At 42.1% G+C, this 57671-nt stretch carries 53 protein-coding genes and 1 tRNA gene (1 of these 54 running past the window's edge); 14 read left to right on the top strand and 40 right to left on the bottom strand.

Features of this window, described 5'->3' with window-relative positions; genetic code table 11:
* Window positions 1-14 precede the first annotated feature (14 nt).
* Complete coding sequence (locus MCT08_RS05155; RefSeq protein WP_053311008.1) at window positions 15-521, top strand: Fe3+-citrate ABC transporter substrate-binding protein; 507 nt, start codon at window positions 15-17, stop codon at window positions 519-521.
* A gap of 222 nt (window positions 522-743) precedes the next feature.
* On the opposite strand, the gene MCT08_RS05150 is transcribed toward MCT08_RS05155, so the two are convergent.
* The 4 genes from MCT08_RS05150 to MCT08_RS05135 all read right to left on the bottom strand — a co-directional run bounded on the left by MCT08_RS05150 (window position 744) and on the right by MCT08_RS05135 (window position 5326).
* Complete coding sequence (locus MCT08_RS05150; protein ID WP_274678003.1) at window positions 744-1721, bottom strand: OmpA family protein; 978 nt, start codon at window positions 1719-1721, stop codon at window positions 744-746.
* A 242-nt stretch (window positions 1722-1963) separates the two neighbouring features.
* Entirely contained in the window at window positions 1964-3391 is a 1428-nt protein-coding gene (gltX, locus tag MCT08_RS05145) for a glutamate--tRNA ligase (protein ID WP_274678002.1), read from the bottom strand.
* A gap of 106 nt (window positions 3392-3497) precedes the next feature.
* The gene (locus tag MCT08_RS05140; protein ID WP_274678001.1) at window positions 3498-4100 is read right to left on the bottom strand and encodes a YccT family protein; all 603 of its coding nucleotides are present in this window, start codon (window positions 4098-4100) and stop codon (window positions 3498-3500) included.
* Between the two features lie 74 nt (window positions 4101-4174).
* Window positions 4175-5326 (bottom strand): porin, encoded by a 1152-nt coding sequence (locus MCT08_RS05135; RefSeq protein WP_168521373.1) that lies wholly within the window; start codon window positions 5324-5326, stop codon window positions 4175-4177.
* Between the two features lie 500 nt (window positions 5327-5826).
* Between MCT08_RS05135 and MCT08_RS05130 the strand changes: the two genes are divergently transcribed.
* Entirely contained in the window at window positions 5827-8541 is a 2715-nt protein-coding gene (locus tag MCT08_RS05130) for a heavy metal translocating P-type ATPase (protein WP_274678000.1), read from the top strand.
* A 2-nt stretch (window positions 8542-8543) separates the two neighbouring features.
* Window positions 8544-8999: a DUF411 domain-containing protein gene (locus MCT08_RS05125; protein WP_168521371.1), complete on the top strand. Its 456-nt coding sequence runs from the start codon at window positions 8544-8546 to the stop codon at window positions 8997-8999.
* A 67-nt stretch (window positions 9000-9066) separates the two neighbouring features.
* Here MCT08_RS05125 and MCT08_RS05120 read toward each other — a convergent pair whose 3' ends face one another.
* Window positions 9067-11718: a beta-N-acetylhexosaminidase gene (locus MCT08_RS05120; protein WP_274677999.1), complete on the bottom strand. Its 2652-nt coding sequence runs from the start codon at window positions 11716-11718 to the stop codon at window positions 9067-9069.
* A 438-nt stretch (window positions 11719-12156) separates the two neighbouring features.
* Here MCT08_RS05120 and MCT08_RS05115 point away from each other — a divergent pair, with 438 nt between their 5' ends.
* Window positions 12157-13017: a TraB/GumN family protein gene (locus MCT08_RS05115; RefSeq protein WP_274677998.1), complete on the top strand. Its 861-nt coding sequence runs from the start codon at window positions 12157-12159 to the stop codon at window positions 13015-13017.
* Window positions 13018-13188: 171 nt separating this feature from the next.
* Here the strand turns inward: MCT08_RS05115 and MCT08_RS05110 are convergent.
* Window positions 13189-13265: transfer RNA gene (locus MCT08_RS05110), tRNA-Pro, on the bottom strand.
* 254 nt (window positions 13266-13519) lie between these two features.
* Between MCT08_RS05110 and MCT08_RS05105 the strand changes: the two genes are divergently transcribed.
* From MCT08_RS05105 to rluF, 3 genes are all read left to right on the top strand, one after another.
* Window positions 13520-13660 (top strand): DUF3149 domain-containing protein, encoded by a 141-nt coding sequence (locus tag MCT08_RS05105; RefSeq protein WP_010319399.1) that lies wholly within the window; start codon window positions 13520-13522, stop codon window positions 13658-13660.
* 145 nt (window positions 13661-13805) lie between these two features.
* Window positions 13806-14384 (top strand): DNA endonuclease SmrA, encoded by a 579-nt coding sequence (gene smrA, locus MCT08_RS05100; protein WP_053310961.1) that lies wholly within the window; start codon window positions 13806-13808, stop codon window positions 14382-14384.
* 93 nt (window positions 14385-14477) lie between these two features.
* Entirely contained in the window at window positions 14478-15494 is a 1017-nt protein-coding gene (rluF, locus tag MCT08_RS05095; protein ID WP_168521366.1) for a 23S rRNA pseudouridine(2604) synthase RluF, read from the top strand.
* Window positions 15495-15558: 64 nt separating this feature from the next.
* Here the strand turns inward: rluF and upp are convergent, their stop codons facing one another.
* Window positions 15559-16185 (bottom strand): uracil phosphoribosyltransferase, encoded by a 627-nt coding sequence (gene upp / locus MCT08_RS05090; RefSeq protein ID WP_053310959.1) that lies wholly within the window; start codon window positions 16183-16185, stop codon window positions 15559-15561.
* 166 nt (window positions 16186-16351) lie between these two features.
* Between upp and purM the strand changes: the two genes are divergently transcribed.
* The gene (purM, locus tag MCT08_RS05085) at window positions 16352-17392 is read left to right on the top strand and encodes a phosphoribosylformylglycinamidine cyclo-ligase (RefSeq protein ID WP_261915232.1); all 1041 of its coding nucleotides are present in this window, start codon (window positions 16352-16354) and stop codon (window positions 17390-17392) included.
* Window positions 17393-17395: 3 nt separating this feature from the next.
* The gene (gene purN / locus MCT08_RS05080) at window positions 17396-18034 is read left to right on the top strand and encodes a phosphoribosylglycinamide formyltransferase (RefSeq protein ID WP_053310957.1); all 639 of its coding nucleotides are present in this window, start codon (window positions 17396-17398) and stop codon (window positions 18032-18034) included.
* A 74-nt stretch (window positions 18035-18108) separates the two neighbouring features.
* Here the strand turns inward: purN and MCT08_RS05075 are convergent, their stop codons facing one another.
* Complete coding sequence (locus tag MCT08_RS05075) at window positions 18109-18954, bottom strand: class II glutamine amidotransferase (RefSeq protein WP_261915231.1); 846 nt, start codon at window positions 18952-18954, stop codon at window positions 18109-18111.
* 55 nt (window positions 18955-19009) lie between these two features.
* Entirely contained in the window at window positions 19010-19585 is a 576-nt protein-coding gene (gene lpcA / locus MCT08_RS05070; RefSeq protein ID WP_053310955.1) for a D-sedoheptulose 7-phosphate isomerase, read from the bottom strand.
* A 311-nt stretch (window positions 19586-19896) separates the two neighbouring features.
* Between lpcA and fadE the strand changes: the two genes are divergently transcribed.
* A complete protein-coding gene (gene fadE, locus MCT08_RS05065) occupies window positions 19897-22341 on the top strand; it encodes an acyl-CoA dehydrogenase FadE (protein ID WP_274672587.1) in 2445 nt (814 codons plus the stop codon).
* 94 nt (window positions 22342-22435) lie between these two features.
* Here the strand turns inward: fadE and MCT08_RS05060 are convergent, their stop codons facing one another.
* Together MCT08_RS05060 and dnaQ are read right to left on the bottom strand one after the other, a co-directional pair.
* Window positions 22436-23686 carry a TIGR03503 family protein gene (locus MCT08_RS05060; protein WP_274677997.1) on the bottom strand — a complete coding sequence of 417 codons (1251 nt, stop codon included), beginning with the start codon at window positions 23684-23686 and terminating at the stop codon, window positions 22436-22438.
* 8 nt (window positions 23687-23694) lie between these two features.
* A complete protein-coding gene (gene dnaQ / locus MCT08_RS05055; RefSeq protein WP_053310952.1) occupies window positions 23695-24438 on the bottom strand; it encodes a DNA polymerase III subunit epsilon in 744 nt (247 codons plus the stop codon).
* A gap of 56 nt (window positions 24439-24494) precedes the next feature.
* Between dnaQ and rnhA the strand changes: the two genes are divergently transcribed.
* Window positions 24495-24962, top strand: coding sequence for a ribonuclease HI (gene rnhA / locus MCT08_RS05050; protein WP_053310951.1), 468 nt, complete (start codon window positions 24495-24497; stop codon window positions 24960-24962).
* Between the two features lie 6 nt (window positions 24963-24968).
* Here the strand turns inward: rnhA and MCT08_RS05045 are convergent, their stop codons facing one another.
* Window positions 24969-25712: a class I SAM-dependent methyltransferase gene (locus MCT08_RS05045; RefSeq protein WP_053310950.1), complete on the bottom strand. Its 744-nt coding sequence runs from the start codon at window positions 25710-25712 to the stop codon at window positions 24969-24971.
* 36 nt (window positions 25713-25748) lie between these two features.
* Between MCT08_RS05045 and gloB the strand changes: the two genes are divergently transcribed.
* The 3 genes from gloB to MCT08_RS05030 all read left to right on the top strand — a co-directional run bounded on the left by gloB (window position 25749) and on the right by MCT08_RS05030 (window position 28837).
* Entirely contained in the window at window positions 25749-26507 is a 759-nt protein-coding gene (gloB, locus tag MCT08_RS05040; protein ID WP_274677996.1) for a hydroxyacylglutathione hydrolase, read from the top strand.
* A gap of 72 nt (window positions 26508-26579) precedes the next feature.
* Window positions 26580-28154 carry a lytic transglycosylase gene (locus MCT08_RS05035; RefSeq protein ID WP_053311007.1) on the top strand — a complete coding sequence of 525 codons (1575 nt, stop codon included), beginning with the start codon at window positions 26580-26582 and terminating at the stop codon, window positions 28152-28154.
* Window positions 28151-28837: a YIP1 family protein gene (locus MCT08_RS05030; RefSeq protein ID WP_274677995.1), complete on the top strand. Its 687-nt coding sequence runs from the start codon at window positions 28151-28153 to the stop codon at window positions 28835-28837. Before MCT08_RS05035 ends, MCT08_RS05030 begins: the two co-directional genes overlap by 4 nt.
* On the opposite strand, the gene MCT08_RS05025 is transcribed toward MCT08_RS05030, so the two are convergent.
* The 28 genes from MCT08_RS05025 to MCT08_RS04895 form a co-directional block, all read right to left on the bottom strand.
* Window positions 28827-29669: an endonuclease/exonuclease/phosphatase family protein gene (locus tag MCT08_RS05025; protein ID WP_168521352.1), complete on the bottom strand. Its 843-nt coding sequence runs from the start codon at window positions 29667-29669 to the stop codon at window positions 28827-28829. The genes MCT08_RS05030 and MCT08_RS05025 overlap by 11 nt on opposite strands.
* An 80-nt stretch (window positions 29670-29749) precedes the next feature.
* On the bottom strand, window positions 29750-30088 hold the full coding sequence (glnB, locus tag MCT08_RS05020) for a nitrogen regulatory protein P-II (RefSeq protein WP_168521350.1): 339 nt from the start codon (window positions 30086-30088) through the stop codon (window positions 29750-29752).
* 108 nt (window positions 30089-30196) lie between these two features.
* Window positions 30197-30508, bottom strand: a complete 312-nt coding sequence (locus tag MCT08_RS05015; protein WP_261917466.1) for a c-type cytochrome — start codon at window positions 30506-30508, stop codon at window positions 30197-30199.
* Between the two features lie 60 nt (window positions 30509-30568).
* Window positions 30569-31885, bottom strand: a complete 1317-nt coding sequence (tilS, locus tag MCT08_RS05010; protein WP_261915224.1) for a tRNA lysidine(34) synthetase TilS — start codon at window positions 31883-31885, stop codon at window positions 30569-30571.
* A gap of 490 nt (window positions 31886-32375) precedes the next feature.
* A complete protein-coding gene (locus tag MCT08_RS05005) occupies window positions 32376-32864 on the bottom strand; it encodes a hypothetical protein (protein WP_274677994.1) in 489 nt (162 codons plus the stop codon).
* A gap of 1 nt (window position 32865) precedes the next feature.
* Complete coding sequence (locus tag MCT08_RS18655) at window positions 32866-33144, bottom strand: prepilin peptidase (protein WP_425609354.1); 279 nt, start codon at window positions 33142-33144, stop codon at window positions 32866-32868.
* A 35-nt stretch (window positions 33145-33179) separates the two neighbouring features.
* Window positions 33180-34199, bottom strand: a complete 1020-nt coding sequence (locus tag MCT08_RS05000) for a type II secretion system F family protein (RefSeq protein ID WP_274677993.1) — start codon at window positions 34197-34199, stop codon at window positions 33180-33182.
* Entirely contained in the window at window positions 34177-35733 is a 1557-nt protein-coding gene (locus tag MCT08_RS04995) for an ATPase, T2SS/T4P/T4SS family (protein ID WP_274677992.1), read from the bottom strand. The genes MCT08_RS05000 and MCT08_RS04995 overlap by 23 nt, the downstream gene beginning before the upstream one ends.
* Window positions 35734-35738: 5 nt before the next feature.
* On the bottom strand, window positions 35739-36221 hold the full coding sequence (locus MCT08_RS04990; RefSeq protein WP_168521334.1) for a hypothetical protein: 483 nt from the start codon (window positions 36219-36221) through the stop codon (window positions 35739-35741).
* The gene (locus tag MCT08_RS04985; RefSeq protein WP_274677991.1) at window positions 36218-37030 is read right to left on the bottom strand and encodes a hypothetical protein; all 813 of its coding nucleotides are present in this window, start codon (window positions 37028-37030) and stop codon (window positions 36218-36220) included. Before MCT08_RS04985 ends, MCT08_RS04990 begins: the two co-directional genes overlap by 4 nt.
* A 3-nt stretch (window positions 37031-37033) precedes the next feature.
* The gene (locus MCT08_RS04980) at window positions 37034-37528 is read right to left on the bottom strand and encodes a hypothetical protein (RefSeq protein WP_168786584.1); all 495 of its coding nucleotides are present in this window, start codon (window positions 37526-37528) and stop codon (window positions 37034-37036) included.
* 8 nt (window positions 37529-37536) lie between these two features.
* Entirely contained in the window at window positions 37537-38946 is a 1410-nt protein-coding gene (locus MCT08_RS04975; protein ID WP_274677990.1) for a type IV pilus secretin PilQ, read from the bottom strand.
* Window positions 38933-39307, bottom strand: a complete 375-nt coding sequence (locus MCT08_RS04970) for a TcpQ domain-containing protein (protein WP_274677989.1) — start codon at window positions 39305-39307, stop codon at window positions 38933-38935. The genes MCT08_RS04975 and MCT08_RS04970 overlap by 14 nt, the downstream gene beginning before the upstream one ends.
* 40 nt (window positions 39308-39347) lie before the next feature.
* Window positions 39348-40796 carry a type IV pilus modification PilV family protein gene (locus MCT08_RS04965; RefSeq protein WP_274677988.1) on the bottom strand — a complete coding sequence of 483 codons (1449 nt, stop codon included), beginning with the start codon at window positions 40794-40796 and terminating at the stop codon, window positions 39348-39350.
* A gap of 68 nt (window positions 40797-40864) precedes the next feature.
* Window positions 40865-41488, bottom strand: coding sequence for a prepilin-type N-terminal cleavage/methylation domain-containing protein (locus MCT08_RS04960; protein WP_274677987.1), 624 nt, complete (start codon window positions 41486-41488; stop codon window positions 40865-40867).
* 352 nt (window positions 41489-41840) lie between these two features.
* Complete coding sequence (locus tag MCT08_RS04955; protein ID WP_168521016.1) at window positions 41841-42728, bottom strand: IS982 family transposase; 888 nt, start codon at window positions 42726-42728, stop codon at window positions 41841-41843.
* A 196-nt stretch (window positions 42729-42924) separates the two neighbouring features.
* Entirely contained in the window at window positions 42925-43884 is a 960-nt protein-coding gene (gene accA, locus MCT08_RS04950; protein WP_053310933.1) for an acetyl-CoA carboxylase carboxyl transferase subunit alpha, read from the bottom strand.
* A 45-nt stretch (window positions 43885-43929) separates the two neighbouring features.
* Window positions 43930-47409: a DNA polymerase III subunit alpha gene (gene dnaE / locus MCT08_RS04945; RefSeq protein WP_168521318.1), complete on the bottom strand. Its 3480-nt coding sequence runs from the start codon at window positions 47407-47409 to the stop codon at window positions 43930-43932.
* A 75-nt stretch (window positions 47410-47484) separates the two neighbouring features.
* On the bottom strand, window positions 47485-48096 hold the full coding sequence (gene rnhB, locus MCT08_RS04940; protein WP_274677986.1) for a ribonuclease HII: 612 nt from the start codon (window positions 48094-48096) through the stop codon (window positions 47485-47487).
* A gap of 2 nt (window positions 48097-48098) precedes the next feature.
* The gene (gene lpxB / locus MCT08_RS04935) at window positions 48099-49250 is read right to left on the bottom strand and encodes a lipid-A-disaccharide synthase (protein ID WP_274677985.1); all 1152 of its coding nucleotides are present in this window, start codon (window positions 49248-49250) and stop codon (window positions 48099-48101) included.
* Between the two features lie 121 nt (window positions 49251-49371).
* Window positions 49372-50160: an acyl-ACP--UDP-N-acetylglucosamine O-acyltransferase gene (lpxA, locus tag MCT08_RS04930; RefSeq protein WP_053310929.1), complete on the bottom strand. Its 789-nt coding sequence runs from the start codon at window positions 50158-50160 to the stop codon at window positions 49372-49374.
* Between the two features lies 1 nt (window position 50161).
* Window positions 50162-50593 (bottom strand): 3-hydroxyacyl-ACP dehydratase FabZ, encoded by a 432-nt coding sequence (fabZ, locus tag MCT08_RS04925; RefSeq protein ID WP_274678653.1) that lies wholly within the window; start codon window positions 50591-50593, stop codon window positions 50162-50164.
* Window positions 50594-50706: 113 nt separating this feature from the next.
* On the bottom strand, window positions 50707-51738 hold the full coding sequence (lpxD, locus tag MCT08_RS04920; RefSeq protein WP_274677984.1) for a UDP-3-O-(3-hydroxymyristoyl)glucosamine N-acyltransferase: 1032 nt from the start codon (window positions 51736-51738) through the stop codon (window positions 50707-50709).
* A gap of 7 nt (window positions 51739-51745) precedes the next feature.
* A complete protein-coding gene (locus MCT08_RS04915; protein WP_168521314.1) occupies window positions 51746-52255 on the bottom strand; it encodes an OmpH family outer membrane protein in 510 nt (169 codons plus the stop codon).
* Window positions 52256-52269: 14 nt separating this feature from the next.
* Entirely contained in the window at window positions 52270-54702 is a 2433-nt protein-coding gene (gene bamA / locus MCT08_RS04910; protein ID WP_274677983.1) for an outer membrane protein assembly factor BamA, read from the bottom strand.
* A 48-nt stretch (window positions 54703-54750) separates the two neighbouring features.
* The gene (gene rseP, locus MCT08_RS04905) at window positions 54751-56109 is read right to left on the bottom strand and encodes a sigma E protease regulator RseP (RefSeq protein ID WP_261915212.1); all 1359 of its coding nucleotides are present in this window, start codon (window positions 56107-56109) and stop codon (window positions 54751-54753) included.
* Entirely contained in the window at window positions 56106-57314 is a 1209-nt protein-coding gene (ispC, locus tag MCT08_RS04900; protein ID WP_053311006.1) for a 1-deoxy-D-xylulose-5-phosphate reductoisomerase, read from the bottom strand. The genes rseP and ispC overlap by 4 nt, the downstream gene beginning before the upstream one ends.
* Before the next feature lie 48 nt (window positions 57315-57362).
* Window positions 57363-57671, bottom strand: the 3' end of a protein-coding gene (locus MCT08_RS04895) for a phosphatidate cytidylyltransferase (protein WP_274677982.1). Its footprint extends 534 nt past the window's final position; 309 of the gene's 843 nt are visible here — the last part of the coding sequence; its start codon lies beyond the right edge, outside the window — the gene reads right to left on this strand; the stop codon is at window positions 57363-57365.

The following is a 57671-nucleotide window of genomic DNA, read 5'->3' as shown; positions in this document are numbered from 1 at the left end:
ATCGATATAAGATGATGAAAAAGAGTAACCTGATAACAAATACTGGTCACCGCTTTATCTCTAAGGCGAAAACAGCCTATAAAATTCACATCCACACTCCTGATGATACGGTGCTGCACCGCTCTGTCGGTTACATTCGCATTGGTGAAAAAAAGGGGTTGAAAAAGGCGATTAAGTTAAGAAATGAGTTAGGAATGGAAATGTGGGGCAAACATTGGCGCCGTTTGTTAAAAGATCCTTATCTGATGACTCGCCTTCCTCATAGTTTGGAGCCAAAGATTATCAATAAACCAAGGCCGACTCAGGAGAACCCTGATGCTCGAGATCCTTGCTATATCGCAGCTTGGCGCCACTATGATGATAAAGGTAATTGTGAGTTCCAGAGTGTCGTTTGTTCTATCAACAAACACGGCAAACTTGGCGCTTACACCAAAACCAAAAAAGCATTGCTGGAAGCCTACAAAGATTATCTTGATATTCTGGTTTACATGGGCCGATTAAACAGCATAGATTTGAAATGATACTAATCACGGCAAGTAATCAGAAATAGCATAGGAAAAATACTTGAAGACAAGGCGGGATTTTTTGATAAGTAGTTATTCTACAATCAAAAATTCTAACACCATTACCGAGTATTTTAACAAGCTAGGATGACCAGTGTTTACTACAATTGGCATGACTTAACATTCCGATAATAAAGCCCGCTTTGTCGCGGGCTTTAGCATTATTGATCACAAATAAAGTTAGTTTGTCACTTCGTATTCAAACTCAGGAATAACAATATCGACTCGGCGATTTAGCTTGCGCCCTTCCACTGTATCATTTGACGCAATTGGCTTACTCTCTCCTTCACCTTTCGCTGTGATACGACTTGCTTCAATGCCTTTAGCGATGACGGCATCAGCAACCGCTTGAGCGCGTTTTTCCGATAGCTTTTGGTTATAAGCCGCAGATCCTGTTGAGTCAGTATGACCTGTAATTTCAACGCGTGACTGAGGGTAAGTGTGCAAGTAAGTGACGAGCTTATCGAGAGTTTCTTCACTTTGTTGAGTTAATGTTGAGCTATCATGCTCAAAGCTACTGCCGTCCAAACTTTGGAATGGCACACTTTTAATTACGGTTGTCGTTTCAACAACCACAACAGGTTCCTCAACCACTTCTTCAATAATAACCTCTTCAACCATCATCGGTTCTGGCTCTGACTTACTACCACCAAATTTATAAGCTACCCCTAAAGTTGCAGAGTTTCCTTGTGCGCGTACCAGATCATTATTAATGTCTGTAATCGCTTGGTATTCCACACGGAATGTTAAATTATTATCGGTATTAAATTCGAAACCGGCAGCACCTAGGTATGAGTAATCATCTTCACTGCCGTAATCAACATAAGCGCCACCGACTTTGGCATAGAACTCGACCCCATAACCCAACGGAACACTAAATTTAGGTGCTAAAGTAATAACATTAACTTTATCATCATTAAGACCTGCACCACTGAACTCACCAAGATAATCATAACCTGCTTCTATAGAGAGCCAATCAAGTGCTTGGTAACCCAAGAACACACCAACGGTAGACGAATCATCATCACACGTATCCACTGAGCGGCAAGCATCATCCAGCCATGATTTACCGACCTTGCCTCCAAGATACACCTCAGCCATTGTGGCTGAAGATGCAAAAATAAGTGATGCCGAAATAACTGCTGCTAACTTTTTCATATAAATTCCTTCCAACTTTATAGTTATTATGATGAATTTACCTAAGAGAAAAAATTGTTTCGACCTCAGGTAAACTTTGTATCACAGCCATTACTATAGTCTATGAAAAGAAAGGATAAATAGTGAATTAGTTTATTCTTTGTCACCGTTTTGTAAAAACTCACCACCCAGTATTTCAAATAATTTAACATGTAAAAAAAACGCAGCGAAGGCTGCGTTTTTTTTACATGTTAAATGAGATATTACTGCATGTTGGCTTCACGTTGAGTAATAAAGTCGATAGCCATCTTGATACGAGCAACAACGCGCTCTTTACCAATAAGCTGCATAACAGCATCCACAGATGGTGATTGACCACCACCAGTAACGGCAACACGTAAAGGCATACCAATTTTACCCATACCGATCTCAAGCTCTTCACACACTTCAGCAATGACGTTATGTAAGTTTTCTGTTGTCCACTCAGTCAAAACTTCAATTTTATTCAAAGCTAATGTCAATGGCTCTTTTGCTACACCACGTAAGTGCTTTTTCGCGGCGTTTTCATCAAACTCAGAGAAATCTTCAAAGAAATAACGCGACTGCTCAGCAAGCTCAACCAATGTGTTGCAACGCTCGCCGACCAATTTAACGATCTCTGCCAATGCAGGGCCGTTATCTCGATTAATACCTTGATGCTCAAAATGCCACTCTAAGTGCTTGGCAACATATTGTGGATCAGAGGTTTTAATATAATGGTTATTTAACCACAATAGCTTGTCAGTATTGAATGCTGAAGCCGATTTACTGATCGCGTTTAAGCTAAAGAATTCAATCATCTCTTCACGGGAGAAAATCTCTTGATCGCCGTGAGACCAACCTAGGCGAACAAGGTAGTTATTCAATGCTTCAGGTAAGTAACCTTCATCACGATATTGCATTACTGACACCGCACCGTGGCGTTTTGAAAGTTTCGCACCATCGTCACCTAGAATCATCGCGCAGTGTGCAAACACTGGCACTGGTGCGCCTAGAGCTTCATAGATATTGATTTGACGAGGCGTGTTGTTGATATGATCTTCACCACGTACAACATGAGTAATACCCATATCCCAGTCATCAACAACCACACAGAAGTTGTAAGTTGGAGAACCGTCAGTACGACGGATGATTAAATCATCCATTTGGCTGTTGGAAATCTCAATACGACCACGAATTTGGTCATTGAAAACAACACTGCCTTCTTTCGGGTTACGGAAACGAATAACGCATGGGTCACCCTCTTTCGCCGCGTCATTGACCGCTTTGATTTTAGGGTGATCTGCATCGTAACGGGGCATCTCTTTATTCACTTCTTGCTCAGCGCGAATTTCATCTAGCAATTCTTTAGATGCGTAGCATTTGTATGCTTTATCTTCCGCCAGCAGCTTATCAACCATTTCGTTGTAACGATCAAAATGTTTAGTTTGGAAATATGGGCCCTCATCCCACTCCAAACCTAACCAAGTCATACCTTCAAGAATCGCATCTACTGCTTCTTGGGTAGAACGTTCTAGGTCCGTATCTTCAATACGTAAAACGAACTCACCACCTTGGTTTTTTGCATAAAGCCAAGAGTAAAGTGCAGTACGCGCACCACCTACGTGAAGATAGCCAGTTGGGCTAGGAGCAAAACGAGTTTTAACCGTCATTTGATTTCCTTAGGGATAAAAATACAGCGGAGAATAGTTCCGCTGCGAATACAAGGATAAAAAGTGACGACATTTTACCACTGACAAGTAAATCTACAATCCTCGATTACTTCAAGTTTCTCAATGCCCACTGCATAAATTCTTGTTGTTGCTCTTTTGAGAGGCTTGAAAACTCATTTTTCAGGTCGGTTGTTCCACTTGCAGTGCTTTTTGAACTATCAGTAATAACGGTTGCATTTTCATTTTTATGATTAAAATCAGCAACTTCTCGTTCGTAATTTCGAAATCCTTGTAGACCATTTTTATTCATTACCACTAATGAATATTCTTTCGTCTGCTTATCTTGATTGGTAAATGAAAACGTCGGTTTTTTTTCGAAAGATTTAGCATCTTCGATCGTTCTCAGGTTGGGATAATTTAGTGTTAGTAACTCATCACTACCTGTTGAAAACTCAATAATCATAGGTTGAGAATCAAATTTTCTTCGTTTTCCATCTTGAAAAACAATTTGCCCAATAGTGACCACCAACTGATTGGCACCATCTTTTAGTTCTAACTGTTGCGGCTGTATAAAATCATCTGCTTGTACCGCTTGACCATTTAACACTTGCGGTACAATTTCAGATTGAAGTTGAATAGAAGCGGCGAATGCTTGCAAAGAAAATAGGGTAGATAGCCCTGCAATAATAAATCGTTTTTTTAATAACATCTTCGGACCTCATTATTTTTATAAGCAGTAAAAGGGCGGAAACCGCCCTTTAGGATATTTAGCCTTGTGGCTGATTAAAAATAGTATTCAACACCCACAGAAAATTCTACGTAATCATCAGATTTCCAACGCTCAGTACCAGTCACTTTTCCGTCAGCATCTTTATCTTGATAACCATTGGCATAAGACGCTTTATCACCAAAATCGAGTGTACGCGCGCGCACATACAGCACTGCTGATGGGTCGACAAAATACATCACTTGAGCAGAAAGAACATCGTCATTTGTATTGTCTAGCGTTTTACCATTGCGCTCTAACTCAAAGTTTGCTGCGTAACCGAGTTTATATTGCCAGTCACCCGTGGTGTACATCAAACCTGCTGACATTGCATTTTGCTTTTCATCATCACCAGCAGTGGATTTAGCATCCATCATTTTGTATTGAGCAAAGAAAGAGATGCCATTGTCAAACCAACCTTGTAAACCGACTAGGTAAGTATTGTTATCCCATTTAGTACCTTCAGTGGCAATATCACGGTTTCCTTCGTAGGCAGCATCAATTTGTACAGGGCCAATTTTATAATGAGCTGCGAGACCTGCCCAATAGTCATCACCTTCACCTAAACCAGCCTTATCACCCGCTCCCGCAGCAACATCTAACGAGAAAGCATTGCCATACATTGGGGAGTCCCAGCGAACAGTATTTGATTGGCGATCTTGATATTTCGCACCACCAATAGAACCACCCCAGTCGTACACATCACCTAAACCTGGGTTCGATGCTGGCCAGTCAACAAGTTCATATAATGGCGTCAACACACGACCGACACGAATTTGCCCCATATTTTCGCTTTCAAAACCTACGAAGGTATCACGCTCTCCCAGACCTGCACCTTCACCACCAAAACTAGGGTCTACATACCCCCCTTCAATTTGCCAAAGGAAAGTTGGACCAAAATTTGCAAATTGTTTTTTACCACGGAAACCAATGCGTGATTCATTATTGAACTGCATGCCACCCAAATTATCATCTTTAACACTATCACCGCTGTCATAATCACGATACGCGGCCTGCATCGCGATAATGCCGTAAACTTCATAGGCAAATGAATCTTTGGTTAAGTATTTTTCAGCAGCGTCGCCATTTGCTCCTTCAGCAAAAGCCGCACCACTCATCATTAAACTAGAAACCACTGCACCTAATAACGTTTTTTTGAAATGAGACATCAGATAAACCCCTATATATTATTTTTAAGTTTTTTATCCCCATTCAAATTCATACAGGACAGGCATATGAATCATCTGGAGAACCATTTATGGACGGGGCCAATATGACAAACTTTTTTTTCTCCAAAAAATAGGGCAAACATTTCTCTGACAAACTTCAAAATAACCAAAAGCAAATAAATATAAAACGATTAAAAACAACTAGTTACAACGACAATAAAAACAAAAAAACGTTAAAATTAAGTTTTTATAAGATGTAGTAATAGTGATTTATGTTTTTAAGGACAGTTTTGTGAGTCAATTAACATCGTATTGATCAAAATTTACGGAACTTTATTTACACCTATAAATATCTTTGAAGTCAGTCGCAACAAACTCGCAGTCATATTGAATAAAAAAGTCACAATTTGACGATTTTGTCGGGATAACGTTAGTGCTTGACCTTCCCCTTAAAGGAAGGTTTATTCTATTCGGTAATAGAATGACTCGGGGAGCTATCAATGAAACATTTCAGCATACCGCTAGCCGGTCTTAAATGTATGGGCTGCGCTAAAAAAATAGAACGTCAGTTAAAGCAGCAAGCCAATGTAGATATCCACCAGCTTACCACCACATTGATTGAATTGACGACGTCAGCATCGTTAGATGAACTTATTGATGAAATCGAGTCATTAGGCTATCAAGCCGGTAATCATCTTGAATTTGAATTACAAGGTTTGAATTGCGGTGGCTGTGTGAACAAACTTACTTCACTGCTTAAAGCATCCGATCAAATCACTCGCCTGTTGGTCACTAAAACACAATTGTCTTTAGTGACGACCCTATCTGCTGCCAGTATCCAACAACAAGTAGCATCTCTCGGTTATCAAGCGCTTATAGAAGAAAATCGTGAAGCTGAACAACAAAGCGCACCAACAGCAGTTGATAACACCAATCTACCTAAACAACCTGATATGTTGGAAGACTTTTCAACAGTAAGCATTCACTTACTGATCCAAGGCATGACCTGTGCTAGCTGCGTCTCTTCCGTAGAGAAAGCCTTATTAGCCGTAAAAGGTGTCAAACGAGCTCAAATAAATTTAGCCGAACAAAGCGCATTGGTTGCCGCCTCTTCGCAAAACGAAGCCTTGGTGCAGCAGTTACTTAACAATGTAAAAAAAGCCGGATACCGCGCAGAAACAATGGATGACCCGGCATTACAACAGCAAAAGCAGCAACAACAATTACAAGAAACACTGAAGCACCACCAACGCAGTGCTTGGCTTGGCTTGATGCTCGGTATTCCGCTCATGGGCTGGGGTGTTGCTGGCGGTAACATGATGATCCTATCGACACTTGATCAATGGTTATGGGGAGTGATTGGTTTACTCTGCTTGGGGTTGTTGGCAACCGCAGGTCGCCAATTTTTCAGCAATGCTTGGCTGGCCCTAACTCATCGCCGAGCCACAATGGATACCTTAGTTGCACTAGGTACTGGCGCTGCGTGGATTTATTCGATGCTGGTCATTATCGTCCCCAACTGGTTTCCGCTTGCTTCTCGCCATGTGTACTTTGAAGCCAGTGCGATGATCATTGGTTTGATTTCTCTCGGACACTATATTGAAGCCAGAGCCAAAGCCAAAACCACCCAATCTTTGCAAGCACTGATCAACCTTCAACCTCAACAGGCGACATTAATAACAGAGCAAGGGGATAAAACCATCGACGTTGGCACTATTCAGTTAGGCATGAAATTACGTATCAAGCCTGGAGAAAAGGCTCCTATTGATGGCAAAGTGCTCGCAGGAGAGTCCTACCTTGATGAATCAATGCTCACCGGAGAGCCAATTCCAGTACTAAAAACCAAAGGGGACGGTATATCCGCTGGCACTATCAATAATGACGGCAGTTTAATCATTGAAGCGACAGGCATTGGTGCACAAACCATGCTGGCGCGAATTATCCAAATGGTCCGCCAGGCACAAAGCAGTAAACCGGCTATCGCTAAAATGGCAGACCAAATTTCAGCCGTATTTGTCCCCATCGTGGTGTTAATCGCCCTATTTTCAGCCTTTACCTGGTATCTGTTTGGCCCTGACCCCAAGGCAAGTTATATGCTGGTTGTAGCAACCACGGTGTTAATTATCGCTTGTCCTTGCGCTTTGGGGTTAGCAACACCTCTGTCGGTTACAGTGGGAGTCGGCAAAGCCGCTGAAATGGGCATATTAATTCGCGATGCCGATGTCTTGCAGTCAGCCAGTAAAATAACCACCGTTGTCTTTGACAAAACCGGTACCCTAACTCAAGGCAAACCAAGCGTTCAAAGTGTGGATACTTTTGAAATCGACAAGCAACGCTTACTCTCTATCGCCTATTCTATTGAACAACATTCCGATCACCCGTTGGCGAAAGCGGTTTGCCAGTTCGCACAGCAACACGCGATTCAACCACTGTCAATTGAACAATTTGCCAACTTAAGAGGCAAAGGGTTAAGTGCAAATGTTCAAGGAGAGCGCATTACCATCGCCTCCATTGCTCATATCCAGTCGCTGGGTATTTCACTCGCCCCCGTTGACGAAACGATTAAACGCTATGCTGCAAAAGCATGGACTCCGATGGTCATTACCATTAATGATCAAATCAAAGGAATGATCGCCATTGCAGACCCGATAAAAGAAGAGGCGGCTCAAGCTATCTCCGCTTTGACGAAACTAGGCATTCACACTGTCATGCTTACCGGTGATACTCAAAGTGTAGCTAATGCCATCGCAAAACAATTAGGGATAAAACAAGTGATCGCTCAGGTGCTGCCCGCACAAAAAGCACAACATATCAATAAGCTACAAAAACAAGGTCAAGTGGTAGCGATGGTCGGTGATGGTATTAACGATGCGCCAGCACTTGCCAAAGCCGACATAGGTATAGCAATGGGCAGCGGCAGTGATGTTGCGATTGAGAGCGCGCAAATGACACTGTTGAACTCTTCACCACTGGCTGTGGTTAATGCTATCGCTCTATCCAAAGCCACCATTAAAAATATGAAGCAGAATCTATTGGGAGCCTTTGTCTATAACTCGCTAGGCATCCCGATTGCAGCGGGCATTCTCTACCCTGCTTTTGGCTTTTTACTCAGCCCAGTGGTTGCAGGCGCGGCCATGGCACTTTCTTCAATTACGGTAGTCAGTAATGCCAATCGCTTACGACTATTTCAAACGCCCTTTATTTCACAGAGGTGATTATGAAACTAAAAACACTATCCATGACGATGCTAACACTCGCGATGGCAAGCTTATCGGCTCAAGCTATCGCATCAGCAACTGTCACCAATTATAAGTCACCTTACTGTGGTTGTTGCGGTGATTGGAGTAAACATATGGAACAGCAAGGCTTTACCGTCAAGGAAGAGCTACATGAAAATATGAATCCCATCAAACAAAAGTTTGGCATTACACAAGAGCTAGCCTCTTGCCACACCGCCGTTATTGATGGCTATGTTTTTGAAGGCCATGTCCCAGCCGATGATATTAAAGCGTTTCTTGCTAACCCGCCCCAAAATGCTAAAGGTTTAGCCGTTCCTGGAATGCCGATCGGCTCTCCAGGTATGGAGTATGGTAATAAAAAAGATGCTTACTCGGTTTACGCGTTCAACGAACAAGGGCAAGCGTTTGAGTTTTCCCACCACGCTGGCAACTAGCCCTATATCTTAGAGCTATCAACGAAAAAGCCTCCGGAGATCGGAGGCTTTCATTTAAACGGGGCCGCTATTTGATGCTGGTGACTCGGCTAGCACGCTCACCGTTAGTAGATACCGAACGAATCCACACCTCACCGTTAACTTTAGGTTTTGCTGAATCATCGTAATCTAACCAGCTTTCACCATCAACAGAGTATTGTAATTCGACTCCTGGGAATTGAACATTCATTGCCAACTGACCCGCTTCAATTTTAGCACCAGGGACTGGAAGGCGGTATTCAATGCCCGCTTTATCTAACTTAGCTAACTCGCGTTGACCAATAATATTGGCAAAACGAACCCAATCTTGGTTAAGTTGCGTTTTATTCACTAAATTAGTCTGCTGTGAGTACTCAACGCCAACTTTGTAGTCATTTTCCCACTCAGCCTTATGCCATGCACGTTCAGCAGCGGCAAGTACACGCGGGAAGACCATGTATTCATACTGTTCGTCATTACGTACTGTTTCAGACCACAATTGTGCCGACAAACCATAGAAAGGTTTCGCTTCAACTTCACCTTTACCACTAAAACCGTTGCCATCACGGTCTAAAGACGTTTCCGCATTTTGTGGCATGTTTTCCGGTGCAAAACCAAACATCTTACGCGTATCCGTGGCGCGTGTTGCCCAGTAATAACCTCGCTCTTTAGGGTCGGCTTCGTATGGCATATCCATATAGACATAGTCTGGGTTAGAAACAATGACGTCATAACCTTTCGCTGACCAATCGTATACTGATGAAGTGCCACCCCAGTACAGAACGTCCCAGAAGTTTACTCGTTGACCTTCTGTGGCAAACGCATCCGGACCTTCACTATATTTCAGACCATCTTGCCATGCTTGGAAATTAGGGATGCCTTTTTCAGCCACAATCTTAGATACCTGCTCTGCAAAATGACTTGGCAGATGACCGAAGTCGCTCACAGTACCATCAGCGATCAAAGACTGACACTGTGGAGACTGTTGGAATGGTTTATCTTGCTTAGATAAGTCAATGTTACCTTTCCATGCCACTTTGTCTTCTGCATTAATATCTTGTAAGCCAGCGCCTAGCTTAATATTCTTCGCTTCATCACCACCAAAGTGCCATGTAGTGAGTGGAGCGCCTGCTTCTTGGTGCATTGCCGCTACTTCAGAGATTACCTTATCAACAAAGCGAGTTGATGAGTCCATACATGGATTGATAAAACTTTGCTTATCGTAGAACTGAACCGTTGTTACATTGGAGGTATCTTGTGGATCCATCAAGCGATATTCGTTTGCCGCCTCCACATTACCTTGCTCCATTAGGCGCTCAAAGCGTGCTTCCATCGACACTACCGCCGAACGAGCGTGCGCTGGCATATCAATTTCAGGAATCACTTCAATATTGCGAGCCTTCGCATATTTCAAAATATCAATGTAATCGGCCTTGCTAAAGTAACCAGAACCAAAGTTATCCGAGGTTGGCCCCGAGCCAAGTTGAGGAAGTAAACAGCTTTTCTCTTGTAGGTCAAAACAACGATTCGAACCAATATCGGTCAGCTCTGGTAACCCAGGAATTTCTAAACGCCAACCTTCATCATCAGTCAAGTGTAGGTGTAGCTTATTCATTTTGTACGCAGCCATTTGCTCCAAGGTGGCTAAAATAGCTTGCTTAGAATGGAAGTTACGAGCGACATCAACCATTACGCCACGGTACTCGAACCGTGGAGCATCTTGAATGCTTATCACCGGCAAAGACTTTTCATTTTGGCTATCAATCAAGCCAAAGATCGATTGAACGGCATAGAAAGCACCAGCTTGGTCAAAAGCCTCAATGCCGATACCATCCTTTTGAATATCTAAAGAATACGCACCCGATTTAGCCATATCCCCAGAAAATGCTGCCGCATCAACTTTAACGCTAACTGGAAATTCCCCATTTAGACTTACACCGAGTAAATCCGCTCGAGAAACTAATGCTGCGTATTGTGCAGAGTCAAAGCCTTCTTCGACAACCCTCAAACCTTGGCTTAAATCAACCGAGCCTTGTCCCACAACGGTATGCAGGGGTGTCGGAATAAGCGTAGTGGACACATCTTTGCTATGAACATCATTATTTTTTTCAAAGCGAGTGATTGCCGTTGCAAAAACATTGTTATCACCAGCAGTTCGCTTAATATTGTTTCCTTCTAAACCTTGCACAAACGAAGCGGTATCTTCAGTATTGAGCGAGGCAATTAACTTAGGCTCAGCATTAGGGCCACTTACAAAAGCGCCAGGCATAAAGTCAGTTTCGAACAACTGCCAATATTCACTAATTAAAGGAAGTTCCACTTCCTCTCCAGCGGCAAACCCATCAAATTTGTCTGTCGGTTCAAGTTTATGTAAATCACCCGTTAAACGAGTAATTTTAAACTGCTCATTTTCGACATCCAGAATAAGGCGGATACTATGGAAATAGATAGCCCAATCTTTTGAATCTACAGCCTCACCATGATTAGTCAGTGTCATATTCACCTTATTACAAGATGCCCATTCCGCACCAAGATCTTGGCAGGCTAGACCTTCATCAGCACCATGGTTGGTTAACACGGTATATTTAATATCGATGTTATTGGCTAATGAATCGATGACTTGTTGCTCTGAAGATTGATACACTGAACACCCAGATAGGGTGGCAAGGACTGAAACGGCGATCAAATTACGTTTAATCATATGACTAACCTTACACTTAATAGACTGGAATAAAGTCCAAATGAGGGACTTAAAAAAACGTCAGCCAATGGCTGCTCTACACAATGTCAACAACATACTAGTAGTTATTTCTAAGCGTAAAATAATTAACTATATCCGGTGATCCGCTTCAAATTTTATAATTTTCAAAGAAATATAAAATCAAATAAATCAATGCATTAATAAACACGTTAAAATTACAAGTTAATTTTTGACGTGTTTTTTATGTATAAAGTGACTGAAATAGAGCTTTATATGACCAATGTCTCGTGATCCTGTTCACAACCACATTCTGCTACCTATTTTATAAAAATGGATAATAGACTAGAAATGTGATCGAAAGCTCAACTCTTAGCGCAGTAAAAACCGTTAAAATACTTTAAAGTAACGTTTTTGACGCAACCTTCGTGACGAATAACTGTGAAATATTTTCTGTTAGTTTTCTCTTTGCTTTTTTCAATAGTAATCAATGCCGAACCACTCTACTGGCAAGCTAAGAAAGGAAATCAAACCCTATTAATTGTTGGATCGATCCATGTAGGGGATGAATCGATGTATCCACTTCCTCAAGCAGTAACACAGTTTTTTGAAAGTAGTGATGGGCTAGTTGTAGAAACTGACGTGAGAAAAATCGAAGGCATTACCTATCCTCCCACGCAACATTTATCTAAAGATGTGCTCAATACACAGCAACTGTCGCAATTAGTTACGGTTGCTAAACAGTTAGGACTAAACGCCGAAAACCTCAAAGACTCTCCGCCTTGGGTAACCGCTTTACAATTACAGCAAGCACAATGGTCCCTATTAGGTTATGTACCGGATGATGGTGTCGATATGCGTCTGATGTACAAAGCAACGATCAATAACAAGCCTATTTTCAGCCTAGAAGAACTGCAATTTCAGATAGACTTACTGACCAATCAACCAGAAGATGGTAAAGAGTTGTTAACCTCAATATTGGATGAGTGGGACAATAATGAGCAAGTTCTACACTGTTTAATTGAAAGTTGGACTGCAGGTGATCAACACAAACTCATTCAGTTTGCAGAATTAGAACAGATGTCAGAGGAGATGGTGGAAGCGTTCATTACTCAAAGAAATAACGCATGGGCAAATAAGCTCAGCTCCGATTATTTTTTACCGAATAAAGATGGTAACTATTTAGTTGTCGTTGGTACTCTGCATTTAGTCGGCAAGCACAACTTAATTGATTTACTCACAGCAAAGGGGTTCGCCGTTCAACAGCTTTCAACAAGCCAAACCGCCAGCTGTGATTTCTGAGTACACCATTGCTACACCCCAGATATGACAAAGCCCCGCATTACTGCGAGGCTTTTAATGTGGTCGGTGAAGAGCCCGAGTTTGAAAGAGCCGAACCCCCGCCCCTTTCGAGTACACTATTCCTACACCCCAGATATGACAAAGCCCCGCATTGCTGCGAGGCTTTTAATGTGGTCGGTGAAGAGGGATTCGAACCCCCGACCCTCTGGTCCCAAACCAGATGCGCTACCAAGCTGCGCTATTCACCGAGATTGTTCTAAAATTTATGTCCTAGAACGGATGCGTATATTACGGATCTCGCTCACAGACGCAAGCCATTTAATGATTTTTCTATTAAAAAAGAACCATTCGCTCAAAACATCGCCAGCACAATCAAGGAATGTGATCGATTACACACAATAATCAACAATCTTTTAACCTATGCAACACAATTGATCCAGATCAGTGTCACCACAATCATGAGCCTTTAACTTGGGCTTGTCTTCGAAACTTTGGAGGAAACATGGACTTTTGGCTTGATCTCCTATTTGGTAATGCAGTGGGGCTATCTTCAATGATAGTAATCTTTGGCGCTTTTGGTCTAATGCTATTTTACGGCGGTTTCTTCATTTACAAGGTGATGAACGACAAATCTCCTCACTAGATCGCTTAGCCGCTATTGAAAAATAGAATGACGCTATGCACCGGAGCCGATTGCTTGTCTGCTCCGGTTTTTTATTTTCTGCTTGATCTGATTCGAGGATCACTGGGTATAATTGCCTATTCCTCTATCGATTCGAGAAGCACCCATGTCTCAGAATGATTTCGATTTATTCCAACAAATGATGGGCGACGTAAAGCCAATTACTCACGATACCGCCGAACTCAAAAAATCACATACTGTCACTGATTCTCAGCTAGCTAAAAGAGAATCGGCCATGACGATAAGTGAAGGCGATCCTGACTATCTTTCGATCGATAATGCTCCAATGCTCAAACCTAATGACATTATCGAATACAAGCGTGACGGTGTTCAAGAAGGGGTTTATCGAAAACTGCGTTTAGGAAAATACCCTATTCAAGCTCGCTTAGACCTTCATCGCAAAACACTAAAAGAAGCGCGAGATGAAGTGGTTAGCTTTCTAAAACAATGCATGGACTGGGATATTCGAACTGTCACCATCGTGCATGGTCGTGGGGAGAAGTCAAACCCACCAGCACTAATGAAAAGCTTCGTTGCCAACTGGTTGATGCAAATAAAAGATGTGCAATGTGTGCATAGTGCTCAAGCTTTTCATGGTGGTTCAGGAGCGGTTTATGTGATGTTGCGTAAGAGCTCCGAAAAGAAAATAGAAAACCGAGAGCGTCATCAAAAACGACTTGGTTAATTAACGATAACTGCTAAAATAAACGCCATCCAAAGCAACACTTCAGTGTTGCTTTCTTTTTTAACCGCCGTTGGGAAACGTTAGGAGAACAACATGTCGCAACAAACTGAAAAACGCCTAAATAAATTCATCAGTGAAACTGGCTACTGCTCACGCCGTGAAGCCGATAAATTGATTGAACAAGGTCGGGTAACGATCAATGGTAAACTGCCGGAGATGGGCACCAAAGTGCAGCCAGATGATGACGTTTGCATTGATGACAAGCCACTAAAATCCAAAGAAAAACCTATCTATATCGCATTAAATAAACCGACTGGCATTACTTGTACGACTGAACGTGATATTCCGGGAAACATTGTTGACTTCATCGGTCACCGCCAACGTATTTTTCCTATCGGCCGCCTCGACAAACCTTCTGATGGCTTAATTTTTCTCACCAATGACGGTGATATCGTGAATAAGATTCTACGCGCAGGAAATAACCACGAAAAAGAGTATGTGGTACGTGTAGACAAGCCGATCACCAATGAGTTTCTAAAGAAAATGGCTTCCGGTGTTGAAATTCTTGATACCGTTACTTTGCCCTGTAAAGTGACGCAAGAAACTAAGTTCTCATTTCGTATCGTGTTAACTCAAGGTTTGAACCGTCAAATTCGTCGTATGTGTGAAGCACTAGGTTATGAAGTGTTTAAACTGCGCCGTGTTAGAATTATGAACATCAGTTTAGATGGTATTCCAAATGGCAAATGGCGTTACCTGTCTGATAATGAAGTGGCTGAAATTCTGGCGATGTGTGAAGGTTCAAGTGGCACTGAAGACGCATCAAAATTAGACGCGCAAGGAAAACGCATTCGCAGAGCAACCGATGCTAAGCTGTACGATAGCCGCGAAGAGAATCAAACCTCAACAGCGCGTCGTAACCAAAAAACGCGAACCTTTAAAGGTCATAATGCTGATGAATATCGCCATGCGCCAAATTCTAAAAAAGGCAAAGGCTCTCGCACTACATCGGCTAGCAATAAGTCATGGAATAATGATGCAAGACAAGGCAGTAACAATGATAAAGCACCCGCTAAACGTACAACGGGTACGCTCGGTCTTAAAAAGTAATCATTAATTTTTAGAATTAAGTAAAACAAAGGGGAGCATCGATATGCTCCCCTTTATCATTCAATTACTTGGTACCAAAAATCTTATCACCAGCATCGCCTAAACCAGGAACGATGTAACCTTTGTCATTTAGTTTTTCATCAATCGCAGCTGTGTATAGTTCTACATCTGGGTGAGCTTTTTCAAGAGCCGCAATACCTTCAGGTGCTGCCACCAATACTAGGATTTTAAACTGATTACAGCCTTGCTCTTTCAGAAGATCGATCGTTGCGATCATCGAACCACCAGTCGCCAGCATTGGGTCAACGACTAACGCGATACGCTCTTCAATGTTAGAAACTAACTTATTGAAATAAGGCACTGGTTCTAATGTTTCTTCATCACGGTAAACACCTACCACACTGATACGTGCACTAGGAATGTGTTCGAGAACACCATCCATCATGCCAAGGCCTGCACGCAAAATTGGCACAACCGTAACCTTCTTGCCTTTAATTTGATCGACTTCAACAGGGCCATTCCAACCTTCAATGGTCACTTTTTCTGTTTCAAAATCAGATGTCGCTTCATAAGTAAGCAGGCTACCGACTTCTGTCGCTAGCTCACGAAAACGCTTAGTGCTGATTTCCCCTTCTCTCATTAACCCAAGTTTGTGTTTAACTAGAGGGTGCTTCACTTCAACAACTTTCATTTCCATCTCCGGCAATATTTAAATAAACCTGCGGATTATACACACATTTTGTATTGGTTTCAGTGCCAATTATAAACAAAAAAACTGACGCAAACGTTTTCCTTTTTGTTTTAAGCCCTGTTAGAATAGCGCCGTTTTCATATCCAACTTAAACGAGGACTTCCCCGTGAGCGGTAATAACACATCTCTGAGCTACAAAGATGCAGGCGTAGATATCGATGCAGGCAATGCACTAGTTGAACGCATTAAAGGTGCCGTAAAACGCACTCGTCGCCCTGAAGTAATGGGTGGCATTGGTGGTTTTGGTGCGCTTTGTGAGCTGCCAACAAAATATAAACACCCTGTTTTGGTTTCCGGCACTGATGGTGTGGGCACTAAATTGCGTCTCGCTTTGGATATGAAAAAGCACGACACGATTGGCGTTGATCTCGTAGCAATGTGTGTGAACGATTTAATCGTCCAAGGTGCAGAACCACTCTTCTTCTTAGATTACTACGCAACCGGCAAATTAGATGTAGATACCGCAGCTGACGTGGTATCTGGTATCGCCGATGGTTGTGTACAAGCTGGCTGTGCGTTAATTGGTGGTGAAACCGCAGAAATGCCTGGTATGTATGAAGGCGAAGATTACGATGTCGCTGGTTTTTGTGTCGGTGTGGTGGAAAAAGAAGACATCATCGACGGCTCAAAAGTGGCGGCAGGTGATGCATTGATTGCGGTAGGTTCAAGCGGTCCCCACTCAAATGGATACTCGTTAGTGCGTAAGATCTTAGAAGTCTCTGGCGCAGATAAAAATGAAGAGTTAGCAGGAAAAAGCATTGGTGAGCACTTACTGACACCAACCAAGATTTACATCAAATCAGCGCTTAAGATGATCGCAGAACACGACATTCACGCAATTTCACACATTACTGGTGGTGGCTTTTGGGAGAACATTCCTCGCGTTTTACCAGCAGGAACCAAAGCCGTTATTGATGGAAGCAGTTGGCAATGGCCAATCATTTTCCAATGGCTTCAAGAAAAGGGTAATGTGACAACTCACGAGATGTACCGCACTTTCAACTGTGGTGTCGGTCTTATCGTTGCACTACCAACTGAACAAGCCGATGCTGCGGTTAAATTACTGCAAGCAGAAGGTGAAAACGCATGGGTTATCGGTCATATTGCTGAAGCTCAATCTGGTGAAGAGCAAGTAGAGATCAAATAACCTATGAAAAGTATTGTTGTTTTAGTTTCAGGAAATGGTACCAACTTACAGGCTATCCTCGACGCGTGTGAAACGAAGATTAAAGATGGCAAGGTTACGGCCGTTTTTTCAAACAAAGCAACTGCTTATGGCTTAGAACGAGCTAAAAAAGCAGGTGCAGCAGCGGTACATATTGACCCTAATGCTTTTGATACGCGTGACGCGTTTGATCTCGCATTGATGGAACAAATAGACCAATACGCACCTGATTTAATCATTCTAGCTGGTTATATGCGCATTCTGAGTAGTGAATTTGTTCGTCACTACTTAGGAAGAATGCTCAATATACACCCATCGCTGCTACCGAAATATCCTGGTCTCAATACCTACCAACGCGCGATTCATGCTGGTGATGAAGAACACGGAACCAGTGTTCACTTTGTCACAGAGCAGCTTGATGGCGGGCCTGTTATCCTACAAGCAAAGGTACCTATTTTTGATGAAGATACGGTTGAAACGCTGACAGATAGAGTGCAAACCCAAGAGTATCGAATTTACCCTTTAGTGGCACAATGGTTTGTTGAAGAACGTTTAGAGATGCGTGAAGGCAAAGCTTACCTCGATGGAAAACAACTTGGTATGCATGGCTACGCGTTCGATTAAGTTAAACAAAAAATTGGAAAGTAAAAAGGGTTGCATAACAGCAACCCTTTTTTGTTGAGCAATGAGAATACCATTTAATTCAGAGATTCAATCGGTGCCTGACACCCAGGTTTAGCCGCTGCAAACGGCACATCAACTAACGCTGAGGCATTATTATCAATACACTCACCATAGTGAAAAATCGCATACTCACTGGGTTTCATTCGCTGCCACATTTCATTACCCGTCAAAGGTTGTGTCGCAATCACAGAAACCACGTCGTTTGGTGTTGTTTCTTCTTGAAAGTTGATTTCAACATCTTCATCAAGCAAGCTGGCTTTACCAAATGGCGCACGACGGGTGATCCAATAAAGGTGATTCGTACAATACGTCATCACGTATTCCCCATCCGAAAGCAGCATGTTAAATACGCCTCTTTCTTTTAATTGGTCACAACATTGCGCAACAAAACGAAACATCCCAACCATATCCTGTGGTGGTTCTGGATAACGCGCTTCCAATTGCTTTAATAACCAGCAAAATGCCTGTTCACTGTCTGTTTCACCAACGGGGCGATAACGCCCAGTTTCTAACTGCTGGTGATCAGACAATTGTCCATTATGAGCAAATGTCCAATATTTCCCCCACAACTCTCGCGTGAAGGGATGAGTATTTTCCAAATTTACACCACCACGATTCGCTTGACGAATATGGCTAACGACCGCCCGGCTTTTTATCGGGTAACTCTGGACCAGCTCTGCAATTTTGGACTGGAAGCTGGGGTTTGGGTCTTTAAACGTCCGAAAACCCTTTCCTTCATAAAAAGTAATTCCCCAGCCATCACGATGTGGACCTGTATTGCCTCCACGCTGAATCAGCCCAGTAAAACTAAAGCAAATATCCGTCGGCACATTGGCACTCATACCGAGCAATTCACACATGGTTTAACGCACTCCCTTCTTTAAACCTTAGGCTGCACCTGAATAATTCAGATAATTACGCCATTTCTTTTTCGATTAATTGGATAATGATATGGATAATTTTAATATGGATTTCTTGAATACGGTCAGCATAACCAAAATGAGGGACACGAATTTCAACATCCGCCAAGCCCGCCATTTTGCCGCCATCTTTACCGGTTAGAGCAATGGTTTTCATGCCTTTCGCTTGCGCCGCTTCAATGGCTTTCAAAATATTACCAGAGTTACCTGAAGTAGACAGACCAAATAATACATCCCCCTTTGCACCTACCGCTTCAACATAACGAGAAAATACAAAATCATAACCAAAGTCATTACTCACACATGATAAATGGCTTGGATCAGAAATAGCGATGCCAGGGTAACCAGGACGATTTTCACGATAACGCCCCGTTAACTCTTCAGCAAAATGCATCGCATCACAATGTGACCCGCCATTACCACAAGATAGAACTTTGCCACCTTGTTTGAATGAATCAGCAATCAGCTTTGCCGCCGCTCCAATTTGAGCAATGTTATGGTCATCACTGAGAAACTTATTCAGAACGTCAGCAGCTTCCGTCAATTCACTTTTAATCAAATCCTGGTACATAGGTATATTCTCTTTTTAATCTGCTTACAGATGAACTCTTGTTTTAGAGCCAGTAACAAACTTGAGTTTACCCAAACCATTTGCTCTGTCGAGAGTTCCACTTCAAGAATTGTCCTTTTCTGTTCATTCCATACGTAGAAAGTCATGGATACATTGGATTATTTAGATTTTTTGCTCTACATGGATCACTTTTTGAACAATATAAGGTTTTACATTTCATTAATATTCTGATTACAATTACCACTGGTTAGACCACTTTCAAAAATCAAGACGTATAACAAAATACATTCCGTCTTAAAGGGAAACATATTATGGACATCTTGCTCTCTACACTTGGCTTTATCGCTGTACTCGGTATTTGCCTCTACCACAGAACCTCACTCTTTACTGCCTTAACGGCATTAACCGTTACTATGATTGCGTTAACGGTTTTTGACTACGCTGGGTTTATCGGCTGGGTACTTTACCTCGCCGCTATTGCAGTCTTTGCTATCTCTTCTATTCGCCAAAGTCTGATCAGCGAAAAAGCATTGAAACTATTTAAAAAAGTTCTTCCTGCCATGTCACAGACAGAAAAAGAAGCCTTAGACGCCGGTACTGTTTGGTGGGAAGCAGATCTGTTCAAAGGAAAACCAAACTGGGACAAACTGCACAAGATTGCCGCGCCAAAACTAAGTACAGAAGAACAAGCCTTTCTTGATGGTCCGGTGAATGAGGTGTGTGCCATGGTCAGTGACTATCAAGTCACTCATGAACTGGCAGACCTTCCGCCTGAAGTTTGGCAATATTTAAAAGATAACAAGTTTTTCGCCATGATCATTAAGAAACAATATGGTGGCTTAGAATTTTCAGCCTATGCTCAATCGCTCGTATTGCAAAAACTAACAGGTGTATCGGGAGTACTTTCATCCACCGTTGGTGTACCAAACTCGTTAGGCCCAGGTGAACTTCTGCAACACTATGGTACTGAAGAACAAAAAAACCATTACTTACCTCGACTTGCTGAAGGTAAAGAGATCCCATGTTTTGCGTTAACTAGCCCAGAAGCGGGTTCAGATGCAGGCTCTATTCCTGATTTTGGCGTGGTTTGCAAAGGCAAATGGGAAGGAAAAGAAGTGCTGGGCATGCGCTTAACTTGGAACAAACGCTATATCACCCTAGCTCCTGTTGCTACCGTATTGGGATTGGCTTTCAAATTGCGCGACCCAGATGGCCTATTGGGGGAAACCCAAGAGCTAGGTATTACTTGTGCGTTAATCCCAACCCACTTGAAAGGGGTTGAAATTGGTAATCGCCATTTTCCACTTAATGTACCTTTCCAAAATGGCCCCACGCGCGCAAATGATCTTTTCGTACCGCTTGATTTCATTATCGGTGGCCCAAGCATGGCTGGCCAAGGCTGGCGTATGTTGGTGGAATGTCTTTCTGTCGGACGTGGTATTACCCTACCATCAAACTCAACTGGTGGTATTAAAACCGCAGCATTAGCAACGGGCGCGTATGCACGTATCCGTCGCCAATTTAAACAGCCTATTGGCCACATGGAAGGAGTTGAAGAGCCATTAGCCCGCCTTGGTGGTAATGCCTATGTAATGGATGCAGCAAGTAACCTAACTGTTGCTGGTATTGATTTAGGTGAAAAACCATCGGTTATTTCGGCCATTGTTAAATACCACTGTACCCATCGCGGCCAACGCAGCATCATCGATGCGATGGACATTGTCGGTGGTAAAGGCATATGTATTGGTCCTTCAAACTTTTTAGCACGTAGCTACCAAGGCGCACCGATTGCTGTAACAGTCGAAGGGGCAAATATTCTGACTCGTTCGATGATCATCTTTGGTCAAGGTGCTATCCGCTGTCACCCTTATGTTTTGGAAGAGATGAATGCCGCTTATTCGCAAGATTCTGACGCAATTGAAAAATTTGATGCAGCTCTCGCAGGGCACGTTAGCTTTACTATGAGTAACCTAGTACGCAGCATTTGGTTTGGTATCACCGATGGGTTAGGCTCATCAGCTCCAACCAGTGATGCAACCAAGCGTTACTACCAACAATTGAACCGTTACAGCGCAAACTTAGCGTTACTGTCTGATATTTCAATGGCAGTACTTGGTGGCTCACTCAAACGTAAAGAACGTTTATCGGCACGCCTTGGCGATATTTTAAGCCAGCTTTACTTAAGCTCAGCAACACTAAAACGCTTTGAAAATGATGGTCGTCCGGTTGAAGATTTGCCTTTAGTACATTGGGGGCTACAAGATAGCTTGAAGCAAACGGAAGTCGCCATCGACGAGTTCTTAGCTAACTTCCCGAACAAGGTGATTGGAAAAGTACTGCGCGTGTTGCTGATGCCGATTGGTCGCGTCCGTAAAGCGCCAAACGACAAGCTAGACAGTAAAGTAGCACAAATTCTACAAACACCGAGTGAAACTCGCTCCCGCATTGGCCGCAATCAATACCTTGCCCCAACTGCACATAATGCAGCAGGTAAGATTGAACAAGCACTAGAGGTTATTTTACGTGCAGAGCCGTTGTTCGATAAAGTATGCTCGGTAACCAATCAACGTCGCCCATTCTTGCGTTTAGATGAAGTCGCCGCCATTGGTTTGCAACAGAAAATTCTCACCGAGCAAGAAGCACAGCTATTAACTGAGGCGGAAGCTCATCGTTTATACACCATTAATGTGGATGATTTTGCGTCAGAGGAACTCGCCGCAAAGTCACAATACCCAGCGATGGGTGAAGTTGCCTAATTCATGTTTGATAAAAGACAAGGGGCGCTTTCTAAGCGCCCCTTATTTTGTAACTAAAACAACCGATTTCTAATTTATACCGACTTCGACGGTGCTATTTCTTGGGCATATTCAATTGCAACTCAGGTTGCAGTGCTTTCCTTGCTTTCAGTTTGCGTATGATAAACCATATCAATAGCCCTAAAAGGATTGCCACCACGTTGCCAATAGCGATGATCATAATGCTACGACTCGTCGCCTCTTCACGCATTTGAATGATCAGCTTTTCTTGCTCTATCTGACGCTGTTTTGCTTCTTCTTCGAGTTGTAAACGCCGCATTTCAGCAATATTCACATCATCAACCACACTGTAAGTTCGCTCAGCTATTGGAAAATACAGCGGTCGCTTATTCGAGAGATCGGTAGCATACAATTTACCTGACCAACGATAATTCCCATTATCACCTTCATTGGGTATATCTAGGCTCAGTTTTAATTCATCTTCAGCGGACTGACTTTCAGCAACAAACCGCTCATCATAGATATCCGAATGCTCAATATGTGCCGCAATTGAGCCGGGCTCAATCATACCTTGCTCGCCTGAAAAAACGACCTGGTGCGGCTCTCCATCAACTCGAGATTGAATAAAAGTGGTTAATATCGGTGTTGGATAAACCAAGACTTCTTGTTCTTGCGCACGTAAGAACACACCATTGCCAGATGTAATTCGCACACGGTATTTGCCAGGTTGAGGAGTAATTGGTAACGCAACGGTGAATACACCATCACCGGGGTATTCATCTAAACCACGGCCATCATCGCTAAACTCACCGATCACTTCAGGAATGGGGCGTGCTTCTTTCACCAACTCGTCTTCATTTTCAACATATTTGGTAAACGTAACCTTCAAGTTAACTCTGTCTAAAAAGTCTCGCAACTTAAGCTGCTGGCCATCAGAGCTCAAGCGAGCAGTAAACTTGATCTCCTCACCGTGATAAAGACGATTTGGAAACACATCGGTATTGAGTTGGAGATGAGAAATTAACTTGATGTTATTTTTAGGCGACACTTTACCTATCGCCTGCCAAGGCCCCGGCATAGGTGTATCGATAGAAATAATATCCATGCTAGGTTCTTGATACCAACGCATATTGTCTTCATGTCGCCCCGCATAATACTTTTTACCGTCCGGACGCACCAACACCACAGGCTGAGAAGCGGGTTCGCGATAAATTACAAAAGTAATTTGCGTAATGGTCGGATCAACCCGAAAACGATTATCGAGCAACGACATTGAGGATGCACTCTCAGCAAAAACACCAATACTCCATATCAGCCCTAAACAAGCCGCCATTATCCTCAACATATTTTCTCCTACTGACGCCAGAGGCAGCTTCCGCTCTTCTCTACCAGATCTAATCTTTCTTGGTGTGCTTGTAATTCATCGGCACACGCGTGCAAAACCTTTAGCTTTTTCCGCCCAGCAGCGACACGTTTTATTGACTCTCCTCCCATACTGCCATCACTTTGAGTTCCTGCACTAAATTGCAATGAGGTTTGCCCCCCCGTCATTAACAGGTAGACGTCGGCTAAGATCTCGGCATCGAGCAAAGCGCCGTGCAAGGTACGGTGTGAGTTATCAATACCGTAGCGGTCACACAAAATATCTAAGTTATTGCGCTTACCGGGGAAAATACGCTTGGCCATTGCCAAGGTATCGGTCACTTTACAATATTGCTCAGTCTTACCGATACGTGGGTCAAGTTTGCTAAATTCATAATCCATGAAGCCAACGTCAAAGGGCGCGTTGTGAGCAACCAATTCAGCCCCTTTGATGAAATCTAAAAACTCTTGGTGCACCTCTCGGTATAGTGGTTTATCAACCAAGAATTCATCGGTAATACCATGAACCTCCACCGCTTCTGACTGAATTTCACGATCCGGTTTTAGGTAGACGTGAAAATGACGACCAGTCAGTTTCCGGTCAATAATTTCCACAGCACCAATTTCAATGATTCGGTGTCCTTCGTAATGAGGACCGCCTTCACGGTTCATACCCGTGGTTTCCGTATCGAGAACAACGATACGTTGAGATTCTGAATTGCTACTAGTATTCATAAGGATATCTATGTCAGACTATGCCGATAATGTGCGTAACCTAATAGTACCAAATCATGACAAAACAAGTGGAAATTTTCACTGATGGATCTTGCTTGGGTAATCCCGGCCCCGGTGGCTATGGCATTGTCCTGCGTTATAAGCAGACCGAAAAGACCTTAGCCAAAGGCTATACACTGACAACCAACAACCGAATGGAGATGTTAGCTGCGGTGGTTGCGTTGCAGTCACTTAAAGAGCCATGTCATGTCATTCTAACGACCGATAGCCAATACGTACGTCAAGGAATAACCCAGTGGATCCACAACTGGAAAAAACGCGGTTGGAAAACGGCAGATAAAAAGCCAGTCAAAAACGCAGATTTATGGCAATTGTTAGACAAAGAAAGCGCCCGCCACGAGATTGATTGGCGATGGGTCAAAGGTCACGCAGGTCATCGCGAAAATGAAATATGCGATGAATTAGCACGCGCGGCTGCCGAAAATCCTACCGAAGAAGATACGGGTTATCAGCCCAACGAATAAACCATATTACGCTTTATTTTGATTTTGGCTCTTTAAGCGATAGTTCACCCCAACTGGAGAGAGGCGTCGCTTCAAACGCCAATGCGGCTTAATCGGTTTAAGCGGATAAGTCCGTTTACGAGCAACAATAAAGTACAAACTACCAAATGGAGACGCCCAGTCTCCGATACTGTTTTCGAGCCATGTCCACATCGGTTGATATTTTTGCATAGGAAACAACGCGTATTGATCACACGCGATCACTTGATAATTCAAAATACTCAGCCAATCTTTGATGCGGCTTGCCGTAAACATTCTCCCGCTCCAAGGAAGGTTGCGTTTACGCCATGGCATAAAACTAGCTATACCAGTAAAACTTATCGGATTAAAGCCGGTAATAATGATGTAACCATCGTCAATCATCACTCTATCGACTTCTCGTAAAACGCGATGCGGGTCATCACAGTAATCGAGCTGATGCGCCAACATCACCACATCGAAACTCTTTTCTAGAAATGGAAGTTCATAGCTATCCGCAATGACGTTATGTAACGGATTTTTTATATCAAGATTAACTTGGTGTTGAATATTGCAGTTGCAACTGGCAAGCTCACAACTAAGACCACCGAGCTTAAGCATATGGTAGCCAAACAATTTTGGGCACCACTCATCAAGCCGAGTTTGAATAGAATCACTGACCCACTGGCCATTTTTAAGCTGAGACCAAGAGTGAGGTTTATCTAACTTCTTTTCGCTACGTGCTGGCTTCATCGATAACCTATTTCACCTCGGTGACTGGAGATACTCATGTTACAGATCAAAAGCATACCCGCATTTAATGATAATTACATCTGGCTGATCCAAAATAGCGATCAGCGTTGTGCAGTTGTCGACCCGGGCGATGCTGCTCCGGTGTTGCAATACCTCACCGAACATCAATTGACCCTTGAAGCAATTCTGATTACCCACCATCACCATGACCACATTGGTGGTGTACCTGAATTGGTTCGCCAGCACCCCAATATAAATGTCGTGGGCCCAGTGAATGAACCGATTCCGACCTTAACTCACCCAGTTGAAGCCGGGGACCAAATAGAACTATTTGATGAAGTGTTTCTGGTGCTAGGCCTCGAAGGACATACAAATGGACACATTGGTTACGTGGGGGACGCAAAACTATTCAGCGGCGACGTACTCTTTTCCGCGGGTTGTGGTCGCGTATTTGAAGGCACCATGGAACAAATGTTCACTTCACTGAATAAACTAGCCGCATTACCTGAGGAAACTGAAGTGTATTGCGCCCATGAATACACAGCCAGTAATGTGGCATTTGCACTTGCAGTCGAACCTGATAACGACCACTTGCATCAGTATCGTGACCAAGTTAATCGTCTTAGAGCTCAGCAGCAATCAACAGTGCCAACCACCATTCGCCAAGAGAAATTAATCAACCCTTTTTTACGTACGCAACAAGAAAGTGTGATGAAATCGGTCGCCAATCGCACCCTACAAACCGATCCTCAATCAATCTTTACCGCATTACGTGAGTGGAAGAACGAATTTTAACGATTTGCTGCTTGTCATCGCCATAAAATGACAAGTATTATCAGCAGCCATTTAGTCAAAGGGCTGTTATACATGCGAGTTCAATTTAGCTGGGTGGTAGTGCTGTTATTAGCCGGATGCCAAATCACCCAGCCAGTAGATCAAACTACCTCACCAAACTCCGAAGAGGCCAATAGCCCTCAAGTTCAAACATCCACCAACCGTATTCATGCGAATAAACCGGTGCAACCTGCAAAAGTGCTCCCAAAGGTCGTTACCCCACAACAACAAAAAGATGTATGGCAACGTATTGCGATGCAGCTCTCGATGGATATCCCCGAGCACAAATCCGTTAATTACTACCGTACTTGGTATCTTAAGCATCCTAACCATCTCAAAACGGTTTCTAAGCGTGCTGAACCTTTCCTTTATTTAATTACAGAGAAAATTGAACAGCGCGGATTACCGCTAGAGCTAGCCTTACTACCGATAGTCGAAAGTTCATTTGATGCCTTTGCATACTCGCACGGCAGCGCAGCGGGCTTGTGGCAATTTGTACCAGGTACAGGGGAAATGTACGGTTTAGAGCAAAACTTTTGGTATGACGGCCGCCGAGATGTCGATGCCGCCACCGATGCAGCTTTAGATTACCTGACTTATCTTAATAAGCGTTTTGACGGTAACTGGAACCACGCGATTGCCGCCTATAATAGCGGTGGAGGTCGTATCTCAAGCGCAATTCGTAAAAATCAAAAAGCGGGTAAAGCTACCGATTTCTTTTCCTTAGATCTGCCAACTGAAACCACAGGCTACGTGCCAAAACTGCTTGCTGTTGCAGACATCATCGCCAATCAAGAAAAATACGGTATTACCATTCCAGCAATCGCAAACAAACCGGTACTGGAATTAGTCGACCCACAAGAGCAGCTTGATCTTGCCATTGCCGCTAACTATGCCGGCATGACAGTAAAAGAGCTACAAAGCTATAACCCAGCCTATAATCAGTGGGCGACTTCCCCAACAGGCCCGTACCAGTTACTGATCCCGGTTGATAAAGCGGATACTTTCATGCAAAAAGTGCAACAAAACCGTGGCAAGGGAATGAAACTGGTGCGCTATAAGGTTAAATCGGGAGATAGCTTGAGTGTGATTGCGCAGCAGCACAGCACCACCACTAAAGTGATTCAAACAGCAAACAACCTCACCAGCAATAGTATCCGTGCTGGACAATACTTAATGATCCCCACTTCGGTGAAAGATGAAAAAGCTTACGCGCTGAGTGCTAGCAATCGCCTAGCCAAAACCCAATCAATGGCGCGAGGCAAATACAAACTCTCGCATACCGTTACCAGTGGTGACAGCCTTTGGAGTATTGCAAAGCAACACAACATTTCTCACCAGTCATTGGCAAAATGGAATGGCATGGGGCCACGAGACACATTAAAAATCGGCCAAAAACTGGTTATTTGGAAAAATAGTAGCGATGGCGCGATTATCCGTACCGTCTTTTACCAAGTTCGCTCTGGCGATACGCTAAGTGGTATCGCGAACAAATTTAAAGTGAAAAGTCATGACATCGTTAACTGGAATGATCTTGCGAATCAAAAGTACCTAAAACCAGGTCAAAAACTTAAACTCTATGTCGACGTAACTAAGGTCAGTGTATGAACCCGTCTAGCAACCCTTTAACCATGTTGATGGATATATTCCGTTCACCAACCTCTTGTTTCCTTGCCATTTATCAACGAGGAATGTGGGGCTGGCAGCCTTATATCTTTTTAATTCTGAGCCCATTTCTATTCTGGGGTGCTTATTTTGATATCGTCAACTTCGAATGGCTCAAAGCAGCACTTGCACCACAACTGGCGGTGGAAAACCCTGCTCAACTAGAGATGTTGGATGCAAATACCCTAATGGCCAGTGAAATAATCAGCGATATGATTGGTCGTACAGTCACGATTTTCATGCTAGCTTTCTGGTTCCATTTAGCCACCAAACAAAGTCAGCACCAGCATGGCTTTTGGCGTTGGTTTGCCGCCGGTGCCGTCATCACTTTCCCTGCCGTGTTGGGCGACTTAGCCAGCTACGCTAGCCTACTGCTAAAGCATGGCCAAGTGATGACTTACGCCGCTGACTTAAACAGTTTGAATGGTTTACTCAAACTACCTCTGACAAACGATTGGTCTCAGTTTGCCAGCTCTTTTCCTCTGCTTTTACCTTGGTATATTGTGCTAGGGTATGCCGCAGTGGGCGCTTGGACTGAACTGGAACGTGGGCAAGCTTTGGCTATCTCTGCACTGCCTTGGGTCGGTTACTATGTGATTTGGGCGCTCTACATTGTTATAAGCTAAAGTGCACCAGCATAGGGTTATGATCAGAAGCGTCGCTTTGCGGCGCTTTTGCGTTTATTACCGTAAGCCCACGATAAAAGACATGATCAAGTACTAAACCGGTGACAAACTGGATGCGGTTATCAGGGCTAAATATTACCTCTTGCATCCCTGCGCCTTGTAACGCCGTTTTCATAGCCGTCATGCGCTGCTCACTCCAACTATTGAAGTCTCCCGCCACAATCACCGGCCCCTTGTGCTCATCTAACTTGCTTATCAAGGTTGATAACTGGTTAGCGTATTCATCTGTACCATAAGTAAAATTAACCGCATGCAAGTTCACAACTGCTAATGATTGCCCGTCACTTAAACGATACAGCGCATAAATGGCCGATTTAGGTAAACGCAACCAAGGTTCAACTTCAGTATAAGCGCAGGCGTAACTCGGCATCTGTTTTGACAAATTCAGCACCCCAGCAGACTCACCGAATACACGAAAAGCAGCGGCTTGGTTTCCTCCCCACTGACGTTCGACAATCCAAGATTTCAATGCTTCCGTCATACTTGCTTCTTGGAGTAACAGCAGTTGAGATGATTGGCTGAATTTATCTAGCTCACTGTGCCAGTTAACTCTATTTTGCTTATAGATATTCCAAACCAGTAACTCTAGCTGCCCGTTAGCATCAATAACCTGAGCATTGGGGTTGTCGTAGCACACTAAAGGTGATGCACTATTTTGATGATTGATTGTCAGTATTTGCGGCTGGCTAGGGATGGTGAAGATAAAGAAAAAACTCACCACGGCAATAAAAATAACAAACACAGGTAAGGCAATGAGGTATTTTTTCTTCATGAATTTAGCCACGCGATGTGAACCAGAAACAAGGGAGTAATAGGAGAAAAAAGGAGCGAATCGCCCCTTTTCTAGATAAATTAAATAGCGTCTTCGTCTTCTTCACCGGTACGAATTCTCACAACACGCTCAACACTAGTAATGAAGATTTTACCATCACCAATTTTACCCGTTTGCGCCGTTTCAATAATGGTCTCGACACAATGGTCGGCTACATCATCACTAACCACAATTTCAAGCTTCACTTTTGGCAAGAAATCCACCATGTATTCAGCACCACGGTACAACTCGGTATGTCCTTTCTGACGACCAAAACCTTTCACTTCAGAAACCGTCATCCCTGTGATACCAACTTCAGCAAGCGCTTCGCGTACATCATCGAGTTTAAATGGTTTAATTATGGCTTCAATTTTTTTCATGTTCATCCCTTAAACTGTCTTCAATGACTGGCATTATCTGCTAGCAAAAAAAAACAATCAATAAAAAGCCCAAGCAATGCTTGGGCAGATTGAATAAATGTATTGAGATTATTTTAAACTTGCGAAGTAAGCCGCGAGGTTATCAATATCAGCATCACTGAGCATGGACGCTTGTGCTTGCATTACCATCGCTAACCCGCCTGTGCGCTCTTTGTTTTTATACGCTTTAATAGAGGAGACAAGATATTGCTCATTTTGTCCTTTAAGATTTGGATAGCCGGGGATAACAGCAATACCGTCAGCACCATGACACGCTGCGCATACCGCTGCTTTGGCTTGACCTGCTGCGGCATCACCCGCCATAGCATTACCGCTAAGAAGACCTAAGCCGATAACCACTCCCACTGCGATTTTTTTCATTGCTCCACCTTTATGTCCATATTAGTTATGCGTTTTATACGAATTTTGCATCAAAAGCGTTCACTTGTCCCAGCTAAGTTCACAATCTTGCCCACTGAAATCACGATCAACAAACAAATTTGCAACCGCAACAACTTGATCACGATACATCAGTATCGGAGTTCTACGGCGCAACCAGCTTGGCACTCCATATTCCTGAAACAGTTTTTTCAATTTACGACGACCAACGCGACCCACAGGGCAAGCACTAAGCCCTTGTGGATCAAAGCTTATCCATAACTCTTGTGGCTTGCCTGCAAGCGCAATCCCACCTTGATTATCTTGCTCCAAAGCTTTTAAGTGCAGTACGCCCAAGCCATCTGGCAACTCAACTGCTTGATTAAGCCCTATAGGCGCTTGCCACTGCGAAACATCTTGCTGAGTTTGGACACAATATAGCTTTTGAGCAAAGCGACGAATTTCACTCTCACCGAGTTTCAGACATGGGTTAGCATCAAGGCGAGCTAACGCGACTTGCTGCCAGATCATCGTCAAATGTTCTTTACTTGGCATAGGTTCGCCTAATGCGGCTAACCACATTCGTAATAATTGGCTTCGAGCCAGTTCACTATGTAGCGAAAGGTGATGAATTGATAAGCTCCCATCTGGAATTTGCGCACTATGCAGTTCCCCTTGCAGAAGTTCTTCTAGCAAAAGTTGTTGCTGCGCGCACAATTGAGCACTGCGAGCAACTGCTTGCTGGAAATGGGGCCAGCGCTGGGTAAGAACGGGGGTCACCTGATGGCGAATAAAATTGCGATCAAAGCGGGTATCTTGGTTGCTCTCATCTTCCACCCACTCTAACTGTTTAAGCTGCGCATAAGCTTCTATTTGTGCGCGAGTTGCACTAAGCAGCGGTCGAACGATATAGCCATCACCAAACGGCATGCATTGCGCCATAGAAGATAAACCTTTAGGCCCACTACCACGTTTAAGCGCTAGCAAAAACGTTTCGATTTGATCGTCAGCATGTTGGCCCGTTAACAGTAGATCATGCTTTGTAATGTGCTTCGCCAATGCTTGATAACGCGCCGCTCGCGCCAAAGATTCAATGCTCTCTCCGCTGTTTTGATCCAATTTAACAGTTTCTATAAAAAATGGGATCGCTAGCGCTTGCGCCCACAGCTGACACTGCTCCGCCCATCGATCCGCATTCTCGCTCAAGCCATGGTGTACATAAACGGCGCAACATTCACAGTCATGACTTTCTTTATACTGGGCAAGTAACTCCAGCAGAACACGCGAGTCAACACCACCACTAAAACCAAGTACTAACTTACCTGTCGGTTGGTAATAACGCTTAATGGTTTGCGAAAAAATAGAATAGAGCTCTGTCATAGGGCTTTATGCTCGAAAAAAGTCAGGTGAATTAGCCATACATGGGAAATAAAGCGGGTGCTGCAAGCACGAGTTTACCTTGAAAGCATCAGTCTTGAAATGGCTTTTCAGCTAAAGATGTAAGACAGGAGCAACAGAACGTAGCCAGTCACCTTTGGAATAGATACTCTTGATATCTGCATACCGTTATCAACGAAAAACTTGCCAAAACTATAGATACAGTGTGAGTTGTTCATCACCAACCACCGAAATAATACCAATCGTAGTAAGTAACTGTTCATCCTCGCTGGTTAAAATGCTCGATAACTTCGTTAGAATTTTTGATTGTAGAATAACTACTTATCGAAAAACCCTGCCTTGTTCTCAAGCCTTTTCCTGCGCTATTTCTGATCACTTATTTACTGTGATTGGTATAATGATAAAAATGAAAAACCACTAGCAATAAAAAACATTATATCTAATCACTGTGCGGGCTCAAACTTAGTAATCTTTAAATAATCACAATCCCTATCCCCCCCGTGAAAACATTCCTAATTTCTTCATCCACTTGACTTTGGTATAATTTCACATCATCTTTTAAGTTACAAAGACGATCATCTGTACCTGACGCCCCCACATCTTCATCCCAGATTGAGCCAGAAAGAGTTATATAGTTATCTCTATGCTCAGATGTCATAAAAGGATGACTAGGTTCAACTTTCAAATTTAAAGTTGAACCTGTGGGGTTACCACTTGTTCTCTTCCAAACCTCTAAATCTACCTTATGACCATTAATTTCCTTAATTTTAATTGTACCGTAAAGCTCCTGTCCTCCTGCACCAGCATCAGTATCTTTCACACGAATAACAAAGTTAATATAAAATGCTTTCACACTTCCCTGAAGAAAACTGGAAGAATATATCTTGTTCTCACCGGCAGAAAAAGATAGCGACGAAAAACTAATAACACTTGCTAAAAATATAATTTTAAAAATATTCATTTCATAAAAACTCCAATATTAAAAGTAACGCTACAGACATTGAGATACAGAAAGTAATTGTTTCCGAAAAAAAATACCTCACTGGTATTTTTTTATTGCAAGACACACACTTCCCTTTAGATAACACAAAACCAAAGATTGGAATTAAATAATAATACTTAATTTTACAACCACAAGATTCACAATATGAAGATTCAAAAAGTATACGTTTCCAATCAAAACCAAGTTTATATCTAAAAACACAGAGTTGATAAAAACTGACAAAACAACTGCTTAACATAGCAGCAATTAGAGCAAACGAAATATAGAATATCATTACGCACCGGAGATTGAACTACTAAGCATGAATGTTGAACCAAATATAGCCAAAACAACACTGGCAAATATTAATAGCGAAACAATATTTAACACTCCCGATAAATCATCAATACTTTTTAGCGTTGATTCGTTAGATTTATTTGAAATTTCCGTCAACATTTCAACAAAGCCATTTAATGAACTATAAATAGTAATAATAAATATATCTTCTCTGGAAAAAAAACCGGTATCGAGTGATTCTTTGTAAGACAACCCCATAGATAAGTTTTTATACATTAAATCATAATGATATTTCGTCCAACCTTTGGACATTTCTGCCTTCTTCTCTATTGCATCTGCAATTGGTACACCTGATTTAATCAGTATCGATATATCCATTAAAAACTGTGAAGATTGCAGCTTTTTATATGTTTTGTAAGGCTGGATCTTGTCCAAAACATTATTTCTGAAACTACCTGTCAACAATGACAATGACTTTGACACAGTGAAGAAAAAAACAACCAGACCTGCAAGCAAGAAAAGGAAACCTGGTTGCATAAACCATAAACCTATGCTGTACACGTTGTAGGATAGACCAGGCCATTTTTCTAACGGAATTACCGCTTCAAAGGCTGGAAAAACTTTAATACTATACATAATTAAAACTAGAGCACAGGCCGCAATTAATATGATAGGTACTGTTAATGCCTTGGTTAGCTTTGCAAATATTTGTTGTTTTACTTTAACAGAACTAATAACTGATTCGAAACCTTCAACTAAGTCCCCTGCAACCTCTGACGATGCCAAAATAGATTGCTCTTCATCTGGAATAACCCCTGAAAACGCACTAGATATCGATGAAGAATCTTGAAGACGCTCTGAAATATAATCCACATTTTTGAGGAAAGATTTTTTATAAACACTCTTCCCTGCTTTGTTGATTAAGCCTAATGACTCGAATAATGGCAAACCATCTTTCATCAAGTCCGATAACATTCTGTAGAGTTGAACACGATCACTGGTTGCTAATTTTTTCATCCATTTCTCTCAACATGCTGTCTTCAATTTCTCCATAGAAATTAATAAACCATTGATAATCAACGATCCCTTGCATCACTAGCAGAAATATTTTTTCTTTCATTAGGTAACCTTGATTCAGGTTGCCCCTTTTATTGTGCTTATCACGCCAGCATTTATAAACCTTGGTTGGGTTTCCACTGGCGATCTCTTGCAAAATATTTAGATCAGGTACCAACATTTCAAACACTGGCCTTCGTCCAGATGCGCCAGTTTGATTACACCGTTCACACCCTTGCTCACTTTTTTGAAAAAGATGATGACCCAAATCATTAATGCTATGTGGAACTTTGCAATACTCACAAAGTAAAGGAACAAGAGATTGGGTTATAATCCCCGCAATAAATCCAGGAGAAGCCAAGCGATCACGTTTCACTCCTAGACTTTCCAAACGTTGAATTGCCGTAGTTACAGACCCAGCATGAACAGTGGTTACAGCGTAGTGCCCACTTTCAATCGCACCAGTCAACGCGGCAGCAGTTTGATCATCACGAGTTTCACCAATCATTAATACATCAGGGTCACGACGCATCGCTGATTTTAAAGCTGGTAAAAAAGCATTAGCGCCATCTTTCTGTCTAACCACTGAACTCTGTATTGCGCCTTGAATCTTATATTCAACTGGGTCTTCAACTGTAACGAAACAAGCATTTCCGCTGTACTTTCTCGAATACATCCACTCAAGTACATTTTTAATGGTTGTCGATTTCCCCGAGCCAGTCACACCAGTTATCAATAACAGACCATGTGGAGCCCGCATGATAGCTTGCAGATCTCTATCTTCATCAGGAGTTAACTGTAGAATTTCTAAAGGATTTTTATCACTATCAATAGCATCAAATACTTGTATCGTTTCAGCTTTGATTATCCTTAATACTGCATGATAACAGCCTCCAGACTTACCAAATATTGGCATATGAGCATATCTAAAACGATACGAGCCAGAAGGTAATTCCCTAAGTATGTTGGCATCTTGTGGAATATTACGATTCCATGTTGACTCCTTGGTTGTAGCAAGAATGTTGTAAGAAACAAACATCATCTCATCACAACTTTCAGCTGATATTGTTTTGATCTTATTGAGTAGCCCATTTACTCTCAAATGTATAATGGCAACTTGATCATTTCGTTCAAAATGAATATCACTTGCCCCAGCCACAACAGCACTTTCCAACAAAGAATCTATCGTATCAACAATATCTGTATTATGTTTTGAAGCTCTACCAGATTGAGAATCAATAGCTGTAAATACTTTGTAAAAATCTGTATTTGAGATCATTGCTACAGACTTAGCTTTGGGCAAATCACCAAAATCATTGCTAAAACATTCTAATATCAAGTAGTCAGAAACCGCTTGTTTACCACCATTATCATCCACTAAATAATAGTCATTTTCATTGTTTAACCAACAAATCATTAGACCATTTCTTCCTGGGATAGAAACACTCTTAGTGACATCTATGTTATTAAATTCAGTTTTTATGATTTCATCCATAACAATCAATAACTATACTTGAATTTTTTACCATTGTAGTTAAACACTACATCACTATTATTAATATCTAGAGTCGAATTTTTAAATTTATCGCCTTGCATTAGATTGAATTTTCTACCATAAAAACTAAACACCGCCATTTTCTGGCTATTTTGTAACGACGTTACAGACAATAACTTAATGCCATTCGCATTGAATGGGCCGTCAGCTGGGTCGTAGGTTTTAACTTTGCCACTGCTTCGGTTTAGGTGCTTATCAATCTGCTTTTTTACTTCGATATTACTTAACAATTCCTCATTAAGTGATTTTTCTATCTTTTCTTTTTCAAGCTTCAGCTTTAATAAGTTAATATCATCCATTAGTTTTGCTGTTTGCAATACATCTTTCTGGTAAAGATAATTTTCATCACTATTGGCGTCACTTTCATCAGCAGCATAAGAGTTAAATGAAAGCACTAGTGTTAATATATAAAATAATTTAATTTTCATTCGATTCCTCTGCAATAAACCGTTCCACTTGCACTATAAATACTTTCTTTATCAGAAAAAATTTTTCGTATAGCTGATACACCAACATTATCTCGAGTTAATATATAACGAAATAAGTAACTGATTTTCATCCAATCAAAATCTTGCACATTCCAGTCAACCCCATATATATCTAGATAATCAGTATTCCCCTTAGATAAATATACTTTTTTTTGTACTAAAGAACGTGGTTGCTGGAAATTGAAAGACGCCTTGCCTACTCCATTACCCAATGAAAAGGCACTAATATCTATAAATTTCCTCATATCGAGTAATGCATCATTACAACTAGGAAAATTGTCATACCTCTTGTCGTTCAATACTCGTTTTATTCCTGTTAAACTTATCCCTTGGAAAATCAACTGTTCATCAGACATAATCGTTTTAATGTTTTCATAACCAAGAGCTATTTTAGGGATACCTACATAATGTTTATTGTTTGTGCTTAATTTAAACTCACAATTTCCAGATTGGCATTTAAATTCGATTGGCTTCCAACCAAATAGGTTTAGATTAGAAAACTCATGCACTAGTCGCTTATAATCTGGAACTGAAAAAGATAATGTTTCCTCAACCATTTCAAGTAGCTTTAGGTAGTCTTGCTTAGCCGATTTTATATTATTTAGTTCCTGCTGACGTGCAGCTTCTACCCTTTCTTTTTCTTGTTGTTTCTCTTTAAATATATAAGCACCTAATCCACAACCCATAACAATAGATAATGCAACTGTAGATAGAGCATAAATTTTAGTCTTACTAAGTGAAATTTGCATAAATTACCACATATAAAAGTATGTTAATGATAACAAGCAAGATAAAATAAAAAATCCAAATAAAATTTTCAATGCAGTACTCAAACGAATAGACATTTCTTCTTTATTAGTCATATTCAGGTCATGCTTAGTCAATTCGATGACTTCTGTACTACAGATGTCAAATATATCTTTCAAAGAATCAACCAAACTTTCACTGCATATTCTATCTGAAAATGGCAAAATAATTCCATCTTTATAGAAAACACTGTATCTCTTTTTTTCACCTAAAATTATATAATAATGACCATCATTTACAATGTGGTTATTATCTATAAGAAACTTGGATAGTGGAATATTCTGTGCTTCATCTTTTTTTTGCAATTTACTATTGATACAAAAATTAATCTTTCCTGACTCATCAGACTCACCACCAGAAAATATCAGATTATATATATTTTTTCTCTTATCTAGAAATTCAAACCTTTCAGGGTGGCTATATTGCCATATTGAATCCATTATGATTTTCATTTTTTCGTATCTACCCTGACAATCAAAGCAACAATGTTTTTTGATTCTGAGTCATGCATAGATTTACCCACTAACCCTGTAAAATCACCTCGATTTTGTTGTTCTTCTGTAAATATTGCGGCAACCATTTCTTTGCCTTCTTCTATAATTAAGTTATTTATATTCTCGTTTCGTGAAATATCCGGCAACTGAACAGAGTCAGCATCATCACCAAATGAAGCTATTTTATTCAATCGTTTCCTTGAATAACCCATGGTGATATTAATTCTACCATCAGTGAGAACTTCAGGAACGATCATAAATGACATCCCTGTTTCTAGAGTATCTGTGGATACTGTTTGCGCAGCCTCACTGCCTTCATCGCCAGGTACTCGGGTAATACTGCTAACATAACCGACTTCGTTTACTGCATTAACTGGAACGGGTTTGCCATTTAAACTAACCGCAACACCTTCACTCACAATTTTAGCGCCACTGCGAAGTAATTCGGCCGTTAACGATCCACCAATACCGTTGTCTTTATCAATAGCATAACCAAATAACACTGAGCTTACATCGTTACCACCAAAACCATTATTTGCCGTGCCATTTATGCCAACCGTTGAATTTCCACCTTGAATATCAGCGCCTAAAACTTGCAACGTTTTTTGATCAATTGTCACAATTTTATACGATATTTTAACCTCTGTAGAGGCTAGCTTATTGTAGCTATTGACAAATTCCCTCACGCTGTCTAGCTCATTTTTTGATCCCGTCGCAGACAGTTGAGAAAATTCCTGGAAAATAGAATATTTAAATGACTCACTGCCGTCAGCGATAGAATCTAAGTAACTTCGTACCTCACTCCACAAATCAACTGTTCCTCCGATAGCAATTGAACCAGAGAAACCACTGCCGCCGCCGCCAGCCACTTGCGAACCAAAAGCATACTGTGACTCATTTTTCAAATAACGAGAATTGTAAAGCTTATATATTTGAGTTTTACTACTTCTTTTTACGATTTTATTCTTATCTATATCAATAAAAATATCATAAGCATCCGTCAAATATTTAATGTAGTCTTCGACACTACCTTCAAATTTAATAGATCTTTTAATATTGCCATCGCTACCTTTATCAAAAAATGAGACGTTCATTCTTTTTGCCAAATCACTAAGTAAAATATCAATACTAACTGGACTAAAATGTGTCGTTTTTATATGTAACGACCAATAACCATCAGGGTAAGAGCTATTATTTTTTAGATCCATATAATTAGAATCAGACACCGTAAAAGACGAAAAATCCTCTTCCAACTTTAATTTATTAGATTCAATATCTTCCGCATCACGGTTAATTGATGATAAATCTGCACAGGCAGATGAAAGTATTACCATTATAATGGTAAAGCATTTAGTCATTTTCATTTGTTATAACCAATATTTTATTTCTATAAACCGTCGCTTTAATTTTTTTTCCATTATCACGAATATCACTCACAACCTTCTTTACAAGGAACATGGGGTCTTTTGCTTGATATTTCACCCGGTAGCTTGAAATAAAATCTTCTGTATCCCATTTCATTTTATAGTCATAATTATTTAAAAACTCAATCAATGTGTATTTAAAACTGGCTCCTTCTTCTATCACCAGCTCTATATTTTTATCTTCATTGCTTGTTATTAATTGATTGCCTTGTTCTACACTCAATTCGCTACTTGCCAAACAATATGCAGGTAGAAACCCTATACTCATAACAGGAATTAAAATCAATTTTATTATATTCACTTTTTACTTCTTTCCTATTTCACCGATTTACTGCAGTGCTTTAAGACTGTCTTCCTTCACACCAACGTAATGCAACGATTTGTAGTGACTTAGGATTTGTACCCTCATCGCCGTTAACGTCGTTGGGCGACCCTATAATTCCCGTAACATCCCACTGATCATCCCTATTCGTCCATTGAAAAAGCACACCAGAAACAATCTCCGCCCTATTATTTTGGTCGGAAATACTGTTCTGTCCATAATTGGGACTACCAGCACCAATAGGAAAATAACCATGGCCGCTATTTGAATAAGAGCTCCCAACAACAGACAAATGTGGCAGTAACTCGTCTGTTCCCATTCTAGGACAGACTGGCTTATTTATATGAACTGAATCACATTGAGATCCATTACTATCACAATTATGAAGAAACGATTCCACGACAACTTCAACGGGCGTGCGGTAAATTTTAGTACCGTCTTTTTGATTCGATGTTAGATAAACTAAACCTCCATCAGTATTCAAAAACTTGACGCCTTTATTATCCCCATCAGCGCCATGGTCTGTACTTATATCTGACACCATTGCCGACTGGCAAATATAGTCATCAGCAGCAGCGCCTGTCTCAACATTCCAACATAAAGGCCTATCTTTCTCAATTGCTACCATCCCGTCACTTCTTAACGCTTGTGTGCCCTCTAAGTCAAAAACAATAGCTAAGCCCATATTGGTCCTTATACCACCAGGCAAGATAGTATGACCTGTCAGCACTTCGTGTGCATTAAACCCGGTATCGTAACGTTCAACAGTGGCTGCGTTAAAATCAGCAATATGAATATTCGCGTAAGCACTATTCTCCATGTCATCAATTTGCGAAACTTGCTGGCTTGCCGCTTCGGCTAAGGCATAAATGTCGTTAAGTCCTGATAGAGCTTGAAGTCCATCAATGAAAATCGTGACTGATGTTGGTTTCACACCACGAATATCACTTAGACCTGTGTGATTAATAGAGAAAAAAGAACGATCTTTTCCATCAATTTTTATCCCTCTCACCTTATAGGAAGACCCCAAATTAAACTCATCTTCAAGCCCTAGTGTACAATTTACGCGTTCATTACTAACCGGATCATTGCTTCCACAACCATTATTAGAATCTACACCATTAAAAAAATTCGCAGTGTCTATAGAGCTAGCAGCACTAACACCGCTTGCGGGTAAATATATATATCCCCCATTATTCGGTAAAATTGAATTTTTTAATTTTTTAATGGTTTGATTAATTGTAAATGTTTCTATGTCAGTTGGAGCTGTAGTTTGTACTTTGACTAAAGGCTCAAACATAACCTGAGTCGTCAGCTGATATATTTTCGCTATTTTAGCAGCATTTAATATCCGAGACTGTGCATCTATTTGACCACGTTGTAATTGAGCCACATAGAGCATAATAAACCCAACGATTGAAACAGCAATCAGCACTTCAAGTAATGCTATACCACGTTGTTTTTTCACTAGCTTTTAACCCAAAATAAAGTATTACCAGCGCTTTACCAACCGTGATAAAGCGCTATATTTAGTATTTAGTATGTGCCGTAAAATATTGTATTATTGCCTTGCTCACACACAACATTATATGATAGTGGATCGTTAGCAGTGCTATCCAATCCTTGTAATGTCTTAATTATGCCACTCGTCGCTAGATCAGGAGCTTCATCAAAGTGAGTTGGTAGCGTCGGCGCTGTGCTAAGTGATGCTGCAAAATATGAAGCATCAGTGACCAAAGGCCCAGTAACAATCTTTTTACACAATGTCTTGCTCAATCCAGTAATAGTTATAACAAATGCACTACCGCTGACAGCGCCAGCATATTTCTCAATTGGTGTATACCCATAATAAGCATTTGTTATTGGATTGGTAACTGAATTCTCGGATATTGCCCCTGCTGCAATCAACTCTACGAAATTGTTTTCAGTTCCGCTGTAACGACCAGCACGACTGAAAGCTTTTTTTAATGACATAGATAAATCTGTAACTGACTTATTGATTAAACTAGCATTTTGTTCTTCAAATGTACGAGATGCTAAAGTTGCAACCCCAGCAGAGATTATACCCAGGATACCAATAGCAATAAGGATTTCTAAGAGAGCTAAACCCCGTATCTTTTTATTACTGTTACGAGAGTTCCTTGCTTTTATGCTTTTCATTTTAAAAACCTACTTTTTATAAATGGATGTTAATGTTAAGTTGGACTGGTGAATCATTTGTAGACGATACTATAAATTATTTACCAAGCATTAATCCTGATAAAAGATGATTTAATAATGAAAAAAAATGAAACTAATACCAGCAGCATCATATAATGGCCTAAAATAAGGTAAACAATATTAACCTCGGGTAATAAATGCATATTAAACAAACCATTACACCACTAATTAGCGTTGACTAATTTCCAAACCTTCAATACACCCAATAATGAGTTATTACTCATTAAATTAAATAATGTAGCTACTTAAGTAGGGAAAACTCCAGCTAGCCATTAATTAACCTCAGATCGGTTTAAGCCATCGCCATCAGTCCTGTTTTTTCAGTGTTCGTAATATTAAGCGATGGCTTTTCTGGCTTCAGACAGTACGCGATTAACCCGCCAAGTAGGTTCAGCATGAATCCATGTAGGCTCCGATGACGAGAGTGCTCTATCTGAGAGATGTTTTTCAGTTGGTCATTGATGGTTTCGATAATAAACCTTTTTGACAGCATCGCTCTATCCCAAGCAGCAAGTACCTTCGGCTTCATGTTCTTGCGGTGGGTGGTAATTAGGGTGATTCCGTCTTCTTTTAAATCTTCGGTAAGTACTTTACTGATATAGCCTTTGTCTGCATAGAGCTTGTCAAGAAGGCCTTTTGATAGTTCCCGGACTGGCTTTCTATCATCGGTATTGGCGGGGGTAAGTTTGGCTGCAACGATATCGCCAAGATGATTGGTTATGATGTGAAGTTTAAATCCATAAAACCAGCCCATTGTACCTTTACCCCTTGCCGCCGTTCCTTTGAAAACCTTATGTCTCGGAATGCGTAAGTTGTGGCAGACTTTTATACTCGTAGAGTCAATAAATTCAATGCCTGTCGGTTCACCTTTGACATGGCTAAAGAAAGAGCTGAGTGGCACAAGAACTGAAGGCATTACTTCAAGAAACCGTGTGTAACTGAGCAGAGTTGGGAAATAACTCTTGTAGTGGCGACGCACGATCCCAAGGTAAAAGTTTTTGAAATCACGCTGATGAGACATATGGAAAGCGATAATGATTGTCATGATTTCGCTTTCGGACATCCTGCCTTTGCGGTTGCGCTTTCGTTCGCCGCTTTCAAGCTGAAGTTTTTGCCACTGTGGCAGAAAAACTTTACAAAAGTCATCGACATGGCAAAACAAGTCCACTAATTTATCCATAGCTGGTTCCTTTGCGACGGTTCTCTCTTAATTGAAAGATCTGATCGCAGAACCAGCTTTTAGTTCCCTTCTATTTTTATCCCGAGTTCAGGTTAATTAATAGATTAGTAGATTAGTAGATTAGTAGATTAGTAGACAAAAAAAAAGGCTGAACCTTAGTTCAACCCTTTTTATATATTGGTAATGACTTTTTATATTAGCAATAGCCGTAATTCATTAAGCGTTGGTAGCGACGCTCTAACAGCGCTTCTTCATTTAGTGGTTGTAAATCAGCTAACTGTTTTAGCAGTGTGGCTTTCATATTCGCCGCCATTTGAATTGGATCGCGATGCGCACCACCTAATGGTTCTTCAATGATCTCATCAATCAGCTCTAGCTCTTTTAAGCGCGGAGCAACTAAGCCCATCGCTTCCGCAGCTTGTGGTGCTTTATCTGAGTCACGCCATAAAATAGAAGCACAGCCTTCCGGCGAAATTACCGAATAGGTTGAATATTGCAACATGTTCACGTAGTCACCCACGCCGATAGCCAGTGCGCCACCAGACCCACCTTCACCAACTACATTACAAATAACCGGTACTGTTAAACCAGACATTACTTTTAAGTTTTTAGCGATGGCTTCTGATTGACCGCGCTCTTCAGCGCCTACACCAGGGTATGCACCAGCGGTATCAATGAAGGTGATGATCGGCATTTTAAAGCGTTCAGCCATTTGCATTAAACGCAGCGCTTTACGGTAACCTTCCGGTTTTGGCATGCCGAAGTTGCGTCTTACTTTTTCTTTGGTTTCACGCCCTTTTTGGTGACCAATGACCATAACCGGCTGGCCTTCTAAACGGGCAATACCACCAACAATAGCTTTATCGTCAGCAAAAGCGCGATCACCTGCCAGTTCATCAAATTCGGTGAAGACATGGTTGATATAATCTAAGGTGTATGGGCGTTGTGGATGACGAGCAAGTTGCGCCACTTGCCAGGCACCTAAATCACCGAAAATTTTCTTTTTCAGTTCTAAGCTTTTCTTTTCTAACAGTTCGATCTCTTTATCTAGATCAACGGACTTATCACCACCATGGCGAGATACGTCACGTAGCGCCTGAATTTTTGCTTCAAGTTCAGCGATTGGTTTTTCAAATTCTAGAAAATTTAGGCTCATCTACCGATCCTTTTTGACTCAGCGTTCAACTCAATGACGCTGAATTTAGTTAAATTCGAGTTCTACCTGGTCGTTCCCAAGTAGCTGTTTCAATTCGTCTAACAATGTATCACTTGGCGTAACACGCCATTGCGTACCGAGCGTTAGCCGCGCTCTCGCCTCTAAGCGCTGATAGTATACATTGACAGGTATGGTCCCTGCTCGGTGAGGCTCTAAGATCTGACTAAAGCGCTCAAAAAACTGGTCATCTATTTGCGATTGTTCAATCGATACCGACAGACCACGGGCATATTTTTCACGCGCGCTGCCCAAGTCCATGACTTCGCGCGCCGACATTTTAAGGCCACCATTGAAGTCATCAAAGCTGACCTGTCCAGAAATCACTAAAATTTTATCTTTTTCTAGCAGTTCTGCATACCGTTCTAATGCATCGGAGAATAACATTACCTCCATTCGCCCTGAACGATCGTCTAACGTCATGATACCAATTCGCGTGCCGCGCTTGGTCGTCATCACTTTTGCGGCAATCACTAAACCCGCTAAGGTAACCGACTGATCGCGTCGAGTGGGAGTTGCATCTTTTAATCGGCAACTGGTGTACTTAGCCAGTTCCTTAATATGGGCATTTATTGGGTGACCGGTCAAATAAAGGCCTAATGTATCACGCTCTCCCTCTAACCACACTTTCTCTGGCCATTTAGCGACTTGGGTATATTTATGTTCCACTTCTTCTGGTGCATCGGTTAGCACACCAAACATATCCACCTGACCAAACGCTTCAGCTTGGTGATATTGGCTAGCCGCTTTTACCGCGTCATTTAATGATGCCATCATTGCGGCGCGGTGTGGACCTAAACGGTCTAACGCACCAGCATAAATCAATTTTTCAATGACCCGTTTATTGACTTTTTTTAGGTCAATGCGGGCGCAAAAATCAAACAGGTCTTTAAAATAGCCACCCGCATTACGTGCTTCTAAAATCGCTTCAATCGGCCCTTCGCCCACCCCTTTGATCGCACCAATACCGTAAACGATGGCACCGGTTTCATCGACATTAAAGCGGTACAAACCAGCATTTATGTCCGGTGGTAATACTTTTAGGTTCATACGGAAACATTCATCAACCAAGCCAACGACTTTCTCGGTGTTATCCATATCTGCCGTCATTACAGCAGCCATAAACTCGGCTGGATAATGGGTTTTCAACCACAGTGTTTGATAAGAGACTAAGGCATAAGCAGCAGAGTGCGATTTGTTAAAGCCATAACCGGCGAATTTTTCCACCAAGTCGAAGATTTTCATCGACAACTCACCATCAACACCGTTTTTTATCGCCCCCTGCTCGAAAACCGCCCGTTGCTTGGCCATTTCTTCGGGCTTTTTCTTACCCATCGCACGGCGCAGCATATCCGCACCGCCTAACGTATAACCAGCAAGTACCTGAGCGATTTGCATCACCTGTTCTTGATACAAGATAATGCCGTAAGTCGGGTCTAAAATTTCTTTAAGTGACTCGTGTTGCCACTTTTCGTCTGGGTATGAGATTGCTTCTCGGCCATGTTTACGGTCGATAAAGTTATCTACCATCCCTGATTGCAATGGCCCCGGACGAAATAGCGCCACTAATGCGATGATATCTTCAAAACAGTCTGGTTGCAGGCGTTTGATGAGGTCTTTCATGCCACGTGATTCCAACTGGAATACCGCGGTGGTTTCTGAATTTTGTAACACTCGAAAAGAGGCGGCATCAACCAAAGGAATCGATTCGATGCGAACAGGCTCTTTGCCTTCTCGTTGCAAACGCGGGTTTATCAACCCCAATGCCCAATCGATGATGGTTAAGGTACGCAAGCCCAAGAAGTCGAACTTCACCAGCCCCGCGGTTTCAACGTCGTTTTTGTCAAACTGCGTAACGGGGAAATGCCCTTCAGCATCAGCGTAAATTGGGGCAAAGTCGGTAATAGTGGTTGGAGAGATAACCACACCACCAGCATGCTTACCCGCATTACGCGTACAACCTTCTAAAATGCGGCACTTATCGATGAGTTCTTTGACTTCTTCATCGTTTTCATACAGCTCAGGTAGCGCAGGTTCAGCTTTGAACGCTTTTTCGAGCGTCATGCCCGGATCGGCGGGGATCAGTTTTGAAATGCGATCAACAAAGCCAAAGGGATGCCCTAGGACTCGGCCAACATCGCGAATAACGGCTTTAGCGGCCATAGTACCAAAGGTGATGATCTGTGATACGGCATCACGCCCATACATTTCAGCAACGTGATCAATTACTTGGTCACGTTTATCCATACAGAAATCGACGTCGAAATCGGGCATTGAAACACGTTCGGGGTTCAAGAAACGTTCGAAGAGTAGATCGTATTCCAATGGGTCTAAGTCTGTAATTTTTAGCGCATAAGCTACCAATGAACCAGCGCCTGAACCACGCCCTGGCCCAACAGGAATATCGTTATCTTTCGACCACTGGATGAATTCCATCACGATCAAGAAGTAACCGGGAAAGCCCATATTGTTGATCACTTCAAGTTCTATCAGCAGCCGTTCATCGTATTCAGGACGACGTTGAGCACGAATTTCTGGATCGGGGAATAGAAATTCAAGGCGCTCTTCGAGGCCCTGTTTTGATTTCATCACCAAGTATTCGGTTTCTTCCATCCCTTCCGTTGGGAAGGCGGGCAGAAAATATTCCCCTAGCCTAACCGTGACATTACAGCGTTTGGCTATTTCAACGCTGTTTTCCAAAGCTTCTGGAATATCAGCAAACAATTCGCACATTTCAGCTTCACTGCGTAAGTACTGCTGAGGGCTATAATTTTTGGGGCGACGAGGATCGACCATGGTGTAACCATCGTGGATAGCAACACGAATTTCATGGGCTTCGAAGAATTCTTCGGTTAGGAATACCACTTCGTTGGTCGCAACCACTGGCAACTGCTTGTTTTCGGCCAATTCAAGCGCAAAATGCAAATAGGTTTCTTCGTCAGCTCGGTTGGTTCGGATAAGCTCAAGGTAAAAACGATCCGCAAAGTGGGTTTGATAAAATTCAACACATTTATCGACTAATGTATGATTACCCTTTAATAGCGCTTTGCCAATTTCACCGTTTTTTGCCCCTGATAGGACGATCAACCCTTCGGCATATTTGATCAACCACGATTTATCAATCACGGGTTGGTGCTGGACATGCCCCCGTAAATAAGCCTCGGAGATGAGAAGGGTGAGATTTTTGTAGCCGACATTGTTTGTCGCAAGCACTGTTAGCTTGGTCAATTCATCAGCAAACTCTTCCGATTGCATAATGAAATCAGCACCTATGATTGGCTTAACACCACAATTATGCGCCGTGCCGTAGAACTTTACCAAACCACATAAGTTAGTGAAATCGGTCAACGCCATCGCAGGCATGCCCATCTCGGCCACTTTTTTTACAAGCGGTGGCACTTTGGACAAGCCATCGATCATAGAGTAATCACTGTGGACACGAAGGTGGACAAACTTGGGTTCTGACATTCAACTTATCCTAGATGCTAGGTTTGGTTCGATATTTGACGGTTATTCTACGCGAATCTGATTGCGGCTTACACCTCAATCAATGCCGAGTACTCGTTTCACTGGCTTAAAGCTTTTGCGATGTTCGGCAATAACACCGTATTGCTCTATTGCGGCAAAATGCGCTTTGGTTGGATAGCCTTTATGTTGAGCAAAACCAAACTGTGGATGCTGCTTATCTAATGCTTCCATTTCCTGATCTCGCACCACTTTAGCAATAATGGATGCCGCGCTGATTTCGGCTACGCGCATATCGCCTTTTACGACTGCAACACCATCCATCGGTAGCTTAGGTACTCTGTTGCCATCAATCAAGGCTAAATCAGGCTGTACATGTAAACCAGCAATGGCACGCTGCATCGCAACCATTGTCGCTTGCAGGATATTGAGTTCATCAATTTCAGCCGGTGAGCAGCGGCCAATTGACCACGCTAGTGCCTTTTGTTGAATTTCAGGGAACAGAGCTAAACGCTTTTTCTCAGAAAGTTTTTTCGAATCATTTAACCCTGCAATAGGGTTGCTTGGATCAAGAATAACCGCAGCGGTGACGACATCACCGACCAATGGGCCTCGCCCTACTTCATCAACTCCGGCAATCAGATGATACCCTTGAGGATATTCGAAGAGTGGGAATTCTTTTTCTGCCATGGTTATGCTTTTCCTATCAAAGTCAAAACAGCTTTTGCAGCCTGTTTATCGGCATCTTTACGGATCCATTGATGCATTTCAGTAAAGCGTTCTATCAAGACGCTGTTGTCACCACTGAGCATTTTATCGACTGCAGGGTATAAAAATTCTGCTTCGCATTGATCAAGAATAAACTCTTTTACCAGCTCTTCTCCGGCAAGAATGTTTGGCAGTGAAACATATTCGGTAATCGCTAATTTTTGTACTAGCCACCCAGTTAGGCGGTTAACTTTATAACCGACAACCATTGGTCTTTTCAGTAGCATACATTCTAATGCTACGGTTCCAGAGGCAAGTAGTACCGCATCTGCTGCGGTAATTACATTGCGTGCAGTATCTTCAACAATCACAAAATCGAGCTCTGGTGCGGTGGCTTGCCAAATTTCTTCAAATTGCTGTCTACGTTTTGAGTTAACCGCAGCAACCACAAAACCAATATCTGGGTACTTCTGTTTTATTTGACGGCAGGTTTCAATAAAAGGCTTAGCAATTAACCCAACTTCACCACCACGGCTACCTGGTAATACCGCTAACCACTGCTTAGCAGCTTCTAACCGTAATAACTCACGCGCTGCCATTTTGTCAGGCTGAAGAGGAATTGCATCGGCCAGTGTATGACCGACAAATTCACACGCCACTTGATATTTGTCGTAAAACGCTTTTTCAAACGGCAAAAATGCTAAGACTAAATCCGTTGCGGCATCAATTTTAAAAATTCGCTTAGGTCGCCAAGCCCATACTGAGGGGCTGACATAATGAACGGTTTTAATGCCCGCTTTTTTGAGATCAAGCTCTAAGCGTAAATTAAAATCAGGGGCATCAATACCAACAAAGACATCTGGTGGGTTGTCTTTAAAATACTTGACCAGTTGGGCTTTGACTTTGAGCAAGCGCGGTAAACGACCAAGTACTTCAACCAAGCCCATTACCGCCAGCTCTTCCATCTCAAACAGAGATTCACAGCCTTGCGCCATCATTTTAGGGCCGCCAATCCCAACAAATTCCGCATTAGGGTATTGCTGCTTTATTGCTTTAATAAAGCCTTCACCTAACGTATCACCGGATAATTCTCCGACAACAATACCAATTCGTAGTGGTTTTTCCATTGGATGCATATTCTTTCCTAACAAGATGAGCTCAGCGTAACGGTTGTGTGTCTAAAAGACAAAAGATCGCTAAAAAGTAGCGATCTTCAGATAGTTATCGAGATTCGACAAGTAATTAAGACACGTAGAATTAACGAATAATGCCACGCTCTGTCTGCTGTAACATATCGCTAAGACGCTTGATTGACGGCCACTCTTGCGCCATCTCAAGTAACACTGGTAGCACTTCAGTTTGCGTTTTTCCTGAACGATAAATCTCTTTGTATGCTTTTTGCAGCGCTCGAATTTCTGCTTTTTCAAAGCCATTACGCTTCAAACCAACCAAATTAAGGCCAAATGGTGAAGCATGGTTACCCTGAGCTAATACATACGCCGGTATATCTTGCACTACTGCAGAGCAGCCACCAACGTAAGCGTATGCACCAACGGTACAAAAAGGATGAATTGCCGATAAAGCCATCACCCCGGCATAATCACCAACTGTCACGTGACCGCCAAGAATGGAGTTATTGCCAATGTGAGTATGGTTACCAACAATAACGTCATGAGCGATATGGGCGTTGACACACAATAGGTTATCATTACCGACAACAGTTTGCGTTTTATCTTGCATCGTACCGCGATGAATTTGCACCGCTTCGCGGATAACATTGCGGTCACCGATAATTACGCGGGTATCTTCACCACCGTATTTTTTATCTTGGTTCTCTTCACCGATCACCGCATGTGGAAAAATGCGATTGTCTTCACCAATAACGGTATTACCTTTGATGACGACATGTGACATCACCTCGGTGCCTTGCCCAATACTCACGCCGGATGTAATGTAAGTAAAAGGCCCAACCGTTACATTCGCACCGATGATGGCACCGTCTTCAACCACCGCACTTGGGTGGATTTGTGCAGTTTCGTGAATCATATTAAAACTCTCTACGAGCACATTTTAGCTCAGCAGAACAGACTACTTCGCCATCAACTTTCGCCACACCATTGAATAATGCAATACTGCGACGTTCTTTTAAAAATTCAACTTCAATAATCAGTTGATCGCCAGGGCCAACAGGCTTGCGAAATTTGGCTTTATCGATACTGGCAAAATAATACAACTCATTTTCTTTTGGTGCACCGAAGGTTTTAAACGCTAATAAGCCAGTTGCTTGAGCCATCGCCTCAAGAATCAACACACCAGGAAAAACAGGCAACTTAGGGAAATGACCAGTAAATTGAGGTTCATTCACTGAAACATTTTTTAGACCCACCAAGTATTTACCTTCATCAAAGTCAATAACTCGGTCAATCAACAAAAATGGGTAGCGATGAGGAAGCAGCTCCTGAATTTCAGTGATGTTCATCGTTTTCTTTTCAGTAGTCAAAGTTATATTCCTATACAGTAAAACTTCAAAATTATTCAGCATTATAGACGAAAAAGGCTCGCAATTGGCGAGCCTTTTTCGAAATAGTGGAATTATGATTCCGCTTTTTGCTCTAGCTGCTTTTCTAGCGCTTTAAGGCGCTTATTCATATCATCAATACGATGAACGCGAGTCGCTGTTTTTCGCCACTCTTTATTAGGTTGCAATGGTATGCCTGAGGAGTACATGCCTTTCTCTGAGATACTACGTATAACCATAGACATACCTGTAATAGTCACACCATCCGCAACTTCAATATGACCATTGATCACTGCACCACCACCGATAATGCAGTATTTACCAATTTTGGTACTCCCCGCAATGATGGTACCACCAGCTATTGCAGTACCATATCCGATGTGCACATTGTGTGCGATCTGCAATTGGTTATCGATAATCACGTTATCTTCAATAACGGTATCATCCAACGCACCGCGGTCGATGGTGGTACAAGCACCAATTTCAACACGGTTGCCAATGCGAACTGAACCAATTTGTGGAATTTTAATCCACTCACCTTTCTCATTAGCATAGCCAAAACCATCAGAACCAATAACAGTACCGGACTGAACTAAACACGCACTACCAATTTGAACTTCATGGTAAATACTGACGTTAGCCCACAACTTGGTGTCGCTACCAATTTTAGCATTTTTGCCAATGAAGCATCCTGCGCCAATTGAAACGTTATCACCAAGCTCAACGCCTGACTCAATCACGGCATTAGCCCCAACCGAAACGTTGTGACCCAACTTTACATCATCGGCAATGATTGCTGAAGCTGCTATTTCATACGCTGGTTTAGGTGTGATATCCAAGGCTTGTGCGACTTTAGCAAAAGCAACGTATGGGTCATTCACAACCAAAACGTTAGTTTTGCATAGCTCACGCTCAGAAGCCTTCACCATAATCACGCTAGCTTTGCATTCACCAAGGTGCTTACTGTATTTTGGATTAGACAGAAAAGTCACATGACCTTGCTGCGCTTTGTCCATTGGTGCGACTGCAACAACAGTCGCAGAGTCATCACCAAACGCTTCTCCGCCGGTGATAGTTGCCAATTCGGCTAAAGTCAGTTTTGCCATAATAGTATTATTTTAGTTGCTTAATTACTTTCTCAGACAAGTTGTAGTCCGCTTTACCATATTGCATGGCTTGTACATCAACAACGATATCGTAACCTTCTTTCTCAGCTACTTTCTGTACGGCTTCTTGGATCACCATAAACAGTTTTTGTTTCTCTTCCGCTTCGCGACGAGCTGATGCTTTTTCTAGTGCTTGAGCTTTGATTTTGTACTTACTGTCAAGTTGACCGATCTCGATGCGCAGCTTCTCAACTTCATCTTGACCTAGTAGCTCACCATCACGCTTTAACTTTTCGATTTTAGTCTGAGCTTCAGCTTGAATCGTTTGTAGCTCTGCCGCTTTATCTTTAAACTCTTCCTGCAATTTTTGCAAAACTACTTCACGTTGAGGTAGAGCTTGGAAAACTTGCGCAGTATTTATATAGCCAACTTTTTGCGCTGCCTCAGCTGCTTGTGCAAAGAAAGACGAACTTAGTACTACAAGGCTTACACTAGCCGCTTTAATGATTTTATTCAAAATATTTTCCTTTGTTAGAAGGTTCTACCAATAGTGAAAGTGAAGAATTCTTCATCGTCACCTTCATAAGATTTAATCGGTTTAGCAAGAGAGAAAACCAGAGGCCCCATCGGTGACATCCACTGTAATGCTACACCAAAAGATGAACGGTAGTTCGTTGGGTCAGAATAATCATAATAATACTTATCACCATAACCTAATTTAGTATCCTGATAATTAAACTCGGTATCCCAAACACTGGCCATATCGTAGAAAATGCTGGTACGAATTTGGCTACGATAGTCATCTGAAGCAAATGGCGTCGGCACGATCAACTCAATACTTGCCAACGCAACGGCATTACCACCAACGGAATCATCCGTTGCCGTATAACAACGGTTATTACCACCATTATTACCATTACATCCCACTGGGTCATTATAAATCGCTTTTGGACCTGCCGTATTTGAACTAAAGCCCCTAAGGGTGGTGAAACCACCCGCGTAGTAGTTTTCATAAAATGGGAAGAGGTTATCTTGGCCATCGGTTTGGCCATAGCCATTACCATAACCTAAACGACCTCTTAGTAAGAGGCTAAATTCATGCTTTTTCGTCAATGGGTAATACTGACGAATATCATACTGCAGTTTGAAATATTGAACATCTGAACCTGGTACGGTCATTTTATAGAACGCACTCTGATGATTACCTGCCGTTGGGAAAATACCACGGTTTAAATTATTACGAGTCCAAGAAATATTGAGGTCAAAGTCATTAGTAACTAGGTTACCGTCCTCATTACGATTACTCGCTTGAGACCGCAAGAATTGGCTCACTTGAACATATTCATCAATATTACCGATGTTGTTATGTGTATAACCAATACCAAATTCAAAACGATTGAGCTCATCAAATGGGAAACCCCAAGTTAGGTTTGCTCCATAACTTTCGTTGGTATAGTCAACAATACCGGCCTCTGATGCTTCAAATTGGTTGTAGAAAATTTTACCGCCTAAACTGACACCATCAAGGTTCCAGTATGGGTCTCGATAATCTAAACTAATGTTCTTTTGGTAGTCATTCATCATGGCATTAATGCCAACACGATTACCAGAACCAATAAAGTTATCCTGTTGCAGACCAACCTGGAAACTAATACCAGACTCTGTGCCGTAACCAACACCAAAGTTTACACTGCCTGAGTTTGCCTCTTTAACGTTGTAAACTAAATCAACTTGGTCTTCACTGCCAGGAACACGCACCGTTTGGACATCAACTGTTTCAAAGAAACCTAAACGATTCAAGCGGCCTTTACCAGTATCAATCGCTTTTGAATTGAGCCAGCTTCCTTCCATTTGACGCATTTCTCGGCGCAACACTTCGTCCTTGGTTGAGTTGTTACCCACAAAACGAATATCACGTACATAAATACGATTTCCAGCTTCAACGTTGACAACCAAAGATACTTCTTGAGTTTCATCATCGAATTCAGGAATGCTTCGCACTTGTGGGTAAGCGTAACCCGCTTCTCCAAGTACGCGCTTCATATCTTCTTCTAATCTCGTCACCAATGACCCGTTATACTTTTCACCTGCAGCAAACGGAACCATCGCTTCAAACTCAGCTTCTTTGCCTATTAATTCCCCACGGAACTTGACGTCTTTGACTTGATAAGCTTTGCCTTCGTTGATCCCTAACGTGATGTAAACACCTTTCTTGTCTGGCGAAATAGCCACTTGTGTGGAATCAACCTGAAACTTTAGATACCCACGGTCAAGGTAAAAAGATCGCAATGCTTCGATATCTGCGGCCAACACTTGCTTTTGATATTTGTCATCAGCAAGGAAATTCCACCATGCAATATCAACATTTAAGTTAAAGCGAGAGAGCAGTTCTTTATCAGTGAAAACTTCATTACCAATAAAGTTGATTTGCTGGATTTTCGCTGAAACCCCTTCAGTGAAAACAAATTTGAGATCAGCACGGTTACGCGGCAGAGGCGTTATAACCGCCTTAACGGTTGCGTTGTATTTACCGACGCTGTAGTAAAAATCTTCCAGTCCTTTTTCGATATTGCTCAAGGTAGTGCGATCTAACGCCTCACCAATTCGAATATTGGAAGCATCTAAGTTTTGCTGTAATTGCTCTTCCTTGATCGCTTTGTTACCAGAGAATGAGACGCTGGCAATGGTTGGGCGTTCTTTAACTTGGACGATAAGAACGTTGTTATCTCGTAGTACTTGGACGTCTTCAAAGTTACCTGAGGCATAAAGCGCTTTGATAATATCCGCAACATCTTGTGCATCAACCGTATCACCAATTCGAACTGGCATCTTGAGTAATGCAGCACCGAGCGCAACACGTTGAAGACCTTCAATTTGTATATCTTGGACTACAAAGTTCTCGGCACTATTCGCGGAGAGACTTGTTGCTAATAATGTCGCGAAAAGGATCTGTTTCATTGCCATATTTATTCTTGTTATTCCTTGCTACTACCTTTGCCTAGTGCTTATCAATCACAGGCGAGTAAAATCATTAAATATTGCTACAGCCATCAAAGAAAAGATGATCGCCCCACCAATACGGTATCCCATCTCTTGAACCTTTTCAGGGACTGGACGGCGAATAATCGCTTCAATTGCAAAAAACAGTAAATGCCCACCATCTAGCATTGGTAAAGGCACAAGGTTAATAATCCCTAAGTTGACGCTGATCAACGCCAGAAAACCTAAGAAGTAAACTAAACCGTAATCCGCTGTTGCTCCTGCACCTTTCGCTATCGAAATAGGTCCACTAAGATTGTTCAGACCCACATCACCCACCACCAATTTTTTCAACATGCTGATGGTCAAACCGATCACTTGTTCTGTTTTTTCAACCGCTCTACCGACTGATTCAAATACACCATATTGAAGCTCAAATCGATAACTTTCCGGCCATTCTGCGACTTTAGGAGCGATTCCAGCAAAACCAATCGTTTTACCTTGCGGTAACTCGCGAGTATCCGGTATTAGCTTAACTTCAACAGGTTGACCATCTCGCTCAACCGTCAGATCAATAGCCCGGTTAGGATTGCTTTGAATTAACTCTACCACCTGTTGCCATTGTTCTATTTTCACACCATTGGCTTGAATAAGCGTATCACCAACTTGCAACCCTGCTTTTTCACCGGCCCCACCTTGAGACACGTTGGTCAAGGTATGTGAAATCTCAGGCACGAAAGGTTTAAAACCTAATGCTCCCATAGCAGACTCTGTTTCTGGGTTAAAGTTCCAAGAGTGCAGATCTAAAGTTTTGATTTCTTCAAGGCCAATTCTATCGCTAGAACTGACGGTCAGGGTTAATTGCTCATCACCAATGTGACCAATAAGGCCCATATTCACAGATTCCCAATCTAACGTTTCAACGCCAGAAACCGCTTTAATCTGCATACCTGATTCAAGGCCTGCTTGTGCGGCAATTGATTGAGGAGTGATATCACCAATGACAGGTTTAACGGCTGGTACGCCAATTAAGAACACAAGCCAGTAAGCAAAAATGGCGAAGAAGAAATTAAAGGCAGGTCCAGCGCCAACGACTGCAGCCCTTTTCCATAATGGTTTTTGATCAAAAGCGAAAGGTTTTAATTCCGGTGCTACATCATCAACTCGGCTATCGAGCATTTTGACATAACCACCTAGAGGGATCACTGACAGGCTGTATTCAGTACCGTCACGAGCGACACGGCTCCAGATCGATTTACCAAAGCCAATAGAGAACTTTTCAACTTTAATCCCACAGCGGCGAGCAACCCAAAAATGACCGAATTCATGAACGGCGACAAGTATGCCTAATGCAATGATAAAGGATATAAAATTCCATAAAATGCCACTCATGATAAACGCTCTTTTATTGTTTGGTAGGCAAGATTGCGAGCCATTCTATCTAGCTCTAACAAGCTTTCCAAGTCATAGGAATGTAACTGGGTATGTGTTGCACACACTTTTGACAATACGCGTTCATTAACCCGTGCTATATCGGTAAATCGAATTTGCTTATTCAAAAAAGCGTCAACCGCAATTTCATTAGCGGCATTGAGTGATGTAGTCGCATGCTGACCTTGATAACAAGCATCGATGGCTAAGCCTAAGCATGGGTAACGGTCGTAATCGACGTCCATAAAACTCAACTCGGATAGCTGAGTGAAATCAAGTGCTGGGACACCAGCATTAATTCGCTGAGGATAAGCAAGTGTTAAGGCTATTGGGGTGGCCATATCTGGCTCACCCATTTGTGCTAATACTGAGCCATCACGGTATTGCACCATAGAATGAATAACCGACTGCGGGTGGATCAGTACTTTTAACTGCTGCTGTGATGCATTAAAGAGCCATTTGGCTTCAATATACTCCAACCCTTTGTTCATCATAGTTGCCGAATCGACAGAAATTTTTGGCCCCATAGACCAATTAGGGTGTGCGATAGCTTGCTCTGGGGTGACATCGGCCAATACATTCAAATCACTGTATCGGAAAGGACCACCAGAGCCTGTCAGCAATATGTGTTGAATACCATGTGCTTGCAAATCACAACGACCAAGTTTGGTCTGTATTTCAGAGGGTAAACATTGGAAAATCGCATTGTGTTCACTGTCCACTGGCAATAATTCAGCGCCATATTGTTCAACGGCATCGATAAACAGTTGGCCAGACATCACCAACGCTTCTTTATTCGCTAACAGAACCCGCTTACCGGCTTTTATCGCCGCCATAGTAGGCAATAAGCCTGCCGCACCAACAATCGCGGCCATGACAGTATCAATTTCATCTAGGGCTGCGACATCACACATTGCCTCATCACCAAATAGCACTTGAGTGTTGAGATTGAGAGATTTTAATTGAAGCGACAACTGGTCTGCTGCAGTTTGAGTCGCCATAACCGCGTAAGTGGGATGCCACTGCTGACATAACTCACGCATTTTATTGACGTTACTTCCTGCCGCTAACGCAACGACAGAGAATTGCTCTGGGTTTTGAGCAACAACTTTTAGCGTACTCGCACCAATTGAACCTGTTGCACCGAGAATCGTTAACTTACGCATAGCAAAGACCGTGAAGTAAGCATAAGGCAAGCATACTTGCCCCATGCATTAGAAAATAAAATACAGAAGAGCAAAAATAGGGAACGCAGCAGTAAGGCTATCAATACGATCCAAGACACCACCGTGCCCAGGAATAATATTGCTGCTGTCTTTAATTCCAGAAACACGTTTAAACATGCTTTCAACTAGATCGCCCAATACTGAAATAACCACGGTTAATAGTGTTATCACCACCATGGATACTGGGCTTGAAAATTCAATATTAAACCAATCTGCCGTGAACCACGCGACGATAAGAGCGGTAATAACCCCACCGATCAAACCTTCAATGGTTTTATTTGGACTGACGGCTGGCGC

It is taken from the genome of Vibrio aestuarianus (assembly GCF_028858425.1).
Classification (GTDB): domain Bacteria; phylum Pseudomonadota; class Gammaproteobacteria; order Enterobacterales; family Vibrionaceae; genus Vibrio; species Vibrio aestuarianus.
The sequence above is the reverse complement of the archived record's forward strand: the minus strand, read 5'-3'. Positions and strand labels throughout refer to the sequence as shown.

Bases quoted from the DNA above. Each gene is read 5' to 3' on its own strand.
- MCT08_RS05155 (WP_053311008.1), top strand. From the start codon at position 15: ATGAAAAAGAGTAACCTGATAACAAATACTGGTCACCGCTTTATCTCT.
- MCT08_RS05150 (WP_274678003.1), bottom strand. From the start codon at position 1,721: ATGAAAAAGTTAGCAGCAGTTATTTCGGCATCACTTATTTTTGCATCT.
- gltX (WP_274678002.1), bottom strand. From the start codon at position 3,391: ATGACGGTTAAAACTCGTTTTGCTCCTAGCCCAACTGGCTATCTTCAC.
- MCT08_RS05140 (WP_274678001.1), bottom strand. From the start codon at position 4,100: ATGTTATTAAAAAAACGATTTATTATTGCAGGGCTATCTACCCTATTT.
- MCT08_RS05135 (WP_168521373.1), bottom strand. From the start codon at position 5,326: ATGTCTCATTTCAAAAAAACGTTATTAGGTGCAGTGGTTTCTAGTTTA.
- MCT08_RS05130 (WP_274678000.1), top strand. From the start codon at position 5,827: ATGAAACATTTCAGCATACCGCTAGCCGGTCTTAAATGTATGGGCTGC.
- MCT08_RS05125 (WP_168521371.1), top strand. From the start codon at position 8,544: ATGAAACTAAAAACACTATCCATGACGATGCTAACACTCGCGATGGCA.
- MCT08_RS05120 (WP_274677999.1), bottom strand. From the start codon at position 11,718: ATGATTAAACGTAATTTGATCGCCGTTTCAGTCCTTGCCACCCTATCT.
- MCT08_RS05105 (WP_010319399.1), top strand. From the start codon at position 13,520: ATGGACTTTTGGCTTGATCTCCTATTTGGTAATGCAGTGGGGCTATCT.
- smrA (WP_053310961.1), top strand. From the start codon at position 13,806: ATGTCTCAGAATGATTTCGATTTATTCCAACAAATGATGGGCGACGTA.
- rluF (WP_168521366.1), top strand. From the start codon at position 14,478: ATGTCGCAACAAACTGAAAAACGCCTAAATAAATTCATCAGTGAAACT.
- upp (WP_053310959.1), bottom strand. From the start codon at position 16,185: ATGAAAGTTGTTGAAGTGAAGCACCCTCTAGTTAAACACAAACTTGGG.
- purN (WP_053310957.1), top strand. From the start codon at position 17,396: ATGAAAAGTATTGTTGTTTTAGTTTCAGGAAATGGTACCAACTTACAG.
- MCT08_RS05075 (WP_261915231.1), bottom strand. From the start codon at position 18,954: ATGTGTGAATTGCTCGGTATGAGTGCCAATGTGCCGACGGATATTTGC.
- lpcA (WP_053310955.1), bottom strand. From the start codon at position 19,585: ATGTACCAGGATTTGATTAAAAGTGAATTGACGGAAGCTGCTGACGTT.
- fadE (WP_274672587.1), top strand. From the start codon at position 19,897: ATGGACATCTTGCTCTCTACACTTGGCTTTATCGCTGTACTCGGTATT.
- MCT08_RS05060 (WP_274677997.1), bottom strand. From the start codon at position 23,686: ATGTTGAGGATAATGGCGGCTTGTTTAGGGCTGATATGGAGTATTGGT.
- dnaQ (WP_053310952.1), bottom strand. From the start codon at position 24,438: ATGAATACTAGTAGCAATTCAGAATCTCAACGTATCGTTGTTCTCGAT.
- rnhA (WP_053310951.1), top strand. From the start codon at position 24,495: ATGACAAAACAAGTGGAAATTTTCACTGATGGATCTTGCTTGGGTAAT.
- MCT08_RS05045 (WP_053310950.1), bottom strand. From the start codon at position 25,712: ATGAAGCCAGCACGTAGCGAAAAGAAGTTAGATAAACCTCACTCTTGG.
- gloB (WP_274677996.1), top strand. From the start codon at position 25,749: ATGTTACAGATCAAAAGCATACCCGCATTTAATGATAATTACATCTGG.
- MCT08_RS05035 (WP_053311007.1), top strand. From the start codon at position 26,580: ATGCGAGTTCAATTTAGCTGGGTGGTAGTGCTGTTATTAGCCGGATGC.
- MCT08_RS05030 (WP_274677995.1), top strand. From the start codon at position 28,151: ATGAACCCGTCTAGCAACCCTTTAACCATGTTGATGGATATATTCCGT.
- MCT08_RS05025 (WP_168521352.1), bottom strand. From the start codon at position 29,669: ATGAAGAAAAAATACCTCATTGCCTTACCTGTGTTTGTTATTTTTATT.
- glnB (WP_168521350.1), bottom strand. From the start codon at position 30,088: ATGAAAAAAATTGAAGCCATAATTAAACCATTTAAACTCGATGATGTA.
- MCT08_RS05015 (WP_261917466.1), bottom strand. From the start codon at position 30,508: ATGAAAAAAATCGCAGTGGGAGTGGTTATCGGCTTAGGTCTTCTTAGC.
- tilS (WP_261915224.1), bottom strand. From the start codon at position 31,885: ATGACAGAGCTCTATTCTATTTTTTCGCAAACCATTAAGCGTTATTAC.
- MCT08_RS05005 (WP_274677994.1), bottom strand. From the start codon at position 32,864: ATGAATATTTTTAAAATTATATTTTTAGCAAGTGTTATTAGTTTTTCG.
- MCT08_RS18655 (WP_425609354.1), bottom strand. From the start codon at position 33,144: ATGTTAAGCAGTTGTTTTGTCAGTTTTTATCAACTCTGTGTTTTTAGA.
- MCT08_RS05000 (WP_274677993.1), bottom strand. From the start codon at position 34,199: ATGAAAAAATTAGCAACCAGTGATCGTGTTCAACTCTACAGAATGTTA.
- MCT08_RS04995 (WP_274677992.1), bottom strand. From the start codon at position 35,733: ATGGATGAAATCATAAAAACTGAATTTAATAACATAGATGTCACTAAG.
- MCT08_RS04990 (WP_168521334.1), bottom strand. From the start codon at position 36,221: ATGAAAATTAAATTATTTTATATATTAACACTAGTGCTTTCATTTAAC.
- MCT08_RS04985 (WP_274677991.1), bottom strand. From the start codon at position 37,030: ATGCAAATTTCACTTAGTAAGACTAAAATTTATGCTCTATCTACAGTT.
- MCT08_RS04980 (WP_168786584.1), bottom strand. From the start codon at position 37,528: ATGGATTCAATATGGCAATATAGCCACCCTGAAAGGTTTGAATTTCTA.
- MCT08_RS04975 (WP_274677990.1), bottom strand. From the start codon at position 38,946: ATGAAAATGACTAAATGCTTTACCATTATAATGGTAATACTTTCATCT.
- MCT08_RS04960 (WP_274677987.1), bottom strand. From the start codon at position 41,488: ATGAAAAGCATAAAAGCAAGGAACTCTCGTAACAGTAATAAAAAGATA.
- MCT08_RS04955 (WP_168521016.1), bottom strand. From the start codon at position 42,728: ATGGATAAATTAGTGGACTTGTTTTGCCATGTCGATGACTTTTGTAAA.
- accA (WP_053310933.1), bottom strand. From the start codon at position 43,884: ATGAGCCTAAATTTTCTAGAATTTGAAAAACCAATCGCTGAACTTGAA.
- dnaE (WP_168521318.1), bottom strand. From the start codon at position 47,409: ATGTCAGAACCCAAGTTTGTCCACCTTCGTGTCCACAGTGATTACTCT.
- rnhB (WP_274677986.1), bottom strand. From the start codon at position 48,096: ATGGCAGAAAAAGAATTCCCACTCTTCGAATATCCTCAAGGGTATCAT.
- lpxB (WP_274677985.1), bottom strand. From the start codon at position 49,250: ATGCATCCAATGGAAAAACCACTACGAATTGGTATTGTTGTCGGAGAA.
- lpxA (WP_053310929.1), bottom strand. From the start codon at position 50,160: ATGATTCACGAAACTGCACAAATCCACCCAAGTGCGGTGGTTGAAGAC.
- fabZ (WP_274678653.1), bottom strand. From the start codon at position 50,593: ATGAACATCACTGAAATTCAGGAGCTGCTTCCTCATCGCTACCCATTT.
- lpxD (WP_274677984.1), bottom strand. From the start codon at position 51,738: ATGGCAAAACTGACTTTAGCCGAATTGGCAACTATCACCGGCGGAGAA.
- bamA (WP_274677983.1), bottom strand. From the start codon at position 54,702: ATGGCAATGAAACAGATCCTTTTCGCGACATTATTAGCAACAAGTCTC.
- rseP (WP_261915212.1), bottom strand. From the start codon at position 56,109: ATGAGTGGCATTTTATGGAATTTTATATCCTTTATCATTGCATTAGGC.
- ispC (WP_053311006.1), bottom strand. From the start codon at position 57,314: ATGCGTAAGTTAACGATTCTCGGTGCAACAGGTTCAATTGGTGCGAGT.